We start from the raw sequence: 57,671 nt of genomic DNA on the forward strand, positions 1-57,671 counted from the left end.
TGATGCCGTTATCAGGAGGGTGGAGTCCATCACATTAGGGTGGGCTCTTGAGCCCACGCGGATCATGCAGACCAATAACAGGGCAGGCAACAGCCCCACCCTCTCCGCACACCCATCACCAATTCACCCACCAACGCGTCCAACCCGACCGCATTCCCCCCAACGCGCGCCACTTAACAGACGCATCCGCAACGCCGGCCTATCGTCGTCCATCCCTTTCCCAACCGGAGCGAACATGATCAAGGTTACTGGCTATGCGGCCAAGCATTCCTTCAGCCGCCTGAAACCCTACGAATTCGAACGCGACGATCCCGCCGCCCACGAAGTCGAAATCGACGTCCTGTACTGCGGCGTGTGCCACTCGGACATCCACCAGGTCAAGAACGAATGGTCGAACACGGTCTACCCCTGCGTGCCCGGCCACGAGATCGTCGGCCGCGTCACGCGCGTCGGCCCGGCCGTGAAACGCCATGCGGTGGGCGACATGGTCGGCGTGGGCTGCATGATCGACAGTTGCGGCCAGTGCGCAGCCTGCAAGGACGGCGACCAGAACTACTGCGGCAGCCCGAACAGCTGGCTGGCCACCTACAACGGCCCGATGAAGCCGAAAGCGAAAGCCGGCGGCGAAAACATCTACGGCCGCGACAACACTTTCGGCGGCTACTCGAACATCGTGGTGGTGAAGGAAGATTTCGTTCTGAAGATTCCGGCGAATCTGCGCCCGGAAGTGGCGGCGCCGATCCTGTGCGCGGGCGTGACCACCTGGTCGCCGATGCGGCGCTGGGGCGTCAAGGCGGGCGACAAGGTCGGCGTGATCGGCATGGGCGGCCTGGGCCACATGGCGGCCAAGCTGGCGAAAGCCCTGGGCGCCGAGGTGACCCTGTTCACGACGACCAAGGACAAGATCGCCGAAGCGGAAAAGCTCGGCTTCAAGGCGATCCTGGAAAAGGACAAGGATGCGTTCGAGAAGCTGGAGGCGAGCTTCGACTTCATCCTCTCGACCGTGCCCGAGAAGCACGACCTGAACCCCTTCACCGCCCTGCTGAAACAGGACGCCGTGCTGTGCGTGGTCGGCGCGCTGGAGCCGCTGGCGCCGCTCGACAACATGCAGCTGGCGCAGATGCGCCGTTCGGTGGCGGGTTCGCTGATCGGCAACCTGGCCGAGACCCAGGATGTGCTCGACTTCTGCGCCGAGCACGGCATCGGACCGGAGATCGAGATGATCCGCATCCAGGACATCAACGATGCCTACAAAAAGGTCGAGAAGGGCGACGTGCGTTTCCGCTACGTGATCGACATGGCCTCGCTGAAGGAAGAGATCGCAGGAGAAGCCTGATCCCCTGCTGACCGCGTTCCTGGTTTGACAGCTGGTTGACAGCCGGCCTCAGGCCAGCAGCGGACGCGCCGCCATACGCCGGCCGGCCGGCGCGCTGCGCACCGTGGCTGGCTGCTCGCTGGCCGCCAGCTTGAACACGCTGACCGCTTCGAGCAGCTGGCCGGCCTGCTCGTGCATCGCGTTCGACGCGGCCGCCGCCTGTTCGACCAGGGCGGCGTTCTGCTGGGTCACCTGGTCCATCTGGTTGATGGCTTCGTTGATCTGGCCGATGCCGGTCGTCTGCTCGCCGGTGGCGGCGCTGATTTCGCTGATGATGTCGGTCACGCGCTGCACGCTGCCGACGATTTCCGTCATCGTGGCGCCGGCCTGGTCGACCAGGCGCGCGCCGTCGTCGACCCGCGCCACCGAGGCGTCGATCAGTTCCTTGATTTCCTTGGCCGCGCTGGCCGAACGGTGCGCCAGGCTGCGCACTTCGGTGGCCACCACGGCAAAGCCGCGGCCCTGCTCGCCGGCACGCGCCGCTTCCACGGCGGCGTTCAGCGCCAGGATGTTGGTCTGGAAGGCGATGCTGTCGATCACGCCGATGATGTCGGCAATCTTCTTCGACGATTCGTTAATCGAGGCCATGGTGTCGACCACCTGCGCCACCACCACGCCGCCGCGGCCCGCCACTTCGCTGGCCGAGGTGGCCAGCATGCTGGCCTGGCGCGCATTGTCGGCGTTCTGGGAGACGGTCGAATTCAGCTCTTCCATCGAGCTGGCCGTTTCCTCCAGCGAGCTGGCCTGCTGCTCGGTACGCGAGGACAGGTCCAGGTTACCGGCCGCGATTTCCGACGATGCCGTGGCGATCGCATGCGAACCGCCGCGGATCTCGGTGACCAGGCCGTGCAGCTTGGCGTTCATGTCGGCCAGGGTATCTTGCAGCACGCCGATTTCATCCTTGGCATAGGTCTCGCTGCGGCTGGTCAGGTCGCCGGCGGCCACACGGCGCGCCAGGGCGACGGCAGCCTGCACCGGACGCGTGATCGAACGGGTCAGCCACCAGGCGCACAGGCTGCCGAAGACCACGCTCAGCACGCCCAGCAGCAGCATGGTGCGGAAGCTGTCGTTGCGGGTGGCGCGGATTTCGTCGCGCAGGTCGTCGACCTGCTTGCGCTGCAGCGCCACCAGGGCCTGGATATTCGCCTGGTAGGCAGTGGCGGCGGGAATGTAGATCTTGTCGTGCACCTGCATGGCTTCCTCCGCCTTGCCTTCGGCCTTCAGGCGCACGGCTTCCTTGCGCCCGCCGGCATAGCCGTCGCGCAGCGCCATCATCTTCTCGAAGATCGCCTTTTCTTCCGGGGTGCTCAGGGATGCCTCGACGTCCTTCAGGTAGCCCGCGGCCTTGGCGTTGGTCTCCTCGATGTTCTTGGCGAAGAAATCGGTCAGCGACGGATCGCTGCTCTTGACGATGGCCGAGGTGCGGATCACGGCCACGGCGATGTTGCTGGTTCAGTCGCCGATCAGGCGTTCCTTCCTGATCGGCTGCTCCAGCATCTGCTCGGCGGCCGCGGCCACGCTATTGAGTTTGACGATACTGATGGCCGTGACCAGGATCGACAGGGCCAGCACCAGCGCGAAACCGCACGCGAGGCGATGCCCGATTTTCATATTCGATAAGAAATTCATTGGAATGTCCAGAAAAGCATGACGCGCAACCGCGCGTTGGATGGAGGAATGGCGTACTACACTTGCTCAATTCCATCAATTTTACGCGCAAATCAGATTGTTGGCTTGCGGCAACAATTGGTGAGAGTTGCTGGCGCCGTACAATGCATGCACTGGCTGCGCCGAATCCGTGGGCATTTGTCTGGTATCCACACATCGGCTAGTATGGCCGCACGTTGTTGACAAGGTTCGATCATGATTTCATGCGGCGTCCTGCCCGCCCTTCCCCGCCTGCTGGCCGTTTCCGTGCTTGCCGCCGCCGCCCTGGCCGGCTGCAAGGAAAAACCGGCGCCGGCGCCGGCTCCGGCCGCCCCGCCGCCGGTGCAACAGCCGGCCGAGCCGGCCGTGACGCGCGACCAGGCCATGGCGGCCCTGCTGGCCCTGCCCGAGGTGAAGGCGTGGTCGGCGGAAATCGAGAAGCGTTCGCACGGCAAGGCGCATGGGGCAGTCATCGAGGACGACCCGCAGCCGCGCATGCTCAACGGGCGCGCTTACTGGCAGCTGAGCTTTGTCGAGAACCGCACGGACCGGGTGCTGCGGCGCGAGAGTTTTTTGGTGGCGCGGACCGGGAATGACATTCTGGTGGAGGATACCGAGACCGATTCGATGCTGTCGCTCGACGATTGGCGGCGTGGGATACATAAGATCCGGCTGAAGTCGGCGGACTGAGGCTCAGCCGCGCCCGGCCAGCCGAGCACGATTGAGCTGAATCAAACTCGGCGGTTAGCTCGGGATTATTGTGGGGGTGCTGCCGGCCGATTCACCGGCGTTTCGCGGTAGACGCGTGGTGACTCCTCCCACGGTCGGCGGCACCTTCTTTCTCATGTCACGTTGCGGGGGTGGTGGGTTCAAGAACCCACCCTACGATACGGCGGCTCCGGTAATCGTTTCGATAGTCATATGTGGTACCGCGTGGGCACGAGTGCCCACGCGGTGCTCCTCATGCAAACCAATGACGCAACACGGGCCGTGCAATCAACTCCCCATCTGAGAAATCAACACCCTGCCCACCTCCGACCGCGCCGCTTCTTTCTCGCGCCCCTTGTACGCATCGATCGATAGGCCCACCGCCATGATATCGATGAGCAGCAACTGCAAGATCCGCGACATCATCGAAAGGAAGCCCTTGCTGTCCTCGACATGGTCACCGCCAGTCACACGCATGCCTTGAACTTCTCAGGCTCGGGCCGCTCCCTATCAGCTCAGCGTACCGAACCAGGCGCCATAAGCCGGCAGCGTAATGCGGCCGTTGGCAGCCTCGCCCGGCAGGCCGTGCCCTTCGAGCAGCTGGGCCTGGGCCGTCTCCGGCCAGTCGAAGGCCACCGGCTCACCCGACAAATTGAAGGCAGCCAGGATGGTCGGCTCGCCATCGAGCGTGCGGCGCAGGGCCAGGATCGGCTCCGGCGCATCGAAGAAGGAAATGCCGCCGCGGGTCAGCTGCGGCAGGCTCTGGCGCCAATGGATGATGCGGCGCGCGGCGTTCAGCGCCGAATTGGCATCGCCTTCCTGCACCGAGGCGGCGGCGGCGCGGTGCGGCTCGGCTACCGGCAGCCATGGCGTGCCTTCGGTGAAGCCGGCGTTCGGGGCTTCGTCGGTCCATGGCATCGGCGTACGGCAGCCGTCGCGGCCCTTGAACTCGGGCCAGAAGGTGATGCCGTACGGGTCTTGCAGCAGCTCGAACGGCACGTCCGCTTCCGGCAGCGCCAGTTCGTCGCCCTGGTACAGGCAAGGCGTGCCTTTCAGCGACAGCTGCATGGCCAGCACCATCGCCGCAAAGGCGGTTGGCTGGTCCTCGCCGCGCCAGCGCGTGACCACGCGGATCGCATCGTGGTTACCCACCGACCAGGAAGCCCAGCCGCCCTGCACGCGCGCCTCGAATTCCTCCACCTGGGTGCGGATATGCTTTGCCGTGAATTCCGGCGTCAGCAGATTGAAGCTGTAGGCCATGTGCAGCTTGTCGCCATCGGCCGTGTACTCGGCCATGCAGGCCAGCGCGTCGTCGGCGCCGACTTCGCCGATCGACACGGCGCTGTATTCGTTCAGCAGCGCGCGGATCTGCTGCAGGAAGGCGATGTTTTCCGGACGCGTCTTGTCGTAGATGTGCGACTGCATGCCGTACGGGTTCACGTCGGTCACCGACGCGGTGTCGCGCTTGGTGGCCGGCGGATTGCTGCGCAGTTCGGTGTCGTGGAAGTGGTAGTTGCAGGCGTCCATGCGCACGCCGTCCACGCCGCGCTCCAGCCAGAAGCGCAGCGCGTCCAGGTGGGCCTTCTGCACGTCCGGGTTATGGAAGTTCAGCTGCGGCTGGCTGACCAGGAAGTTGTGCATGTAGTACTGCTTGCGGCGCGTGTCCCACTGCCATGCCGAACCGCCGAACACCGACATCCAGTTGTTCGGCGGGTTGCCGTCCGGCGCCGCGTCGGCCCAGACGTACCAGTCGGCCTTTGCGTTGTCGCGGCTGGAGCGGCTTTCGGCGAACCACGGGTGGGCGTCGGCGGTGTGCGCCATCACCTGGTCGATCATGATCTTCAGGCCGAGCGAGTGGGCTTTGGCGACCATCGCATCGAAGTCGGCCAGGGTGCCGAACAGCGGGTCGACGTCGCAGTAGTCCGAGATGTCGTAGCCGAAGTCCTTCATCGGCGACTTGAAGTAAGGCGAGAGCCAGACGATGTTCACGCCCAGGCTGGCGATGTAGTCGAGCTTCGCGGTGATGCCGGGGATATCGCCCACGCCGTCTCCGTTCGTATCGAGGTAGCTGCGCGGGTAGACCTGGTAGATGATGGCTTCGCGCCACCAGTCGTTCTTTTGCGTGGAAGTCTGGGTCATGAGAAGGAGTTCGGTGAGTGCTGCGGTTGGTGATTTGACTGCTGATTTTGAGGCAATATACAGCAGCTTTTGCAAACTTACAATCTTCGAAAGCACGATGAATACATGCAAATAATCTTTGCATTCAAAGGCTTAGATGCAAATACTATTTGCATGACATGAAACAAAAGTAGCTAAACTACGGTTCAGTGAGGTCAGCATCAATTTTCCGGTTGCCAAGACCGCAAGGGCGTCATAGCATCCCGGGTTAATTCATTTCCAGGACGAGTCCATGAACCAGCCGACCACGCCCGCCAGCGGACGCATGCCCCGCCAGATCCCGTACATCATCGCCAACGAAGGCTGCGAGCGCTTCAGCTTTTATGGGATGCGCAACATCCTGACGCCCTTCCTGATCTCGACGCTGCTGCTGTTCCTGCCGGAGTCCGAGCGCACCGGCGAAGCCAAGCACGTGTTCCACACCTTCGTGATCGGCGTGTACTTCTTCCCGCTGCTGGGCGGCTGGCTGGCCGACCGCTTCTTCGGCAAGTACAACACCGTGTTCTGGCTCAGCCTCGTCTACTGCGCCGGCCACGCCTGCCTCGCCATCTTCGAAGACAACGTCAACGGCTTCTACCTCGGCCTGGGCCTGATCGCGCTCGGCTCGGGCGGCATCAAGCCGCTGGTGTCTTCTTTCGTGGGCGACCAGTTCGACCAGACCAACAAGGACAAGGCGAAGATCGTGTTCGACGCCTTCTACTGGATCATCAACTTCGGCTCCTTCTTCGCCTCCCTGCTGATGCCGCTGTTCCTGAAGAACTACGGGCCGGCGGTCGCCTTCGGCATCCCCGGCATCATGATGTTCGTCGCGACCATGGTGTTCTGGAGCGGGAAGAAGAAGTACGTGCACGTGCCCCCCGCCGCGCCGAACCCGCACTCGTTCTCGCGCGTCTCGCGCACCGCGCTCTCGACCAATGGCGCCGGCCGCACGGTGGCCATGGTTGGCCTCTTTGGCGCGATTGCATCTCTCCTGATGTCGCCAAGCTGGGGCTTCGTGATCGCGGCCTGCACGGCGCTGGTACTGCTGCTGGCGTTTGTCGGCATGGGCATCTCGATGCAGCTGGAGCGTGCCCGCGGCCACCATCCGGACGACGCGGTCGACGGCGTGCGCGCGGTGCTGCGCATCCTGGTGGTGTTCGCGCTGGTCACGCCGTTCTGGTCGCTGTTCGACCAGAAGGCCTCGACCTGGATCGTGCAGGCCAATTCGATGATCACCACCTTCTCGGTGTTCGGCAACGAGTTCACGCTGCTGCCGGCCCAGATGCAGGCGCTGAACCCGCTGCTGGTGATGTTGCTCATCCCCTTCAACAACCTGGTGCTGTTCCCGATGCTGGAAAAGATCGGCATCCGCCCGACACCGCTGCGCCGCATGACCTCGGGCATCGCCTTCTCGGCCCTGTCGTGGCTGGCGATCGGCGCGATCCAGGTGTCGATGGACGCCGGCACGCCGACCTCGATGGCCTGGCAGATCCTGCCGTATGCACTGCTGACCATGGGCGAGGTGCTGGTCTCGGCCACCGGCCTGGAGTTCGCCTACAGCCAGGCGCCGGCCTCGATGAAAGGCGCGATCATGGCGCTGTGGAGCCTGGCCGTCACGGTCGGTAACCTGTGGGTGCTGGTGGTGAATGCGGCGGTGAAGAACGACACGGTGATGAATTCGATTGCCGGGTCGGGACTGAGCGTGATCGCGTTCCAGATGTTTTTCTTTGCCGGCTTCGCCGCGCTGGCGGCGGTGGCGTTCGGGCTGTATGCGAAGCGGTACAGGATGGTGGACCATTACCGCAGCCTGGATGGGGCGAAGGCGCCGGCTTCGGCTTCGGCGAAGGTCTAAGCATCTCGGCATCCGGCTCCGATTGCTTGCGGAACCGGGTGCTGCCAACGAACACCGCGTGGGCACGGGGCGCCCACCCTACCTATCCGAAACCACTGGCCATTGCTTACGTAGGGTGGGCGCTCCTGTGCCCACGCGTTCAAACCACGTCTGCACTGACGCGCATTCACGTCACACCATTACCACATGATCCGACACATTCGTCCTGCCGCCCTCGCCGCCGCTGCCCTCTGCTCCTCCGCCCACGCCGCCATTCCACTCGACGCCTGCAACGGCCCCGCCGCCACGACCCTGGCCGCCGCCCCGCACGCGCTGGAAGCCCGCGCCATCTGGCTCGACCGCGCACTGGCCAAGTGGCCCGGCGCGCCATCGAACGGCAAGTTCCGGCTCTACCACTCGCCCACGGCCGGCATCGAAGCCATCGTCGGCCGCAAGGTGGAGGGCGCTGCCGGCGCGCTCGACCTCACCGTCTCCGGCGCCGCCATCGCGCCCGACACCGCCGCGCGCTTCAAGTACGTCGCCGCCGGCCCGGTGCTGAAGCTGGCCGACAAGGACCTCACCCGCCTCCCCGCCCTGCACCGCGAACAGCTGGTGCTGACCCAGGAAGCCCCTGACGGCACCGTCTTTGCCGCCACCCGCCTGCAAGCCGCCGGCGCCCTCGACGCCTTGTACGCCGCCGCCGAACAGGCGCCCGAGCTCGGCGCCACGCCAGCAAAAAAACGCACCGCCTTCAAGCTCTGGGCCCCCACTGCGCAGCAAGCCGCCGTCTGCGTGTTCGACAGCGGCAGCAGCCGCGCCGGCGCCGTGCACCAGCTGGCAATGGATGCGGCCACCGGCATCTGGAGCGCCCAGGTCCCGGCCGACCTCTCCGGCCGCTACTACACCTACGCTGTCGACGTGGTCACCGAACAGGCCGGCCTGGCCCGCAACCTGGTCACCGACCCGTATTCCGTCAGCCTCACCACTGACTCGAAGCGCAGCTATATCGCCGACCTCGACGCCCCGAACCTGAAGCCGGCCGGCTGGGACAAGGAGCGTGCCCCGCAAACGGTCAAGTCCGCAACCGACATGGCCGTCTACGAATTGCACGTACGCGACTTCTCGCGCGATGACGAGACCGTGCCGCTGCCTAAGCGCGGCAAGTACAGCGCCTTCGGCGAAACGCATTCGAACGGCATGCGCCACCTGCAAGCCCTGGCGCAGGCCGGCATGACCGACATCCACCTGCTGCCCGTCTACGACCTCGCCAGCGTCCCGGAAAAAAACTGCGCCCTGCCGCAGCCCACCGGAGCGCCGGACAGCGAGGCCCAGCAGGCCCTGATCCGCAAGACCGCGCACACTGACTGCTACAACTGGGGCTACGATCCCTGGCACTACAACGCGCCCGAAGGCAGCTACGCCAGCGACCCGGCCGACGGCGCGCGCCGCATCCTCGAGTTCCGCGAGATGGTGATGAACCTGCACCGCGCCGGCCTGCGCGTAGGACTGGACGTGGTCTACAACCACACCTTCGTCGCCGGCCAGGACGCCAAGTCGGTGCTGGACCGCATCGTGCCCGGCTACTACCACCGCCTGAACGCCACTGGCGGCATCGAGCGCTCGACCTGCTGCGACAACACTGCCACCGAAAACCGCATGATGGGTAAACTCATGATCGATTCGACGGTGCTGTGGGCGAAGCACTACAAGATCGATTCCTTCCGCTTCGACTTGATGGGCCACCAGCCGCGCGCGGCGATGGAGCGCCTGCAGGCGGCGGTGGACAAGGCCACCGGCCGCAGCGTACAGCTGCTCGGCGAAGGCTGGAACTTCGGCGAAGTGGCGAACGGCGCGCGCTTCGTGCAGGCTTCGCAGCTGTCCTTGAACGGCAGCGGCATCGGCAGCTTCAGCGACCGTGCGCGCGATGCCGTGCGCGGTGGCGGCGCCGGTGATTCGGGCGAGGCGCTGGTCAGCCGCCAGGGCTGGACCAATGGCCTGGTCTACGATGCGAATGCCAAAGCCGGCACGCGCCCGGCCACGGACCTGCTGCGCGCCGCCGACATGGTGCGCATCGGCCTGGCCGGCACCCTGCGCAGCTACCCGCTCGCCACCTACGACGGCAGCACGCGCAAGCTGGAAGACATCGACTACAGCGGCCAGCCGGCCGGCTTTGCCAGCGAGCCAAGCGAGGCTGTCAACTACGTCGAGAACCACGACAACCAGACGCTGTGGGACAACAACGCCCTGAAACTCCCGCTGGAAACCGCCAGCGCCGAGCGCGCCCGGGTGCAGGTGCTGGCCCTGGCGACCACCGTCTTCAGCCAGGGCATCGCCTACTTCCACGCCGGCTCGGACATCCTGCGTTCGAAGTCCCTGGACCGCAACAGCTTCAACTCGGGCGACTGGTTCAACCGCCTCGACTGGAGCTACCGCAGCAACTTCTTCGGCACCGGCCTGCCGCCAGCCGACGACAATGCCAAGGACTGGCCGCTGTTCAAGCCGCTGCTGGCGAACGCGAACCTGCAGGCGCAGCCGCTTGATATCGCGTTCGCGCGCGACGCCTTCCGCGATCTGCTGGCGATCCGCGCCGGCACCACCCTGCTGCGCATGCGCACGGCCGACGACATCAATCAGCGCCTGCGCTTCTTCAACACCGGGCCGCGGCAGGAGCCGACCGTGGTTGCCGCGACCATCGACGGCAAGGGTTATGCGGGTGCGCGCTTCGCCGGCCTGACTTATTTGATCAATGTGGACAAGGTGGCGCACGTGGTGAGCGATGCCGGCCTGCGCGGCAAGCAGCTGCGCCTGCATCCGGTGCACACAGCGGCCGGCGCCGGCGACAAGCGCGCCGCCACCGCCGGCTACGACAGCGCCAGCGGCACCTTCAGCATCCCGCCGCGCACGGCGGTGGTGTTCGTCGAGGAGTGAGGCGGGGTTTCACGCACCCCTGGCATCACCGCCACCGAATCAAGCCCTTTCGAGCAGCGCAAACAAAGCCCGCGGATCGAGCGGCTTGACCAGGTGGTGGTCGAAGCCCGCCGCCTGCGTGCGCTGGCGGTCGCTTTCCTGGCCGTAGCCGGTCACCGCAATCAGCAGCGCGTGCGCCGTTTCCGGCAGCGCGCGCAGGTGTTGGGCCAGCTCGTTGCCGTCCATCTCGGGCAGGCCGATGTCGAGCAGGCAGACATCCGGCCGCTCAACGCGCGCCCGCGCCAGGCCGGCACGCGCGCCATACTCCACCATGACCGCATGCCCCGAGGCCTGCAGCAGCATGGCCAGCATCGTGGCCGCGTCGATGTTGTCGTCGACGATCAGGATGCGCAGCGCGCGCGCACCGTGCTGCGCCGCCGCGGCGCCGGACGCGGGAACGGCCGGCTCCTCGGGCGCCGCCGCGCGCGGCAGGCAGACCGTGAAGCTGCTGCCCTGCCCCAGCCCGGCGCTGTGGCAGCGCACCGTCCCGCCATGCAGCCCCACCAGGCTTTTCACCAGCGCCAGCCCCAATCCCAGGCCGCCGGCCGAGCGGTCCGACGGCCGCTCGGCCTGGGCGAACAGGTCGAACACGTGGGCCACCAGGCCGGGCGCCATGCCGATGCCGTTGTCGGCCACCTCGACCAGCAGGTGCTCGGCCTGCACCCCGGTGCGCAGCGCGATGCGGCCGCCCTCGGGCGTGTACTTGGCGGCGTTGTTCAGGATGTTGGTGAACACCTGCACCAGGCGCTTGCGGTCGCCCAGCACCAGCGCGGATTCCGGCGGCAGCGCCAGCACCAGCTGGTGCCGGCGGGCCTGCATCAGCGGCGCCACCTGCTCGACCGCCTCGGCCACGACATGGCGGATGTCCTGCGGCGCGTTGTCGAGCTTGACCAGCCCGCGCGTGACGCGCGACACGTCCAGCAGGTCGTCGATCAGGTGGGTCATGTGCTCGACCTGGCGGCCGATGATCTGGCTGGTCTGGCGGATGCGCTCCTCGCCCAGCCGGGGGATCTGCAGCAGCTGGGCCGCGGCGCCAATCGGCGCCAGGGGATTCCTCAGCTCGTGCGCCAGCATCGCCAGGAATTCGTCCTTGCGCTGGTCGGCCAGGCGCAGCTGCTCCTGCACCGCGCGCCGCTCCGAGATATTACTGAAGAACATGGCGATGCCGCCCTCGGCTGCGCGGTGCACGCGGATCTCGCTCCAGGCCGGGCTGCCGTCGGGCAGGACGTGCGACAGTTCGATGATCTCGCTGCGGCCCGTGTCCATGACGCGGCGATACACCGCTTCGGTTTCGCTGCCGCGCAGCGCGGGAAACACCTCCCAGTGATTGTGGCCGACGATCTGGTCCGCGCTGCGCTGGTTCAGGCGCAGGCCTTCCGCGTTCATGCGCAGGATGGTCCAGTCGCGGCCGACCGTCGCGAAGCCTTCGGCCATGTTGTCGAAGATGTAGCGGCTCTGGTCGCGTTCCGTGCGCAGCGCGGCCTGCGCGCGGGTGGCTTCGACGGCCGACCAGGTGCGCTCGGCCATCTCGCGCGCCAGTTCGGCGTCCTCGGCCAGCCAGGCGCGCGGCGCGGCGTCGTGGATGGTCAGCACCACGTGCAGGCGCCCGGCCTGTACCAGCGGCAGCAGCATATCGGCACGCACGCCGATCCGGTCGTAGGCCGCCGTGTGCTGCGCCGTGCGCGGATCGCGCGCCACGTCGCCATTCACCACCGCCCGCCCCGCGCGCAGCGCGGCGATCATTTCCGGGCCAAAGTCGTCCAGGGTCATGGTCTGTCCGGCCAGGCTGGCAGAGCCGGGCGCCGTCCAGTCGCGGCGGATGAAGGCCAGGCCGCGCTCGTCGTCGACTTCGCCGAACAGCACGCGCGAGGCGCGCAGCCTGCGGCCCAGCAGTTCGCAGGCCGCGGCGGTCACCTCGTCGGGATTGGCCAGGGTGCGGATGCGGTCGGACAGCTCCAGCAGGAAGGCCTGGCGCGAACGGATGGCCTCCAGCTGGGCCACCTTTACCGACAACTGCTGGCTGATGCGGTGCGCCTCGGTGACGTCGCTGCCCTGGGCAAAGATGCCGGTCACGCGCAGGTCCTGGCCCAGGATGGGCTGGAACAGCAGGTCGACGTAGCGGTCTTCGAGCGGCGCGCCGCGCTCGCGCTGCAGCGTGATCTTGTGCTCGCGCAGCACGACCCGCTGGCCGCTGGCAAAGGCTTCGTCGAGCAGCTCCTTGAGGCCCTGCCCCACCAGTTCCGGCAGCGCTTCGCGCGCCGGCAGGCCGACCAGCGGCCGGCGCCCGACCAGGCGGTAGAAGGCGTCGTTGACCATCTCGAAAGCGTGCCCGGTGCCGGACATGACCGCCATGAAGCCGGGCGCCTGGTCGAACAGGATCTGCAGCTGGCTGCGCTCGGCGTTCAGGATGCGCGTCATCGCCTCGTGCATCTGCGGCCGGTTCATCTGCGGCGCGTCGAGCACGGCGTGCGCATCCTGCTTCAGCTGATAGCGCTTGGCCGATGCGTCGACCTGGTACAGGTCGGTCACGTCGATCGCATTCTGCGACACGAAGATCACCTCGCCGTCCTCGCCGAACACAGGGCTGTGCACGGCGCTCCAGTAGCGCTCGTCGAACACGGTACCGTCCGGGGTCGCGCGTGGCGTGGCATAGCGCAGCAGCGCGCTGGTGTGCGGCTTGCGCGTCGCGATGGCCAGTTCGATCGAGGCGCGCACCTCGGCCAGGTTGGTCGAATCGGGATCGGCGGGATTCGCCGGAAACGCCTCGAAGATGTGCTTGCCGACCAGCTCCCCCTCGGTCCTGCCGGTTGCGTGCAGGTAGGCCGGGTTCGCTCCGATGAGGATGAAGCCGGTATCGATCAGCAGGTAAGGGTAAGGCGATGCCTGGAACAGCGCCTTGAAATCCGGGGAATGGGCCATGGCGCATTCTCACACAGAATGCTTCGCCGGCGCAGTGCGCAAGACCGGCCGCGCCGTCGATTAGGCGGGATCGCGCTGTACAATGCATGCGGCACACCGCGCCTGCCCCCCGGAGAATCGTTCGATGAAAACGCGTCCCTATCTCGCCGAGGTCGGCCTGAAACCAGGCGCGGCCGCGCTGATGCGCGAGTTCCCCTTCACCTTGCCGGCGGTGCGTTCGCTCGCGCGCCTGGCCCTGCATCCTCGGGTGACATTCTTCGTGGGTGAGAACGGCTCCGGCAAATCGACCCTGCTCGAAGCGATCGCGGTGGCGATGGGCTTCAATGCCGAAGGCGGCGGGCGCAATTTCAACTTCGCCACGCGCGCATCGCACTCGGCCCTGCACGAACAGCTGCGCCTGGTGCGCGGTATCGCGACGCCGCGCGACGGCTACTTCCTGCGCGCGGAGAGCTTCTTCAACGTCAGCACCGAGATCGAAAGACTGGACCGTGAAGGCGTCGGCCCCAGGATCATCGACTCGTATGGCGGCAAGGCCCTGCACGAGCAGTCGCACGGCGAAGCCTTCCTCACCCTGTTCATGGAACGCTTCGGCGGCAAGGGCTTCTACATCCTCGACGAACCCGAGGCCGCCCTCTCCCCGCAGCGCCAGCTCGCCATGCTGAGCCGCCTGCACGACCTGGTGCGCGAAGGCAGCCAGTTCCTGGTCGCGACCCACTCGCCGATCCTGATGGCCTACCCGGATGCGCTCATCTACGAATGCGGCGCCGGCGGCATCCGCGAGGTGGCCTACGAAGACACCGAACACTACCGCGTCATGCACGACTTCATCGCCAACCCGCAGCGCATGCTGAAGGTATTGCTCGAGGACTGAACGCTCAGAAGCGGTAGCTGATGCCGGCGCGGACCACCGGGTACAACTTGAAGTCGTCGACCTCGTCGGCCAGTTTGGCGTTTTCGGCAGCGATGTCGCGCGCCAGCTGCGCGCAGCTGGCCGCCGAGGCCGTGCAGCCGCTCGATGCCAATGCGGTGTTCGGCGAACCCTGGAAGGTCACGCCCAGGTCCAGGCCGACGCTCCAGCCGCTCTGCTTGAGCGCATTGCCCCAGCCGATGCCGAGATACGGCGCGGCCTTGCGGAAATCGATTTTGCCGTCCAGGCGGCCGACGGTGGCGGCGCTGTACACGGTGCCGTTGATGTCGTAGCTGCCCGCGGCGTTCGGCCTGGCGTGCGCGTCGATCTTGTTGCCGTTGTAGACCACGCCGCCGCTGATGCGGAAGCTGCCGTCGAACGGGTGATAGTCGAGCAGCGCATCGGCCGTGGCCAGCTTCAGCTTGAAGTCGTAGTCGACGTCGGAGGTGCTGCCGTCGTACGAATACTTGGCGACGTTGATGCCGATGCGCGCATTCAGCTTGGCGGCGAGCGGCGTGCTGAGGTGCAGGCCAAGGCCGGTGCTGCCGAGATCGGCCGAGGCGGCGATCTCGCCGGCCGATGCGCACTGGGCGGCGGCCAGGGCGGCGAACAGGAATGCGGCGCGTGCGTTGAATGTCATGGTCTTCCTTGTAGTGTCCCGGCGATGGCGGGAGCGTTGAACGAAGACAGGATTATTCAATGCCGATGGAAGCCCGGTCCATGGGCCATTTGGCCCATTGCGGCCGGCGCAGGACGGTGGCAGGAAGCCCTAAGGGCATATCGGTAACGCGTAGGGTGGACCGGGCCACGAGAGGCGGGTTTCCCGTCCACGCGGCGATCGTTTGCAGCAAGATCATTCGGCACGAAAGCGGAGCGTCCACCTATCACCGCGTGGACGGCAAAGCCGTCCACCCTACGGGTGCAGGCGGATCTCGGCCACCATCTCGTGGTTGCAGTCGATGCCGATCTCCACGAAGCCGAAGCTCCGATAAAACGCGCTGGCGCGCTCGTTGCGCGGGTGGTAGCAGATGTTGATCAGCGCCACATCGGGCTGCGTCTTGATCTCCGCGATCAGCAATTCCATCGCGCGCCGGCCGATGCCCTGCGACTGCAGCGGATAGTCGACCATGAAGCGGTAGATACCGTAGCAGCCGGGCCGGCCATCATCCTCGCGGTTGTAGAGCGCGAAGCCGGCCGGGCGTTCGTCCTGGTAGATCGCGCGCGGCACGAACACGTCGTAGAACCTGGCCTGCGCGATCGAATAGGCGTTCGAGTGCAGCAGGTCGCGCTGGTGCTCGGGCAGCTCCATGTCCATCAGCGCCTCGAAGTTGTGTTCGGTGACGTCGCGCAGGCTGATCGTCATGCTCATACGTCCAGGTGCGAAATGAGCAGCCTGCGCTTCTCGATGTCGCCGTTCTCGCCAGCCTGGTCGCCCAGCGAAATCCCGACCGCCATGATGTCGATGAGGAGCAGCTGCAAAATGCGCGAGATCATCGACAGGAAGGTCGTGCTGTCCTCGGTGTGGTCGACCGCCAGGCAGACGTTCGCCTTTTTTGCCAGCGCCGACTTGCTGCTGGTGATGGCAATCACGCTCGCTCCCGCGGCACGCGCGGCGTCGACGGCCGACAGCAGCTCGGGCGCCTGGCCGGCCGTGGAAATGGCCACCACCACGTCGCCCGGCTGCAGCAGTTCGGCTGCCAGCTGGAACAAATGGGCGTCGCCATGCGCCGTGGTCGGGATGCGGAAGCGGAAGAACTTGTGCTGGCCATCGAGCGCCACCACGCGCGCATTGCCCATCGCGTAGAACTCGACCTTGTTGGCGCGGCGCAGCAGCTCGATGGCGCGGTCGATCGCGTGCACGTCGAGCCCGTCGCGGAATTTCAGGATCGCCGACACGGTGTTGTCGATCACCTTGGCCGACAAATCGTGGGTGCTGTCGCTCATGCGCACCTGGCTGTGGCGCACCGGGATCGAGCCGGTCAGGCTGCCGGCGAATTTCAATTTGAATTCGGCCAGGCCCTGGAAGCCGAGCGAGCGGCAGAAGCGGATCACGGTCGGCTGGCTCACATCCGCCAGGCGCGCGATCTCGGCGATCGGCTCGGACAGCACCTTGCGTGGATGCTCCAGCACCAGGGCGGCCACGCGCTGCTCGGCCGGCGACAGCTCGTGCTGCAGGTGCTGTACGCGCTCCATCAGCGTGTTCGCGCCGCTGCGCCCGCGCAGGTGTTCCGACAGGATGGTCGACACGCCGCGCAGGGCCGGGTTCGGCGTCATGATGACGTAGGTCGGAATCTGCGCCAGGTAGTCGGTGAAGCGCCCCTTGGCCTCGAAGCGCGCGCGGAACGGAGAACCAGCGAACCACTGCGCGATGCGCGGCACGATGCCGCCGCCGATGAAGATGCCGCCGAATGCGCCCAGGGTCACGGCCAGGTTCGCCGCCGCCCCGCCCAGCATGCCGGCGAAGCACTCCAGCACTTCGAGGCAGAGCGCGTCGTTTTCTTCGAGTGCGCAGCTGACGATTTCCGCGGCCGTGCGCACCGGCGCCTCCACGCTATTCCGTTCGGCCAGCGCGCGGTAGACCAGCTCCATGCCGGGGCCGGACAAAATGCGTTCGTTCGACACGTGCGGCCACTCGCGCCAGGCGTACTGCAGGATCGCGAACTCGCGCTCGTCGGCCGGGGCGAAGTTCACGTGGCCGCCTTCGCTGCCCAGGGTGATGAAACCGTCGGCGGTCGGGATCACGCCGGAGACGCCGAGGCCGGTGCCGGCGCCGAGCACGCCCGCCACCGCATGCGGCGCAGGCTTGCCGCCGCCCACCTGCAGCACGTCGCCGGCCTGCAGGCCCGGCAGCGCCATCGCCAGCGCCGTGAAGTCGTTGACGATCAGGAGCGTCGACCAGCCCATGGTGCGGCGTACTTCGTCGGTGGAGAACTGCCAGGCGCGGTTCGTCATGCGCACCAGATCGCCGCTGATCGGGTTGGCCATGGCAAAGGCCGCGTGCGCGATGCGCTCGCCGCCATGCGCGTGCAGGTAGGCGTTCAGCAGCGGCACGATGCCGCTGAATTCGTCGCAGCGCAGGACCGCGGTCTGGCGCAGCACGCCGGGCGCCGTCTCGAGCGCAAAGCGGGCATGGGTGGCGCCGATGTCGGCCAGCAGGCGCGGACCATCGGCGTAGGAAGCACGGCTGGATTTATGTTCGTTGTCTGGTACGGTGCTCATTGCGCGCCTGGATATGGCTGGGATACCTCTGAAGGCGCACAGGATAGCATTGTTTGAATGCTATGACATGGCTCGCGCCCCCAGGGCCTGGAACTGATCGCCAGCCGCTTACTCCTTGCTCGCGCAGGTCAGGGTGCTGCCGGCCGTGTTGCGCGCACTCGCCATCCCCAGTTTTCCCGCGCCATCGTAGGCCAGCTGGACCGAGCGTGCGTCGGGCATGACCAGGATCAGCGTCATGCTGCGGCCGGCATCGTCGATGTTCACTGTCTCTGTGCTGGCCAGCTTCATGTCGAACGACGCGTCGCCAACCTTGATCACGCTGCCGTCGATCTCGACGTCCGCATCGCGCCGCACCAGTGGATTCTTGATGTCGCCGCATGAAAGGGTCTGCTTCTTCCCGTTGATCAGGCTGGCCAGCACCTGGTGCAGCGGCTGGGTATTAAGCTTGCCGGTGGCTGCGACCTGGGTACACAGGAATCCCTTGTCATCGCGCTCGATGCTTGCGGTGCCGTCGATGCCGGACAGCGTCATGGCCCCCTCCTGCGCCGAGTTCATGTGGAACATCGCGCTGGTGCCATGGCCGCCCTTGCCGTTGGCCATCCGTTGCAGCGTGATGTTGTGCGCATCGCGGAAGTCGATCGCAAGACCGTTCGCCGAGGCCTTGCCGTCGGCGCCGACAGTGATGGTGACGTTGGCCGTGTCCGTACCCGGCGTGCGCATGCACGAGCCGGTGTAGCTGCCGGCCACCATCGGGCCGAGGAGCGGCCAGTACTTGAGTTGCGGCGCCGGCGCCTCGCCGGCTGGCGCGTCGTCGTCCTGGACCTGCGCCGAGGTCTCGGCCTGGGCATCGCCGGTAACGGAGCCGTCTTTGTCCTTGTTGCAGGCGGACAGCAGCAGGGAGAGAGTCAGGGCGGACAACACGGCAATGCGACGATTCATGGGGCCTCCAATGGATGAGGACCGTACGCTAGCATGCGGATTGACTTTCTTGCAACTGGCAAACCTGGCCGGTGAGGGCCAGGCCGGCTGCTTGCGCCTCAACGCGGATAAACAAACCCGGTCCGGATATCCGTCGGCACCAGCCCCCTGCCCTCGCGCACCATCAGGCGCTGCGGCGGTTCCTCGCCGGCCAGCGCGCGCCACACGACGGGCAGGCCCTCGCCCTTGCGCAGCAGTTCGTCGCTGCGCTCGAACACGTTGCCGCAGCCGGTGGCCTTGACCAGGGCCTGCACGATCGCCACCCGCCACAAATCGACGGCGCCGGAGTTGAACTGGCACACTAGGTAGCCCTCGGCGCCGCCATAGCCGTGCACGAGCAGGCCCGGCAAGCCATCCTTGTCGCCATCGATGAGCTGCACCAGCGCCTGCGGATCGGCCGTGTGCCAGGCCGTCAGGCGGCGCCCGAGCGCTACCTGCACGCGGCGCTTGATCAGCGCGTGGTCAATCGGCTCGTCTTCGCGCAGGGTCCAGATGCGGGCGGCGATCTGCGATTTGGCGTTGTAGGCGGCGCGCGCCAGGAACTGGCGCGACGAGGATTGCACGACGGCGGTGGCGCCGGGCTTGTTGCGCTCCTGCGGCCTGCCGTCGACCTTGTCGATGGCGGACAGGTAGATCCAGGGGTCGCCGGCAAGGATGGATTTTTCCTTGCCCTGTTTGATGGTAATGATGAGCATGTGCGGCTTTCGTGGGCAGGGGCGACATCATACAGCAAGCCGCCGCCCCGGCTTTCACGCTTACTTGGCCGCAGCCAGGCCTTTCAGCAGCGCCTCGTGGAAGGCCTTCGGGTCCTGCATCTGCGGCGCGTGGCCCATCTCGGGGAAGGTGACCAGGGTCGCCTTCGGGATCGCCTTGACGGTTTTTTGCGCCAGTTCCGGGTAGTTGCCCAGCTTCGGCCGCAGCGCTTCCGGCGCTGCATCCTTGCCAATCGCCGTGGTGTCCTTCAGGCCGATCAGCAGCAGGGTCGGCATCTTCAGCAATGGGAATTCGTAGACCACCGGCTGGGTGTAGATCATGTCGTACAGCAGGGCCGAATTCCAGGCCACGATTTCCTTGCCCTTGCCGCGGTACATCCCGGCCAGCATCTGAACAGGGGGCTCGTATTCCGGCTTCCAGGTGTTCACGTAATAGGTCGATTTTTCGTAGTTGCGTATCTTCTCGGCCGTGGTCTGCAGTTCGCGCTGATACCATTTATCGACGCCCAGCGAGGGCACGCCCAGCGCCTTCCAGTCTTCCAGCCCGATCGGGTTCACCAGCACCAGCTGCTCGGTCAGCTGCGGGAACATCAGGCCGTAGCGCGTGGCCAGCATGCCGCCGGTGGAGTGGCCGAGGATGGTGGCGTTCTTCACGCCGATCGATTCCAGCAGCGCGCGCGTGTTCTCGGCCAGCTGCTGGAAGGTGTACTGGTAGTGCTGGGGTTTGCTCGACTTGCAGAAGCCGATCTGGTCCGGCACCACCACGCGGTAGCCGGCGCCGCTGAGCGCGTCCATGCTCGCTTTCCAGGTGGCGCCGCAGAAGTTCTTGCCGTGCATGAGGACCACCGTGCGGCCGTTGGCCTTGCCCTGCGCCGCGATGTCCATGTAGGCCATGTGCAGCTTCACGCCTTGCGAGGTGAAGTTGAACTGCTTGACCGGCGCCGGATAGTCGAAGCCTTCGAGCTCGGGGCCGTAGGCCGGTTCGCTGGCGGACGCGCCGGCGGCGGCGTGGGCGACGGCGGCGAATCCGGTCGATGCGACGGCCAGCGCGGCGGCGCAGCCGAGGTAGGCAATGCGGTGGGCAAAGGCAGGCTTCATGGCAGTCCTCATGTGGTCGAATGCGCAAAGTCTAGTCGAGAATGCCGATGCATGTGTTTCGCTGCTCAAGCGTGCCGGGGCTGTCATGCTGCCGTCACATGGCGTCATTACGATGACCGATCGTCCACTTTTCCGCCCTTTCCATGTCGACCCTGCCCTTCCTTGCCAGACGCGTGCTGGCCTTTTCCGTCTTCACGGTCTCCGTGGTCCACGCCGCGCCCGCCCCCTCCGCGCCGAAGCTGGTGCTGGTGCTGGCCGTCGACGGTTTGCCGGCCGAGCAGCTGCAGCGCTACCGCGGCCAGTTCGGCCAGGGCGGCTTGCGCCGCTTGATGGACGAAGGCGCGGTGTTCAGCAATGCGCACCAGGCCCACGGCGTGACCGTGACGGCGGTCGGCCATGCGGCCATCCTGTCCGGCGCCTACCCCTACCAGCACGGCATCATCGGCAACAACTGGATCGACCCGGTGTCAAAAGCCTCGGTCTACTGCACCGACGATGCATCCCATACCTACATCGGCGAAGAAACCAAACCGGGCGACGGCACCTCGCCGGCACGCCTGCGCGTGGACACCCTGGGTGATCAGCTGCGCTACGCCAGCGGCAACCGGGCCAAGGTGATCGCCGTCTCGGGCAAGGACCGCGGCGCCATCCTGCTGGCCGGGAAGACCGGCACCGCCTACATGTACATGGACAAGACCGGCAACTTCGCCTCGAGCACCTGGTACATGGCGGCGCATCCGCAATGGGTGCAGCAATACCAGGCCGGCCGCCCGCAGGACCGCTACTACGGCAAGACCTGGAAGCCGCTGCTGGCCGATGCGGCCTATGCGGGCGATGCGCCGGACGCGCTGTTCCCGGCCACGCCGGCCTCGCCGAACCGCTTTCCCTTCTCCTTCTACAGCGACAGCGGCAACATCGACGCCGACTACTTCAACCGCCTGAAGACCAGCCCCTTCCTCGACGAGCTGACCCTGGACTTCGCGCGCGCGGCAATCGAGGGCGAGCGCCTGGGCGGCACCGCCGGGGTGACCGACCTGCTCGGCGTGAGCCTGTCGGCGCACGACTACGTCAACCATGCCTACGGCCCGGAAAGCAAGATGTCGCACGACCACCTGCAGCGCCTCGACCGCATGCTGGCCGATTTCTTTACTTACCTCGACCGCAAGCTCGGCGCCGGCAACGTGCTGGTCGTGCTCACCGCCGACCACGGTTTTCCGAACACGCCGGAATTCGTGAAAGCGGCCAAGGGCGACGCCGGCCGCGTGAATGCCGGTGCGCTGGTGGCGGCGCTGAACGTGGCGCTGGCGGCGAAGTATGGCCACGAGAAGCTGGCGATCGCACAGTCGGCGCCGAACTTCCACCTCGACTACGCGGCCATCGACAAGCTGGGCGTGGCGCGCGGCGAGGTCGAGAACACGGCGGCGGCCTTCTTGCGTGCGCAGGAAGGCGTGGCCGAGGTCTTCACGCGCAGCCAGTTCGAGGCGAATGCCACCGGCGCCACGCGCATGGGCGTGCTGATGCGCCGCGCCTGGCACCGCGAACTGTCGGGCGACCTGGTGGTGGTGACCAGGCCGAACTGGTACTTCAGCAGCAGCGGTAGTAGCAGCGGCACAGGCACCTCGCACGGCTCGCCGTATTCCTACGACACCAACGTGCCGCTGCTGCTCAGCGGCCGCAAGTGGATCAAGCCGGGCTATTACGGGCAGTATGCGGAAACGGTGGACATCGCGCCGACGCTGGCGAACGTGCTGCGCCTGCGCCCACCGTCTGGCAGCGAAGGCCGGGTGCTGGTCGAGGCCTTGCAGACGCCTTGATCCCTACCCGATCGCCTTGCGCGCCAGCGCCACGTCGTCGGAGAACAGGCCGTCGATGCCGGTTTCGAGATAACGCTGCATTTCCGCGACCGACCCTGCCTCGTTGCGCGCATTCGGCCCCGCATCGTTGCGGAAGTCGACCGCCAGGAAGGCATTCTCCGGACGGAAGGTCCAGGCCACCACGTCCAGGCCAGCGCGGTGCGCGTCCGCCACCAGTGGCGATGGCTTGCCGAGACGCTCGTCGGCCCCGAGCGGAATCACCGCGCGGTGCATCGGCGCCACCACGTCGGCATACTGCGCCACGTCGCGCAGGCCGCGTGCCGAGAGCATCTCGCCGTAGCTCAGGCTGCCGCCGGCCAGCGCTACGTCGGCCGGCTTGAGCGCGTCGAGCCGCCCACCCGCCACCGCCAGCTGGGCCAGGCGTACATTCGACGCGCGGCCGAGCACCTTCCTCAATGCCTTCAGGTTGGCTGTCTCGAACGATTGCACGACGACCGGCGCACGCCGTGTGTAGGCGTGCGCATTCAACGTCGAGACCAGGCGCTCTTCCAGCGCCAGGCCGGCGGCGGCAAACCAGGTCGAGTGCTTCAGTTCCGGGATCAGGCCGATGCTGCGCCCACGCGCGGCCGACTCGGCCGCCACGAAGTCGACGATTTCCTCCAGGCTGAGCACCTGGAACTGGCCGTCGCCGCCGGTCCCGCGCATTGCCGGCAGGCGCTCCAGCGCGCGCAGGGTCTTGAGTTCGGCCAGCGTGAAGTCGGACACGAACCAGCCATCGTGCGCCTGGCCGTCGATATTCTTGCGCGTCTTGCGGCCCGCGAACTCGGGGCGGCTGGCGACGTCGGTGGTGTCGGTGATGGCGTTTTCGTGGCGCGCGACCAGCACGCCGTCCTTCGTGCAGACCAGGTCCGGCTCGACGAAGTCGGCGCCGTCGATGATCGCGCGCGCATAGGCAGCCAGCGTGTGCTCGGGGAACAGGGCGCTGGCGCCGCGGTGGGCGTAGAGCAGCGGCGCCGCTTTCGCATCGCGGCGCGCCGTTGCAGGCTGCGTGGCGGAATGCGCCAGCGCCGGCGCCGCCGCCAGCGCCAGCGCGCCGCCCAGGCCGCCCAGCAGCAGGCGCCGCCCCGGGCTGGCAGGGACGACCCGCGCCATCAGATGTCCGCCTTCAGGGTGATGAAGCCCATGCGCGGCGGGATCGGATAGGTGGCGTAGCTGCCGCTGGCCTGGCCCACGTTCGGCTGCAGCACGCCCTTGCGGTCGGCCAGGTTGGTGACGTTCACGCTCCAGCGCATGTTCTTCAGGAAGCCGGTCTCGAACGGCACCTTGCCCGACACGTTCAGGCCGAACAGCACGTAGCTGGCCACGTCCAGGTCGTTGGTGTAGGTGGCGTAGCGGCGGCCGACGTAATCGCCCTGCAGCTGGATCTCGATGTCGGCGCCCGGCTTGATGGTGGCGATGAACTTGTTCATCCACTCCGGCGTGTTCGGCACGGTCTTGCCGGCGGTCGGAACCACGGTGGTGCCGGACAAATAGCTGTCCTGGTACGTCGAGCGGTTGTACGACACTGCGTCGTAGAAGCTGAAGGCGCGGCCGAAGTGGAAGGTGGCGCCGACGTCGACGCCGTCGGTCTTCACGTCGCCGACGTTCGACAGGATGGTGGTGCCGCCGGCGAACGAGGTGATGATCGGGTTCGAGCTGATCGCCAGCTGGCGGTCCTTGAAGTCCACGTGGTACAGGCTGACCTGGCCGTCGAAGCCGGTGAGCGGCCCGGCGCCCAGCTGGCGCGAGGTGCGCAGGCCCAGCTCATAAGTGAGCGCGGTTTCCGGTTTCGCCGTGTCCTTGAAGTAGTCGAAGGCGGCCTGCGACGACAGGCTCCACGGCGAATTGCCGCCGCCGCCGTAGGTCACGAACTGGCGCATGTTCTTCTGCACGTTGGCGAAGGCCTGGTCGGTACTGGAGATGTCCCAGCGGGCGCCGAGCTGCGGCAGGAACCATTTCCTGGTCGTGATCTTCCCTTCCGGCAGACCGCGCGAACCGCCGCTGAGCGTGGCCGCCAGCTGCTGCACCGGGAACAGGCCTTCCGCGAACTGCAGGCTGGACTTGAAGCCGCCCTGCAGCGTGACGTCCGGGCGCAGCTTCCATTCGTCCTGCAGGTGGAACTGCACCACCTTGTTGTCGATCTCGCTGCCGTACTGCGTAATCAACGGGTTGGCCGGGCGCTGGTAAGGCGTGCTGGGGTTGTTCACGTCGAGCGGATACCAGCGGCGGTAGGCGCTCGACTTGTTGTGCTCGAACCAGAGGCCGGTCTGGATGCGGTGCTCGCCCAGGTCCCAGCGCAGGGTCGACATCAAGCCCTGGCGGTTGATCTTGTACTCGGTGGTGCGGGTGGCGTAGCCGGAATTGCCGAACACGGACTTCAGGTCCTGGTTCGGGTAATAGGCGCGGAACAGCGCCGGCAGGCCGGCCTGGTTGATCGGGCCGGCCACCACGCCGGCGCCGTCGTTGCGGTGGTAGTAGTACTGGTTGGTCCAGGTGGCGTCCTGGCCGAGGTAAGCCTCGTGCTTCACGTAGGCCAGCCTGTCGGTGCGCTGGGCGTCGCTGTAGTAGTTGCGGAAGTTGGCGCCGACAGCTGCCGGCGGTGCGCCGTTCGCATCCAGATAGGCCAGCGCGGCGGCGAAGTCCGGGTACAGGAAGGGGCGCGTGTAGGGCGCAGCCAGGCCGGCCTGGTGCAGGGTCGAGTCCTCGTTCGGCTCGGTCTTGTCGGACCAGTCGGCGTACACGGTCAGCTTGCCGCTTTCTCCCTGGTGCACGAACTTGGCATTGAACTGGTCGTTGCTCTGCTTGCCATTGAAGTCCCAGGCTTTCGCTTCGTGGTGCAGGCCCGAGAGATAGAAGCTGTTGCCGGCGCCGATGTCGCCGGAATCGAAGCGCACGAAGCTGCGGCTGGCCTTGTGGCTGCCCAGGGTCTGCTGCAGGTTGATGTTGCGGCGATTGAGCGGGTCGCTGGAATAGGTTTCGATGGTGCCGCCCAGGTTGCTGGTCGAGGCCGTGCCGAGGTCGCCGGCGCCGGTGGACAGCACCACACTGCGCACGTTCTCGCTGGTGACGGCGCGCTGCGGCGCCAAGCCGTTGTAGTTGCCGTACTGCTGGTCGCCGAGCGGCACGCCGTCCATCGTGTAGCCCAGCTGCTGGCCATTAAAGCCGTGCACGAACAGCGACAGGTTCTGCTCGTTGTTACCCCAGGGGTCGGCGGTCTGGAAGCTCACGCCCGGCAGCGCCTGCAAGGCCTTCAGCGGATTCACGCCCGGCATCACCTTCTGGATCTCGGTGCCCGACATGGCCACCGTGGAGCGCGTCTTGCGGGTCGAGATCTCGACCGTGGCCAGGGCGCCGGGCGGCGTGGTGTCCTGCACGGCAGGCGCTTCGGCGGCGGCCGGCGTGTCTTCAAGCGGGGCGGCCGGGGCGGCATGCGCCAGCGAGGTGCACAGGGCCGCGGCGGCAAGCGCAATCCGGGATGGCGTCAGGAAGGTGGTCGTTTGTTTCATCAGGCAAGGCCATGGTCGGTTGAGGTGACCGGAACATTAACCTTGCAAAATGACTAAGCCGTGACGGCTGCGTGACGGCTTGATGACGTGGTGGTAGCGCTGTGCATGCGTTCAACGCACGCTTGATCCGACGCGACATCGAGCGGCGCCAGGGTTCTGTCCAATCACATCCCGATCAGCACCACCGGATTGCGCGCATCGAACTGCACCTTGCCGCCCTTGACGACCGCGGTCTTGCCCGAGTACCAGTCGCGTACGGTCTGGCCGTCCATGAAGACGCCGGTCACCGGCACGGCGCTCGGTTTATCGACGGGCAGGCCGAGCGCAACGACCACGCGGTCGGTCACATCCTTGGTCTCGTACGTGCGCTTGAAGACGTAGGGGTAGTGCTGGATCATCTGGTGCACGCCGGCGCCCACGCTGGGATGCGCCTGGCGGAAGCGGCCCAGCTTGGCCCAGTGCTCGCGCACGTCGGCCACGCGGTTCAGGCCGCGCTGGGCGTTCGATGCCAGCTCGTCCCAGTTCATGAACGAGCGCAGCGTGGCGTCGCCCTCGGCGCCGTCCACCTTCAGCAGGCGCGCGGTTTCGTCGCCGTAGTAGACCTGGGCGGCGCCCGGCGCCAGCAGCAGTTTGTTGGCGCTTTCGTAGGGGCGCTCGCGCATGGCGTCGTAGGGCGCGCCGTCGTCGTGCGAACTCAGATAGTTCAGCACCGAGGAATCCTTCATCGGGCCGTGCAAAGCCTGCGAATAGGTGCTGAACAGCTTCTCGTAGCTTTCCTTGGCGTCGGACTTCATCGCGAAGTTGATCAGGCTGTCGAAGCCCTCGGCCGGGTAGTCGGCCGTCATGCCGCCCAGGTCGTAGGAGTGGCCATGCTGCAGCGCGTAGCCGTACACCTCGGCCGTCATGTAGAACGGCGTGTCGTCCAGCTTCTTGCTCGGGTTGGCGCGCTTCCAGTCCTCGAAGGCCGCGCTCGATACGGTCTTGAGCTCCTTCCACAGGCCCGGCTCGGTATGTTTCACGGTGTCGGCGCGGAAGCCGTCGAAGCCGTACTTGCGCACCCAGTCGGCATGCCATTTCATCAGGTAGTAGCGCGGTGCACGCGGGTAGCCGGTGCGCTTGAAGAAGTCGTCCAGCTCTTTTACCTCTCGCTCGTAGCGCCCTTCCCTCTTCCACTTCTCGGCCAGCTGCGGCGGCAGGCCCACTGCCTTGTCGCTGCCGGTGAGGATGTCGGGCAGGTTCTTCACCAGCGTGCAGTCCATGGTGGTGCGCGCATCCTTGTAGGTGCAGGTCGGGCCGGTGCGCACCCAGTCGGCCGGCCAGACCGGATCAGTAGCCGTCACCGGGCCGGTATGATTCAGCACCACGTCGAGCAGCACGCGGATGCCGGCGGCGTGGGCGGTATCGACCAGCATGCGCAGATCGGCTTCGGTGCCGAGGTTCGCATCGATGGCCGTGAAGTCGCGCGCCCAATAGCCGTGGAAGCCATAGCTCTTGCCGGTGCCCTCGTCGGTGGCGGCGTGGATCTGCTCGACCGGCGGCGTGATCCAGATCGCGGTCACGCCCAGGTCGGTGAAGTAGCCCTCCTTGATTTTCGCCGTGATGCCGGCCAGGTCGCCCCCCATGTAACCGCGCAGCACCGCCGCATCCTTCTTGCGGCCGTAGGCCAGGTCGTTGGCCGGGTTGCCGTTGTTGAAGCGGTCCGTCAGCAGGAAGTAGACGGTCGCGTTCTCCCAGACGAAAGGCTTGGCCGGCGCCGACCAGGGCGCGGCGATGCCGGCCTGGGCCTGGGCCTGCGGCGCGAACGCGATCATCAACGAAGCGGCAAGTGCGGGTAGTTTCATGCAGGGTCCTGTGTGGGTGGATGGATCAGGTAATCACGCTCGGCTGCTGGCGGCCGGTGCGCTGGCGCAGTTCGGAGACGCTGTCGGCGATGGCGATCAGCTTGGACAGGGCTTCTTGCGTTTCCAGGTTATGGTGGGCCGGGTCGGCCTCGTAACGTTCGAGGTAGACGCGGATGGTGGCGCCTTCGGTGCCGGTGCCGGACAGGCGGAACACGATGCGCGAACCGTCGTCCATGATGATGCGCACGCCTTGCTGCGTTGCCACCGAATGGTCGACCGGGTCGGTGTAGACGAATTCGTCGGCGACGGATACGCGGTAGTTGCCCATACCTTCACCCAGCGCCTCACCTTCCAGCGTCGGCAGCTTGTCGCGCAGTGCGTTCATCATGGCGTCGGCGGCGGTCGCATCGACGGCTTCGTAATCGTGGCGCGAATAATAGTTGCGGCCGAAACGCGCCCAGTGCTCGTTCACCAGCTGGTTCACGGTCTTGCCGGTCGCGGCGACGATGTTCAGCCAGAACAGCACGGCCCACAGGCCATCCTTTTCGCGCACGTGATCCGAGCCCGTGCCGTAGCTCTCTTCGCCGCACAGGGTGACCATGCCGGCGTCCATCAGGTTGCCGAAGTACTTCCAGCCGGTCGGCGTTTCGAAGCAGGCAATGCCCAGCGCTTGCGCCACGCGGTCGGCGGCGGTGGACGTCGGCATCGAGCGTGCGATGCCCTTGATGCCGGCGGCGTAGCCCGGCGCCAGCGTGGCATTCGCGGCGATGATGGCCAGGCTGTCCGATGGCGTCACCGCAATGCCGCGGCCGACGATCATGTTGCGGTCGCCGTCGCCGTCCGAGGCGGCGCCGAATTCCGGCGCATCGGGGCCGTTCATCAGCGCGATCAGCTCGGCGGCGTTCACCGGGTTCGGGTCGGGGTGGTGGCCGCCGAAGTCTTCGAGCGGCTCGCCGTTGATGACGGTGCCGGCGGGGGCGCCGAGCATGCCTTCCAGGATCGCCTTCGCGTACGGCCCGGAGACGGCGCTCATGCCGTCGAAGCGCATCGTGAAGCCGCGCGCGAACAGGGCGCGGATGGCGTCGAAGTCGAACAGGCCTTTCATCAGCTCGGCGTAGTCGGCCACGGAATCGATGACCTCGACCTGCATGCCCTCCAGCTGGGTGGTGCCGATGGTGTCGAGGTTCACGGGCGGCGCGTCGCTGATGCGGTAGCTGAGCAGGCCCTGGGTTTGCGAATACACCGCCTCGGTGATTTTTTCCGGCGCCGGGCCGCCGTTGCCGATGTTGTACTTGATGCCGAAGTCGCCGTCCGGGCCGCCCGGATTGTGGCTGGCCGACAGCACGATGCCGCCGAAGGCGCCGTGCTTGCGGATCACGCAGCTCACGGCCGGCGTCGACAGGATGCCGCCCTGCCCCACCAGCACGCGCGCCACGCCGTGGGCGGCGGCCATGTGCAGGATGGTCTGGATGGCGCTGCGGTTGAAGTAGCGGCCGTCGCCGCCCAGCACCAGGGTCTGGCCGGTGAGGTCGCCCAAGGTCAGGAAGATGGCTTCGACAAAGTTCTCGAGGTAGCCCGGCTGCTGGAACTCGGTAACCTTCTTGCGCAGGCCCGAGGTACCCGGACGCTGTCCGGCGAATGGCGTGGTCGCCACGGTATGGATCGTCATGCTCCGCTCCTGTGTATGAATTCGGTTATCAACATTTTGTTGATAAAACGTTACGATACGACAGGCGCGGAAATGGTGTCGCCGGATATTCGATCATGGCGGCACCGTTTCTCGTACGGTGGGCACTCCGTGCCCACGCGATTACGTGCGTCGCTGGCATACGCTGCGTGGAATGTTCGCTCGCACGGCATGCGACGGACACGACACCTGACTCCGGAGATGTTTCGAGCGAATCGTCGCAGCCATCGGTGCAAGGATGCGCTCGTACCGCGTGGGCACGGGGTGCCCACCGTACGGGACACATTCCCAGCTTCGATCGGGCATCCAATCAGGAGACATTCCCGGCTTCGATCAGGCGCCCCGATCAAGCCTGGTTCGGCGCCTTGTCCGTCACCGCCAGCGTCAGCACCGCGGCCACCAGCATGCACACGCCGCCCAGCACCAGCGTCTGCACCGTATGCCCACCGAAAAACGCGCGCGTCACATACCCGAGCAGCAGCCCGCTGACGATCTGCGGAATCACCACGAAGAAGTTGAACAGGCCCATGAAGTAACCCATGCGCTTGGCCGGCAGCGAGCCCGCCAAAATCGCATACGGCATGGTGAGAATGGACGCCCAGGCGATGCCGACACCCACCATCGGCAGCATCAGCATCTCTTTCGAGTCAATCAGCGCAATGCTGGCCAGGCTCAGGCCACCGATGGCCAGGCACACGAAGTGCACCATCTTGCGGCTGGTGGCGCGGGCAAAGATCGGCAGGATGAAGGCGGCCAGCGCCGACACGCCGCTGTACACCGCGAACATGATGCCGACCTGGTTGCCGGCTTCCTGGAAGGCGGCCGACTGCGCATCGCGCGTGCCCCACACCGCATCGGCAATCGCGCTGCCGGTGTAGATCCACATCGCGAACAGCGCAATCCAGGTGAAGAACTGCACAAAGGCCAGCTGCACCATGGTCTTCGGCATCTGGCCGAAGCCGCCGACGATCTCGGTCAGCGCCGTGCCGATGTGGCGCGCCTGCTTGCGCTCGTGCTGGAAGCTGGCCAGGTCGGGCGGCGGCAGTTCGTCGGCGGTGAACACGGTCCAGCTCACGGCCACCATGAAGACCACCGCGCCGGCATAGAAGGAATAGCGCACGGTGTCGGGGATCATGCCGTCGACCGGCACGTTCGACACGCCGAAGTGGGTGAAGATGGCCGGCAGCAGCGAGGCGATCACCGCGCCGCAGCCGATGAAGAAGGTCTGCATCGCGTAGCCCGCGGTCTGCTGGGTCGGGTCGAGCTTGTCGCCGACAAAGGCGCGGAACGGCTCCATCGACACGTTGATCGCGGCGTCCATCATCCACAGCACGGCCACGGCCATCCACAGCGCCGAGGAATTCGGCATCAGGAACAGGGCAATCGCCGCCAGGAAGGCGCCGATGAAGAAGAAGGGACGGCGCCGCCCCCATTTCGGGTGCCAGGTATTGTCGCTCATGTAGCCGATCACCGGCTGCACCAGCAGGCCGGTAACGGGGGCCGCGAGCCAGAACAGCGCCAGGTCGTCGGGATTCGCGCCCAGGGTCGAGAAGATGCGGCTGGTGTTCGAGTTCTGCAGCGCGAAGCCGAACTGGATGCCGAAGAAGCCGAAGCTCATGTTCCACAGCTGCCAGAACGACAGGCGCGGCTTCTTGAGCGCGTTGGTGTGCATGTCCATCGATGTCCCCAAGCGGCCCGGCATTCACACCGGGCTCTCTGTATGTGGCAAACGCCGCGCCATGGGCCTGTACCGCTTCGTCAGTGCGGCGGGTGGTTGGTGGCGGGGAGCGTTCCCGTCCGGGAGGCCGGGTGGACGGGCTGGTTGCAGGATAATTTGTAGCAAAATAACATGGTGTTTTCCGAGTGTCAATCACGCGGCGACATAGTAGAATCGGCAAGTCCGCTGCCCGGCAGTGGCATTTTGTAGTCAAATAACACAATAGATCACAAAGCAAGGAGACACCATGCTCGACATGCAGCGCCGGCTGAGCAATCCATTCTATGCCTTGACCAGCTTGCCGGCCACGGCCATGGGCTTTGCCCTGTGCATCCAGATTTCCGCGCTCAGCTGGCTGCTGAGCACCAAGTACCACCTTGACATCCACGAGATCGGCATCGTCTGGGCCGCCGGCCCGCTGGCCGGCATCCTGGGGCAAGTCATCATCGGCTTCATCAGCGACAAGACCTGGTTCTGGGGCGGGCGGCGCCGGCCCTTCATCCTGATCGGCGGCACCCTGGCCGCGCTGTCGGTGTTCCTGCTGCCGCGCATCGAGATGGTGGCCGATCTGCTCGGCGTGACCAACCTGCTGGTGATTGCCGTGATCGTGGCGCTGACGCTGGATTTGTCGATCAACATCAGCTTCAACCCGACCCGTTCGATCATCGCCGACGTCACGCCGGAAGGCGATGCCCGCACGCGCGGCTACACCTGGATGCAGACCATTTCCGGCTTCTGGGGCGTGACGGCTTACCTGATCGGCGCCTACATCGACAACTACGCGCTCATTTCGGTGGGCGTGGTGATCGTGCTGCTGTTCTCGGTGCTGCCGGTGTTCCTGATCAAGGAGCCGCGCGACCTGGCGCCCGAGACTACCGCGTCCGCTGCCATCGCTGCCGGTTCCACCAGCACCGACTGGCCGCAACTGTGGAAACTGTGGACCGCGCACGCCTTCAGCTGGTTCGGCGTGCAGGCCATGTTCGTGTACATCATCGCCTTCATCCAGCAACACGTGGTAGCGCCTGGCGCGACCGTTGCCGAATCGGCGGCGCAGTCCGGCCACCTGATCGCGATTTCGTTCGCCATCATGAACGTGGTCGGCTTCCTGCTGCCGGCGCTGGTGCTGGCGCCGCTCGGCGCGCGCATCGGCCGCGTGCGCACGCAGGCGGCGTGCATCGGGATCATGGCGGCGGCCTACTTCGGCATTGCGCTGTTCGCGCGCTCGCCGGCGTCGCTGTATGTGCTGATGGCTGTGGTGGGGATCGGCTGGGCGGCGGTGGTCAGCCTGCCGTTTGCGATCATGAGCGAAAAGGTCGACAAGCGCCGCATGGGTTACTTCATGGGCCTGTTCAATCTGTCGGTGGTGTTGCCGCAGCTGGCGACCACGGTGGTCGGCTACGTATTGAAGGACGCGGCGGACAAGAGTGTCCTGTTCCTGATTTGCGGCGGGTGCCTGGCAGTGTCGAGCGTGCTGTGGCTGCTGGTAAAAGATGGCGCGCCAGTGTCAACGGCCAAGCCGGCGTTGGCAACGGCGCATTAACGCCATCGCGTTGCCGCGGCCCGGCAGATACCCGGGCGCATCACGTAGGGTGGGCACTCCGTGCCCACGCGGAACGACGCGTCAACGCGACCCGGCAACAACCCGGGCCGCAATCACATGGCAGAGCATCAAAGAGCACATCGTCAGCGCAACGATGATGGCGAACGCCGCGGAGCGAGTCATCGCGGCAGCGGACTCGCGGACGAACACGTACCGCGTGGGCACGGAGTGCCCACCCTACGGCTCACGTTCCAGGCACGAATAACGTATCGTCTACGCCGGCGTTAGCCGAACGCGTGGACGGCAACGCCGTCCACCCTACCCCATTGCGGCAACGCCGCAACACTTAGGCTTTACGCGGCTTCTTGAACGTCGGCTTCTCCGCCGCACGGCGCTCCGCCCCGAACGACTTCTTCGGCCCGCCGGCCTTCTTCGGCGCCGGTGCTTCTTCGCCATCACGCGTGATGTTCAGCTGCTGCCCCGCCACCCACACGGTCTTCAGGTGATCCACCAGGTCCTTCGGCAGGTCGCTCGGCAGATCCAGCGTGGTGTAGTCGTCGTAGATCTCGATGCGGCCGATGTGGCGCGACTCGATGTTGCCTTCGTTGGCAATCGCGCCGACGATGTTGCCCGGCTTGACGCCATTGGCGTGGCCGACTTCGATGCGGTAGGTCGCCATGCCCGGCTCCGGATCGCGCATCACGCGTTCCTTCTTGAAGCCTGGTTCGCGCGGCGCACGGGCCGGACGGTCTTCCCAGCCGCCAGCCGCATCACGCGGGGCGCGCGGCAGGCGCTCGACGAAGTCGGTGCGCGCCGGACGGTCTTCCCAGGTCGACGGTTTCGGATCGCGGTCCGGCCGTTCGATCAGCAGCGGCACGTCGCCGCGGCCGAGTTTGGCCAGGGCGGCGGCGATGTCCACCGCCGGCACGTTCTGTTCGCGCTCGTAGTCTTCGATCAGGCTACGGAACTGCTCCAGGCCGCCCGCTTCCAGGGTCGCGGTGATCTGGTCCTTGAACTTGGCGATGCGCACGTCGTTCACGGCCTTGACGGTCGGCAGCGTCAGCGGCGACACCGGCTGGCGCGTGGCGCGTTCGATGGCTTTCAGCAGGCCGCGCTCGCGCGGGGTGATGAACAGGATCGCGTCGCCGCTGCGGCCCGCGCGGCCGGTACGGCCGATGCGGTGGGTGTAGCTTTCCGGGTCCGACGGCACGTCGTAGTTGATGACGTGGCTGATGCGCTCGACGTCCAGGCCGCGCGCGGCGACGTCGGTGGCGACCAGGATGTCGATCTTGCCGTTCTTCAGCTGCTCGATGGTGCGCTCGCGCTGCACCTGGGCCATGTCGCCGTTGATGGCGGTGGCGGCAAAGCCGCGCGCCTGCAGCTTGGTCGCCAGCTCTTCGGTGCCGAGCTTGGTGCGGGCGAAGATGATCATGCCGTCGAACGGCTCGGCTTCCAGGATGCGCGTCAGCGCGTCGAGCTTCTGCATGCCGGCCACCAGCCAGTAGCGCTGGGTGATGTTTTCGGCGGTGCCGGTCTTGGCGGCGACGGTCACTTCGCTCGGGTCGCGCAGGTAGGTCTTGGCGATGCGCTTGATGGCAGGCGGCATGGTGGCCGAGAACAGCGCGATCTGGCGCTCGTCCGGGATCTGCTGCAGGATCTGCTCGACGTCGTCGATGAAGCCCATGCGCAGCATTTCGTCGGCTTCGTCCAGCACCAGGGTCTTCAGCTGCGACAGGTCGAGCGAACCCTTCTCGATGTGGTCGATCACGCGGCCCGGGGTACCGACGATGACCTGCACGCCGCGGCGCAGCGCCTGCAGCTGCGGGCCGTAGCTCTGGCCGCCGTAGATCGGCAGCACATGGAAGTTCTTCATGTGCGTGGCATAGGTCTGGAAGGCTTCGGCGACCTGGATCGCCAGCTCGCGCGTCGGCGCCAGCACCAGCGCCTGGGGCGTGGTCTGCTTGGTGTCGATGCGCGCCAGGACCGGCAGCGCAAAGGCGGCGGTCTTGCCGGTACCGGTTTGGGCCTGTCCCAGCACGTCGCGCCCTTCCAGCAGCAGGGGAATGGTGGCGGCCTGGATCGGCGACGGTGCTTCGTAGCCGACGTCCTTCAGCGCCTTGAGGACGGGCGCCGGGAGGTTCAGGTCGGAAAACGTTGGGATCGGGGTGTCGGACATGGATGACTTTCGAAAAACGATACTAAACCGCCAGTTTACTCCCTCGCTGGGAACGGGCGGGCACAATTTGAAAAACCGGGAAACAATGACGAAAAAGCCCCGTGCGCCTTGCGCAAGGGGCTGCATACAAAACTGGTCGCCGGCAGGCGAAAAACTACATCTTCGGCGCCGCGCAATGACGCGCGATGTACTCCTCGTGGGTCGGCATCACGCTCACGCATTTGGCGATCACGCCGCGCACGCTGTCGAGGTAGTCGGCGATATCGGCCTCCGACTGCACGTCAACCAGTGGATTATACGCGTTCACCGGCATGTTCTGCCCTTCGAATACCTGGATCCAGCCGACTTCCGAGAACAGCTCGTTGTCCACGCGCACCACCTTGCCGCGCGCGCGGTACAAATCCATCTTCTGGCGCAGGGTATCCGGGATGGCCATGTTGGCGCACGCGAGCCAGTACGGCGAGTCGGTGCGCTGGTTCAGGTGGTAGTGCAGCACGATGAAGTCGCGGATGCGCTCGTACTCGAAGCGCGACTGGCGGTTGAACTCGGCGCGCTCCACGTCCTGGAAGCCGCGGTCCGGGAAGAACTCGATCAGGCGAGAAATCGCCGACTGGATCAGGTGGATGCTGGTCGACTCGATCGGCTCGAGGAAGCCGCCGGCCAGGCCGATGGCCACCACGTTGCGGTTCCAGGCCTGCTTGCGCATCCCGGTCTGGAACTTGATCAGGCGCGGGTCGGCCAGCGCCGGCGCATCCAGGTTCGCCAGCAGCGTGGCCGCGGCTTCGTCGTCGCTGATGTAGCGGCTGCAGTACACGTGGCCGTTGCCGGTGCGGTGCTGCAGCGGGATGCGCCACTGCCAGCCCGATTGATGCGCGGTGGCGCGCGTGAACGGCGTCATGGTCTTCACCGATTCGCAAGGCACGGCCAGCGCGCGGTCGGCCGGCAGCCAGCCGCTCCAGTCTTCGTAGCCGGTCTGCAGCGTCTGCTCGATCAGCAGGCCGCGGAAGCCCGAGCAGTCGATGAACAAATCGCCGGCGACCTGCGTGCCGTTTTCCAGTTCCACCGCGTCGATGTAGCCGTCGCCGGGGCGCTGGGTGGCGCGCACGATCTTGCCCTCCACCCGCGTCACGCCGCGCGACTCCGAGAGTTTACGCAGGTAGCGCGCATACAGGCTGGCGTCGAAGTGGTAGGCGTAGGCGATGTCGGCCAGCGGCGAATTCGGCACGTCGTGCCGGGCCGGCATGAACTTGCCGGCTTTCGCCGCCATGCGCGTGATCGAATATTCCTCCAGCGGCGCCGCCTTGCCGAGCGCGCGCATCTTGCTCCAGTACTGCTCGAAGGGCACGGTGGCCAGGTCCTGGCCCAGGCGCCCGAAGCCGTGCATGTAGCGCTCGCCCTTGCGGCCCCAGTTCACGAACTCGACGCCGAGCTTGAAGCTGCCCTGGGTGGCGCGCATGAACTCGGCCTCGTCGATGCCGAGCACGCGGTTGAAGCGCTGGATCATCGGGATGGTCGCTTCGCCGACGCCGACGATGCCGATTTCGTCGGATTCGACCAGGCGGATGTTGTAGCGGCCGTTCAGGATGGTGGCCAGTGCTGCTGCCGTCATCCAGCCGGCGGTGCCGCCGCCGACGATGACGATGTCCTTGATGGGTACGTTCTGCATGGTGGTTTCGCTCAGGTCAAAAAAACGACCCCTGGCAGGCGGGAGCCCGGCAGGGGTCGTTACTGTACCGCTTTTTACGCCGGCTTAGAACTTGTAGCTGGCGCCGAAGTGGTAGGTACGGCCGTAGTCGACGCGGTTGGTCGGGTTGTTTTCGTCGTCGGTGTATTCCAGGAACGGTTCGTTGTTCATGTTCTGCGCCTGGACGAACAGGCTCGTGCCCTTCAGCCAGCCGCTCTGGATTTCGTACGACGCCTGCAGGTCGACGATGGTCTCACCCTTGATGAAGGTCAGCTGGGTGTTGTCCTGGTAGTCCGACACCTGGCCCAGGAAGTTCGAGCGCTTGCGTGCAGCGGCAGCAACCTGGAAGCCATTCTTCTCGTAGTACAGGCGCAGGTTCGACACTTTGCGCGACAGGCCAGGCAGCGGAATGCTGATGGCGCTGCCGGTCACGTTGGCGAAGCCGTCGCGCGGCAGTTCGACGCTGCTCTTGGTGTCCGAGTGATTCACCAGCACGCCGAAGCCATCCAGGTAAGGAGTCAGCATCGAGAACGGCAGGTTGACTGCCAGCTCGTAGCCCTTGATGTTACCTCCGCTGCCGTTCTGCGGCTGGGTGAAGCGGCCGATCGTCGAACCGCCCTCAGGCAGCGTGGTTTCCGGCGAAATCGTCGAGGCGAAATCGTAGTCGCGCGCAGTCCGCAAGATGTAGGTGTCGAGCTTCTTGTAGAACAGCGCGGCGCTGACATAACCCTTGTTGCCGAAGTACTTCTCGTACGACAGGTCGAACGCCTTGGCGCGGAATGGCTTGAGCAGTGGGTTGCCGCCGCTGCTGGTCAGGACCGACACACCCTGCTGGTTGCTGAGCGTGACGTTCTGGCCGGCGCGCAGGTCATCCAGGTTGGCACGCGATACCACCTTGGCCAGGCCGAAACGCAGCAGCTGGTCGTTCTTCAGGTCGAACGACAGGTTCAGGCTAGGCAGGACGTCCCAGTACTTGTCGCCGTCGGTCACGCGCACGCCCGGGCAGCCCGAAGGGGTATTGCCCACGCAATTGCCGCTGTCGACCTGGTAACCGCCGCCGGTCTGGTCCGTGTGGATTGCCTGGACACCGACGTTACCGCGGTAGGACAGGCCGAACATCTCGCCATCCAGGTCGCCCATGACGTAGGCGGTGGAGATACGCTCCTTGACGTCCCACCACTTGTTCAGGATGTCGGCGTCGACCTTCGGCGCCAGTTCGTAGACCGTGCCGAGCGCGCCGCGCGGATCCCACGACACGACGTTGAAGCCCGAAGCACCAGCCGGAGCAACAGCGCTGCCCGGCACCTGTGCGGAACCGTTCGGATCGCCGCCGATGATCATCAGGCGGCCATCCTGGCCGGTACGCTCCTTGTCGCGCGCGGTGAAGTTGAAGCCGTAGGTGGTGGCGATCACCGGACCCCATTCGACGTTCTTCTTGGCGTTCAGGCGGATCGCCTTGACTTCGTCCTCGACGTAGGGCTGGCCGAGGTAGCCGGCCTGCGGCGAGATTCCGTTGGCGAGGCTCGACGACCAACCCATGGTATCGGTCAGGCTGATGACGTTGCGGTCGGCGTAGTTCAGGCCCGGGGTGTACTTCACTTCGGTGACGTTGGCGCCATTGAAGCCGGTGTAGCTCAGGGTATCCTGCTGGCCAGGCAGGGTGCCGGCGGTGGTTTCGTAGCGCGAGCCCAGCTTGGTGGCTTTCGACCAGGTCAGGTCGGCCATCGTGGTCCAGTCGCCGAAGCGCAGTTCGTTGTTCCAGCCGACCGTCTTCAGGTCGTCTTTCGCGCCTTCGTAGTGATTACGGACAACACCTTTCCAGTTGATGAGGGTGCCGCTGGTGGCGACGCCGTTGGAAATCGTGGCGTTGGTCAGCTCGTGCACGCGCTCGTAGAAGCCGTTGCCGTTGCCGGCCACACCGGCTTCGAAGCCGGTTTTCTTCAGGCCGGTCTCACCAGCCGAGTAGAAGATGTCGACGGTCGACTTGAAGTTCTTGTTCGGACGGTATTGCAGCGAGGCGAAGGCGCCGTCGCGCTCGTGGCTGTTCTGTTCGGTGTCGTAGCCGAAGCCGTTCGGCACCTTGACGGCAACCGGGACGTCGGAGCCAGGCACTCTCACCGTATCGGCAACGCCCCAGGAATTGAACTTCGACTGGCCGCCGCCCATTTCTTCGTAGCGGGTGAAGCCCATGGCCACGCCGATGGTGCGGTTCGCGAACTGGTCGATGTACGACAGGGTGTAGCGCTTGCCATCGCCTTCCGGCAGGCCGTCGCGCTGTTTCACGCCCAGCTGGCTCTTCTTGTAGCTGACGGCGACGGTGCGCTTGCCGAAGTCCAGCGGCTGCACGGTGCGCAGGTCGATGGTCGCGGCCAGGCCCTGGCCGATGACGCTCGCGTCCGGGGTCTTGTAGATGACGACGGAACCCATCAGTTCTGCCGGGAACAGATCGAACTCGGGCGAACGGGCGTTGCCGGTCGAGGCCATTTCGCGGCCGTTCAGCAGAGTGCCGTTGAAGCTTGGCGCCAGGCCGCGCACCGAGATGTCGGAGGCCTTGCCCGAAGTACGGCCGCGCTGGGCCGACACGCCCGGCAGGCGTGCGATCGAATCGGCGACGCTCTGGTCCGGCAGCTTGCCGATGTCTTCGGCCGAAATCGCTTCGACGATCGACGTGGAATTCTTCTTGATCGAAATCGCCGCTTCGATACCGCGGCGGATACCGGTAACGCGGACGGTCGAGACAGGGGTCGTGGTGGTGCTGACGGTCGCGTCTTCCGCTGGCGGCAGCGCGCTGTTCGGCGTGTTGTTGGTGGTGTCGGTGGTGGCTGGCGGCGCTGCCGGGGCAGTTTGCTGTTCCTGGGCGAAGGCGCTACCGGCCAGTGCCATCAGGAAAACGGTGCAGCCGGCCGCGACTGGGCTCAGCGGAAATGCAAGGCCTGCCGTGTTCGCAGCGCGCTTGTTTGCGAATTTGTTCATTTGTCCCCTCGATAAACTATGTAATTTCCCGGAAACAGCTGGAGAGCCACGGCACGGGATCCACTTCCAACGTCTTTTTAGACGTTCTGGCAACAATTCTGTATTAAAACTAGATGCACTGTCAACGGGAGTTGCTCGCCACTACGCGATTCCGTAGCGTATGTTGCTATTGTATAGAATGAACAACAGAAGGCGTTGTATTCCAGCTACAGAGTGTGCTCAGTACGTGTGTAGTCGGACTACAAATTCGTATCTTTTCACCAAGCCGGTGTGGAAATGCACTATTGCGGTGCATTTCTGAGTGGGATCTTCAAAATGGCTGCCAAAACCGGACCGTGCTGCGCAGGCTTCGTCAACTGCACATTTGCCTTCGTCCGGCCCAGGCTTTTTGCTTGTATGTACCTAAACTAGATACTCATCTGCGTTGTCGTCTGCACATCGCTATAGTATGCTTGCCCTAATAATAGAGAGACAACCGGCCGCTCTCCGCGTGCCCGGCCCAATACTGTGTAGCCAAACTACTACCTCATCCGCTCGCATCGGATACAAGCCCCCCAGCGCGCTCGCGCGCTCTTCCCTTCATTTACCAGGTCCGCCATGAAACCTTCCCTGATCAGCCTGTTCGTCGCCCTCAGCTTCTCCAACGCCGCTTTTGCCGCGCCCGCCATCGAACACATGGAACCGCCCTTCTGGTGGGCCGGCATGCAGCACAAGGGCTTGCAGCTGATGGTGCATGGCAAGAACCTGGGCGAGCTGGCGGCAACGGTCGACTATCCGGGCGTGCGCGTGGTGTCGACAACGCGCGTGGCGAATGCCAATTACCTGTTCATCGACCTGGAGATCGGCGCCGACGCGAAGCCGGGCCAGTTCGAGATCGTCTTCACGGGCGCCGGCCGCAGCGAACGCCATGCCTATCGCCTGCTGGCGCGCGAGCCCGGTTCGGCGGCGCGCCAGGGCTTTACCGGCAGCGACGCGATCTACCAGATCATGCCGGACCGCTTTGCCAATGGCCTGCCGGCGAACGACAGCGTGGCCGGCATGCGCGAAAAGGCCGACCGCAAGAACGGCGGCGGGCGCCATGGCGGCGACATCCAGGGCGCCATCGACCACCTCGACTACATCGCCAACCTGGGCTTTACCCAGCTGTGGCCGACGCCGCTGGTCGAGAACGATGCGCCGGCCTACTCCTACCACGGCTATGGCGCCACCGACCTGTACAAGGTCGACGCCCGCTATGGCAGCAACGCGGACTTCGTGCGCCTGTCGGATGAAGCGAAGAAGCGCGGCATCGGCCTGATCCAGGACGTGGTGCTGTCGCACATCGGCGTCAACCACTGGTGGATGAAGGACGTGCCGACGCCGGACTGGATCAACTTCGGCGGCAAGTTCGTGCCGACCCAGCACCACCACGTGGCCGTGCAGGATCCGTACGCCTCGAAAGCCGACAGCAAGAACTTCACCGCCGGCTGGTTCGTCGACACCATGCCCGACCTGAACCAGACCAACCCGCTGGTGGCGAATTACCTCATCCAGAACAACATCTGGTGGATCGAGTACGCCAAGTTGTCGGGCCTGCGCATCGACACCTATGGCTATTCCGACGGCGCCTTCCTCACCGAATACACGCGCCGCCTGATGGCCGAGTACCCGAACCTGAACATGGTCGGCGAAGAATGGAACAACCGCCCGCCGGTAGTGGCGCGCTGGCAGCGCGGCAAGGTGAATCACGACGGCTACGTCAGCTACCTGCCCAGCCTGATGGACTTCCCGCTGATGCAGGCCATGCGCAACGGCCTGCAAAAGGAAGGCGGCAACCTGAACGACGTGTACGAGACCCTGTCGCTCGATTACCTGTACCCGGAACCGCAGAACCTGGTCCTGTTCGGCAGCAACCACGACATCGCGCGCATGTTCAGCGCGGTCGGCGAAGACTTCGGCCGCTGGCGCATGAACATGGTGTTCCTGATGACCATGCCGCGCATCCCGCAGTTCTACAGCGGCGACGAAATCCTGATGACCAGCGCCGTCAAGCAGCGCGACGACGCCAGCTACCGCCGCGACTTCCCCGGCGGCTGGGCCGGCGACAAGGTGAACGCCTTTACCGGCGCCGGCCTCAGCACCCAGCAGCGCGCGGCCCAGGACCTGGTGCGCCAGCTCACCAACTGGCGCAAGAACGAACCCGTCATCCACAGCGGCCGCACCATGCAGTTCGGCCCCGAGAACAATACCTGGGTCTACTTCCGCTACAACGACAGCAAGCGCATCATGGTTGCCATGAACAACGGCGACAAGGCGGCGACCCTGGACACGGCGCGCTTCCAGGAGATGCTCAAGGGCGCGGCCGGCGGCAAGGACATCCTCAGCGGCCAGCAGGTCGAGTTGGCCAAGGAACTGAAGCTGGCGCCGAAGTCGGTCGTCGTCGTCGAGCTGCCGGGGGCATGATGCCGCAGTCCCTCTCCAGCCCGATGATGGTCCTGGCGCTGGCCTGCGCCTTCGGCAGCGCCGGCGCCGTCGAGAAGCCCGGCGTCGACGCCTTTTTCGCCGACATGGCGATCCAGGCCGCGCCCGGGCAGCAGGCGCGCTTTGTCGCCGGCGACAACCTGACCGGCTACTTCGAAGGCTACACGCACAGCTACGACAAGGGCGAAGGCTATGTGTTCAAGAGCGGCACGGTCTTCCATCACTACATGAGCTTCGCGGGCGGCGTGCAGAACGACCGCACCCGCGCCGCCGAGGAAGTGCTGCCCTGGGGCCACCGCGTGCGCTATGCCAACGGCGCGAGCGAGGAACTGGCGCTGCTGTCGAAAAAGCATGCGCTGGCCCTGCGCGTCACGAACGGCAAGGCGGCCACGCTGGCGCTGCGCCCGCTGCTGAAGACGGCCGGCGCGGTAACGCAGGCGGGCGGCATCGTCACCGTGACGCCGGGTACAGGCGCGACGCAGTTCATGGCGCTGGCGGCCGACCGGCCGTTCACACTGGGTGCAGACCTGACCCTGGCCACGCAGGCCCCGGCACGCTCGTTCACCGTGATCGCCGCCTTTGGCGCCACGCCTGAGGAAGCCTCTACGCGCGCACGCGCTTTGGCGGGAGGCGATGCCATCGCAGACGAGCGCCGCGCGATGTACGAAGCGCTCACCCGCAGCTATCTCGCCACCAGCGACAAGGAGTACGACAAGGCGCTGAACTGGGCCAAGGCCTCGGCGCGCATGTTCGTGGTGAACGAATACGGCGCCGGCATCTGGGCCGGCCTGCCCTGGTTCCGCGAGAACTGGGGTCGCGACACCTTCATCGCCCTGCCCGGCACCCTGCTGGTGTCGGGCGAGTTCGCCGACGCCAAGGCCGTGCTGGCCAATTTTGCGCGCTACCAGAACCTGCGAGAACCACGCGACAAAGATTATGGCCGCGTGCCGAACCGCGTCTCGCCCGATGAGATCATCTACAACACGGTGGACGGCACGCCCTGGATGCTGCGCGAGGCGATGGAATACATCCACTACACGGGCGACCGCGCCTTTGCTGCCGAGATGTACAAGCTGGCGATCCCCTATGTCGAGGGCGCGATCGCCAACTACGTGGACGCCGACGGCCTGCTGCGCCATGCGGCGTCCGACACCTGGATGGATGCGCGCATCGAGAATCCGACCCACCAGCCCTGGTCGGACCGCGGGCCGCATGCGGTCGAGATCCAGGCCCTGTGGCACACGGCGCTGCAAAGCGCCGCCACGCTTGCTGCCTGGGCCGGCGACGAAACGCGTGCGCGCGACTGGACGGCGCTGGCAGGCAAAGCGCAGGCCAGCTTCCTGCGGCGCTTCTGGGACGGCAAGACGATGGCCGACCGCCTGCGCGCGGACGGCAGCCGCGACACCAGGCTGCGCCCGAACGCGCTGATGCTGTCCTCGATCCCCTTCGGCGAATTCGTGCCGGATGCAGTGCAGGCGCAGGTGGTCAAGCGCAGCGTGCCGGAACTGCTCTACCCCTACGGCATCGCCTCGCTCTCCCAGAACGACCCTTACTTCCACCCGCGCCACGAGAACCCGGCCTTCCACCACAAGGATGCGGCCTACCACAACGGCACCATCTGGGGCTGGAACGCCGGCTTCACGGTGACCGCGCTGAACCGCTTCGGTTACCAGGACCTGGGCTGGCAGCTGACGCAGAACATCGGGCAGCAAATCCTCGGCCTGGGCACGCTCGGCAGCATGAGCGAAAACCTGGACGCCCTGCCGCGCGCGGACGGCAGCCTGAAGCCGACCGGCACCTTTGCCCAGTCGTGGAGCGTGGCCGAGTATGCGCGTAACGCCTACCAGGATTACGTGGGCTTCCGCCCGGACCTGATTGCCGATACCCTGCGCTTCGAGCCGGCCATCCCCGCGCAGTGGAAACGCTTCGGCGCTGCCCTGCCCTTCGGTGTGGATGAAGCGGTGGAGGTCGACTTCGTGCGCGCGGACGGCGGCGAGCGCTGGACCTTCACGCTGCGCGGCAAGGTCCCGCGCACCGTGCGCATGGTCTACCTGAACCCCGACAAGAGCCGCTCGCAGGTCGCCTTTGCGCTCACGCCCGGCAAGGCGGCGACGCTGGCGCTGGCCGGCAAGCGCGCCGTGCTGGACGGACGGGCCCTGGCTCCGCAACCGGTACGCGCCTCGTTCACCGCCGAGATCGGCACGCTGCACTTCGCGCAGCCCAAGGCTTACCGCGCGCAGGACTTCCCGATGCTGCAAGGGCGCGATGTCCTGCGCGGCATCGTCGAACGCAACGAATACCGCTGACAGGAGTACCGATGATTTCTTCCCGATGGCTGCTGGGTGCAGCGCTTGTTGTCAACACCGCCGCAGCTGTCGCAGCCGACCCGGGACCGCTGCGCCAGGCATTCTTTGTGCGCGGCGGCTTCAACGCCTGGGGCGTCGACAACCCCTTGCCGCACCAGGGCGGCGGTATCTACCAGGCCGACATCCTGGTCAGCCATGGCAACCACGGCTTCAAGATCGGCGACAAGGAGTGGAAGCAGGAATGGGTGCCGGATGCCGGCAAGAGCGTCGCCGTCAAACCCGGCGCCACGCTGCCGCTCGAGACCCAGGCCGGCCCCGAGGCGACCCTGTTCGTGCGCAGCACCGGCACCTACCGCTTCACGCTCGACGCGCGCAATCCGCAAGCGCCCCGATTGACCGTGACGCGCCTGGAAACCCCGGCTGCGGCGCCGCAGCCCGATCCGCACGCCGGCCGCGCGCGGGTGGCGACGCTGGCCTGGCCGACCTGGGACGGCAAGGCCGAGACGACGCGCTTTTCGCTGCTTGATCCGCAAGCCCGGCTGCGCAGCTACACGCATTCGAGCACGATGCAGCCGCGCGACCCGGTGCCGCAGCACGCCACCTATGCCGAGAGCGCCGACCGCCCCTACACCCGCAGCGGCAACCTCGCCTTCGACGCCCTGTTCGCGCTGGCGGGAAGCGAGATGGCTCAGGATGCCGTCAGCGCTATCCGCGACGGCAACTACAATGCCGGCGCGGCGATTCCCTGCGACTGCTTCGAGACCGGCGAGAAATGGCATTACGTGTGGACGCGCGACCTGTCCTACGCGGCCGACCTCGGCCTGGCCCTGCTCGACCCGCAGCGCGTGCGCAATTCGCTGGACTTCAAGCTGGCCGGCTACCGTGCCGGCGTGTCGAAGGCGCCGCAGGTGCCCGGCTCGGCCGACGGCCTGCAGATCGTGCAGGACACCGGCAGCGGCGGCAGCTGGCCGGTCAGCACCGACCGCATGACCTGGGCCTTTGCGGCCGAGGAAGTGCTGCGCACCCTGCCCCCGGCCGAACGCCAGGCCTTTGCAGGCAAAGCCCTGAAGGCGCTGTCGAACACCATCGAGATCGACCGCGTCGCCGCCTTCGACCCGCAGAACGGGCTGTACACCGGCGAGCAAAGCTTCCTCGACTGGCGCGAAAACAGCTACGCCAGCTGGATCGTCGACGACCTGGCCTCGATGGCGAGCGCCAAGTCGGTGTCGACGAACGCCACGCACTACCAGGCCCTGTGCCTGGCGGCGAAGCTGGCGCGCGAACAGGGAGACACGGCGCGCGCCGCGCGTTACGAAGGCTGGGCAGGTGAACTGAAACGGGCCGTCAACGCCCGGCTCTGGCTGGCCGACGCCGGCATGTACAGCAGCCTCACCGCCGCCCACTTCGACGCCGCCGCCATGCACAAGTTCGACTGGCTGGGGCAGTCGCTGGCGATCGTCACCGGCATCGCCGACGAAGCGCAGACGCGCAGCATCCTGGCGCGCTATCCGCATGGCCCGATGGGGCCGCCCGTGATCTGGCCCCAGCAGCAGGGTACGCCGGTCTACCACAACCGCGCGATGTGGCCGTTCGTCACCGGCTACGGCCTGAAGGCGGCGGTGCGGGGCAAGAATGCCAGCGTGGCCGATGCCGCCTACGCGTCGCTGATGCGCGGCGCGGCCGTGAACATCTCGAACATGGAAAACCTGGAGTGGCTGTCCGGCCAGCCGCTGCTGCTCGACGAGCAGCATCCCGAGCTGATCGGGCCGGTGATCAATTCGCGCCGCCAGTTGTGGTCGGTCGGCGCCTATATCGGCATGGTGGTCGAGAACGTATTCGGCGTGTCCGCCGGCGACGACGGCATCACGCTGGCGCCTTTCGTCACGGCGACACTGCGCCGCGAAACCTTCAGGGACAGCGACCAGGCCACGCTGCACAACCTGCGCCTGCGCGGCCAGCGCATCGGCGTGCGCCTGCTGCTGCCAAAGGCAAGCGGCGGCAAGGGCTACTACCAGGTCGCATCGATCCTGCACAACGGCCGGCCGTCCGCGGCCACCATCCCGTGGGCGGCGCTGCGCGACGGCGACATGATCGAGATCCGCCTCGGCGCACTGGCCGGCGGCGACAGCACGATCCGTCGCGTAAACGCTGATCCCTACGTGGAATCGCCCGCCGTGTTCGCGCCGCGCGAGCCGCGCATCGCGTCGCTGGAACGCGACGTCGACGGGCGCGCGCGGCTGCAGATCGGCAGCGATGGTAATGAAAGCGCCGCCACCGTCTACAACGTCTACCGCGACGGCAAGCTGGTGGCGGCCCGGGTGCCGGCCGGCGCCTGGCGCGACCGCGAACCGGCGCCGAACGCCTGCTATGCGGTCGAGGCGCAGTTCAGCGCATCCGGCAACCGCAGCCACCACAGCGTGCCGCGCTGCGTGGCGCCGGCGGTCGAAATCCCGGTCACCGATCCGCGCGTGCAGGCCAGCGTGAAGCTGACGCCTGCCGCCGGCCGCTACGCCGCAGCGCGCCTGGCCGACTGGGGCCAGCCGGCCGACCGCTTCGAAGTACGCGACGTCAAGATCGGGGAGCCGGGCGACTACCGCGTGCAGGTCCGCTATCACAACGGCGCCAACCAGATCAACCTGGGCATCAGCAATGGCGTGAAGTGGCTGGCGGTCGTGGATGCCCAGGGCAAGACGGTGGCGCAAGGCGTGGTCCAGCTGCCGCACGCGAAGTTCGACAAGACGAACACGCCGACGGTGCTGTCGACGCCACTCGCGGCCAGACTGCAGCCCGGCGCCTACACCCTGCGCCTGAGCGACTTCTACAACATGAGCTACCTGGAAAGCAACGCCAGCTTCAGCGGCGCCGGCGGCACTGCGGGACCATGGAACCGCGTCGACATCTTCGGCATCCGCCTGCAGCGCGTGGAATAAAAACAACGGGGGTCAAGTCTGCCATCCGGACACGAGCTCTGCCTTAACTCACATATACCGGCTTCTACAGCCGGGCTCGTGTCTCGATGGCAGACTTGACCCCCGTTGTTTAATTCTGGCTGTTCGTGGGAAAATTTAGGCGGCGTCGCGCGAATCGGCTGCGGCGTGCGGGGGCTTGAGCAGGGCCAGGCGGCCTTCGAGCACGCGGAATTCGAGGGGCATCTTCATGCGCATCACTTCGCCGTCGGTGGCGACCTTCACGGTGCGCCGCGGCGACAGGCGGGCGTGCTTGACGGTGAGGCGCTTGAAGGAGAAGGCGATCACGTTTTCGGCCTCGCCCAGGCGGCCCAGGGCGCCGCGCAGCAGCAGGCCAAGCATGCCCAGCTTGCCGACGCGGCGCGGTGCGATGGCCGCCAGTTCGCCGTCTTCCAGCGCCGATTTCAGGGGCCCCATGCCGACCTGCTCCATCTGCAGGCGGTTGTTGCCGACGAAGAGCGTGGGGGTGCGCAGTTTGCGCGTGTGGCCCTCGGTCTCGAGGGCGATGCGCAGCGCGCGGTGCCGGCCGAGCGCGGTCTTCAGGGCCGACAGGATGGCCACCACGCGGCTGCGCCCGTACTGCTGCTTGTCGTGCTCGCGCGCTTCGAGCAGGGCCGGATACAGGCCGACGCTGGCGTTCACCAGGAAGATGCGGTCGTTCAGCATGCCCACCTGCACCGGCTGCACGGTGGAGGTCAGCAGCGAGCGCACCGCCTCGGCCAGGTCTTCGGGAATGCCGTGGGTGCGGCCGAAGTAATTGAAGGTCCCCTGCGGCAGCACGCCGAACACGCAGCCCTGCAATACCGCCTGGTGCGCCACGGTGTTGATGGTGCCGTCGCCGCCGGCCGCCACCAGCACGCCATTGTTGTCCTTGGCCTGCTGCGCCATCTTGCGCGCGGTCTCGGCCAGGTTGGCGGCGTCTTCGACGATCTCGAGATGGCAGGTGCGGCCGGCCTCGCCCAGCACGTCGCGGATGGTCGAGCAGCGCAGCTCGGTCTCGGAATGACCGGAGCCGGCGTTGAGCACCACGTAGAAGGCAGCGTTCTTGTCTGGCTCAAGGTTCGGCATGGAGTGCAACTTTCGATAAAAGAGTCAGGTTGACCTCTTCATCGTATCACCGCGCCATGGCTCGTCCGTGCTGCACCGCACAGAGTGCGAAGCGGTGCTCGAACACGCCTATTCGTCCGTCGTCGGCCAGTGGTCCGGGTCCTGTAATAATTGGTACATCACGTAGGCATCGACATAGCCCAGGCGCTGGTGGCGGAAGGCTTTCGGCAGCGTGCCGACGATCGAGAAGCCGAGCTTTTTCCAGAGCATGACGGCGGCGGTGTTGGTGCTGACCACGTAGTTGAACTGCATCGCGAGATAGCCCTGGCGCCGCGCCTCGTCCAGGCTGTCCTGGCCCAGCAGGCGGCCCACGCCCACGCCCTGCGCCGTGGGGCTGACCATGTAGGAAGCGTTCGCCACATGGTGGCCGCGCCCCAGCTGGTTCGGCACCACCCGGTACATGCCAAGCACGCGCGCCCCGAGGACGGCCACGCGCGCGGTGACGTTGGCGCCCATCCAGTAGGCATGCGCGGCTTCGCGCGAGGTATCTGCGGCAAAGGGATAGGTCTCTCCCGCAGCGGTGTGGGCGCTGAAGATGGTCCACATCGCGTCGAAATCGGCGCTGGTGGCGGGGCGGATCTGGATATCTTTCACGTATCGTCTGGGAAACTTATCAAAAACCACATGGGCTGGGGATTCTAGCACCGGCTCCCGCCGGTTCAGCGTCCGATTCGAAAGTCGACGCTCGCGGGCCGCCCGGGCAGGTGCAGGACCGGGCGCGCGGGCGGCGCTTCAGCTACAACCTTGCCGCGCCGCACCACGAGCCGGCGCGCGGCGCGCAGGCGGATCGCTTCCACCGGCGTGGCGGCGTCGAGCAGCACGAAGTCGGCATGGCAGCCCGGCTCGAGGCCATAGCCTTCCAGGCCGAGGATGCGCGCCGGGGTACTGGTGACGGCCTCGAAACAGGCGCGCATGGCGTCCTGCCCGGTCATCTGGGCCACATGCAGGCCCATGTGCGCCACTTCCAGCATGTCGCCGGAACCCAGGCCATACCATGGGTCCATCACGCAGTCGTGGCCGAAGGCGACGTCGATGCCGGCAGCCAGCAACTCGGGCACGCGGGTCATGCCGCGCCGCTTCGGGTAGGTGTCGTGGCGGCCCTGCAGGGTGATGTTGATGAGCGGGTTGGCGATCGCCGCCACGCCGGATTCGCGCATCAGCGGCAGCAGCTTGCTCACGTAATAATTGTCCATCGAGTGCATCGACGTCAGGTGCGAGCCGGCCACCCTGCCCTGCATACCGAGGCGCCAGGTTTCATACGCCAGGGTCTCGATGTGGCGCGACAGCGGATCGTCGGTCTCGTCGCAATGCATGTCCACGCGCAGGCCCTGTCCGGCCGCGAATTCGCACAGCAGGCGCACCGACTCGGCGCCCTGCGCCATGGTGCGCTCGAAGTGGGGAATGCCGCCGACCACGTCCACGCCCATGCCGATCGCGCGCTTCAGGTTGTCGAAGGCGCCAGGGCTGCGCAGCAGGCCGTCCTGGGGAAAGGCGACCAGTTGCAAATCGATGTAAGGCGCGACGCGGCGCTTCACTTCGAGCAGGGCCTCGACCGCCAGCAGGCGCTCGTCGCAGACGTCGACATGGGTGCGGATCGCCAGCAGCCCGCGCGCCACGGCCCAGTCGGAATACTGCAGCGCGCGCTCGACCAGGGCGTCCTGGACCAGCTGCGGTTTCAGTTCGCCCCACAGCGCGATGCCTTCCAGCAGCGTGCCGGATGCGTTGACGCGCGGCATGCCGTAGCTGAGGGTAGAGTCCATGTGGAAATGGGCGTCGACAAAAGGCGGGCTGGCCAGGTCGCCTCCGGCATCGATCTCGCGCGCGCCCTGCACGCCCAGCGCCGGGCCGAGGGCGGCGATGCGGCCGTCCTGCACGGCGATATCGATGCCGGTGCGTCCGTCCGGCAGGCTGGCATTGCGCACAACAAAGTCCATGTCCACTCCTCAGTCTGGTCGAAATCATTGTAGCCATTTCCCTGCTCAGGCAAACGACATTCGCGTGTCACTTTGTAACAGTGCTGCAGTGCAAGATTGTATGGATACGACAACGAGCCGGCTGAGGCAGATTGTGCTTTCCAACACTCTGCATCAGGTCTACACTGATCGGATGTTGCAGTGCGCCATAACCGAACGATAAGGAATACCGATGACTTCACTTCCAGAACAGTTCCAAGCAGCACGCCAGACCCAGATCGACCGCCAGTTCGCCTTCCTGCGCAGCGTGGGCGACGGGGTGCTCGACCGCACCAGCCGCGTCCTGGCCCTGAACCTCGAGCTGTCGCGCGCCACCGCCGAGCATTCCTCGCACACCGTGCGCCAGTTGTTTACCGTGCGCGATCCGCGCGACCTCCTGACCATCGGCGCCCAGTCGCAGCGCCAGCTGCGCACCCTGTTCGACTACGGCCACGAGCTGTTCAACATCGCCGCCGGCCTGCGCGGCGCGGCCTTGCAGGCGTATTCGGTGGAAGCGGCAGCGAGCGCGCCGGTCCTGGCCGCGCCGCTCGCATTTGCTGAATCGGTGGCTGAGTCGGTCGCTGAACCGGTAGCGGAACGCCTGCAGGAGGGAGTGGCGGCAAGCGAGACCATCGTCGACGCCGCGGCTGAAACCCTGGTCGCGCCAGATACCAGCTCCTTGGGCGAGCCTGGCGCGCTGGATACCGTGTCGGCTACCGCGGCTACCGCGGCTACGCCAGTCTCGGTATCGGCCGCCGACATCGTCTACAGCCCCTTCGTCCCCGACCTGATCGTCACGTCCGACATCGTTCCGCCGGTCGAGCCGACCCCGATCGCCAGGGCCACCAGCGACATCCTCGACATCCCGCTGGCGCCGCCGCATCCGGTTGCCGCCAGCGTGCCGGTCGACGTCGACGTCGAGATCGAGCTGCCGAAGGTGGAGCCAGTTGATGCGACGCCGCCAATCGTCGCGCCATCGAACGGCGCGCCGAAGGTCACCGAGATCCGCAGCGGGCGTGGCCGCAAGAAGGGTTCCGGCGGTAACTGAACGCCGGCCGCTGTCAGCAGCTTGGCGCCGGATACACCCACTGGTTGGTAAAACCGTCGAAGCGAGGCTGGACCTGGACCTGCATGCGGCAACCGTTTTCATACGTGACGACACAGGCGCCGTTGGCGCATTGCGACTCGCAGCGCAGGTGCGCCGTGGTAGGACGGCAATTTCCCGGTTTTGCCGTCAGCGCGGGAGCAGGCGCCTGGGCAGTCTTGATACGGCCCGGAATGACACCCCAGCGGGTAACGGCGCAGTTCTTGCCGCCTTTCCTGCCGCATCCCGCCAATGCCGTCTTGTCGGCCTGATCGCCGGCCTCGATCCCGTATGCGAGATAACCATAGGTTTGGCCATTCACGTCCTTTTCCGCTTCGGCATAGGAATAGAAGCCGGGATTGGTCATGACCTCGATCTTGCAAGCTGCGCCACAGGCCGCGCGTGCCTTGCGTTTTACGTCGGCTGCGCCATCCCTGCTGAATATGAAGTTGACGGTACCATTGTCGATCGTTTCCGCGATTGCCTTCATGCGCCATAAGGCACAATCTTTTTTCGACGTACTTTCGTTACACAGCTTCATGGCCGTGCGTTCCGCCTCTTTTTGCGTCGGACGGACTGCCCAGGCCCACTTGTCCCCCTCCTTGTCCGAAACCGCGACGGCGCCATAGCCGGCCATCGCCGAGTGCGGCAGCATGAAGGTAAAGAAGAGCAAGACGATGGCCTGCAGCGTAAGTCGTTTCATTTGAACTCCCGTTGTTGTTGATCGATACGTGATGCGCTCGCATGCGCGCATTGCCACGATTGTTTATCTGGCGAAGTGCTGTGCCTGCATCATTCGACGAACAGGTGCGTGCGGCAGCTGCTGCAATCGCTCCATGTCGCATTCGAGGCGTAGGCGCCACGCCGGAAAATGCCGCGCCGCCCGCAATGTACGCAGCGGTGCCGGCCTGCGGCGTCCGTCGAACCGGGCAGCGTGCGGTACTCGGCCTCGCTGACGCTGCCCACGCTGGCATAGCATTGGTTAATGATGAGCAGCGTGACCAGCAGGGAGATGGCGCACGGCACCCAGCCTTCGGCAACCGCGCAGTACAGCGCGAGCGGCACGGCGAACAGCAGGACGAAGACGGATTGCGCCTTGGCCGAGGCCATGCGGCGTGCGCGGAACGCTGCCAGCCCGGCTTCCACGCTCGGGTAAGGCAGGGCCGTGGCCGGCGCCGGCGAACCAGGCTGGCCTGGACGGAGAAGCGCCGCGCTGCCTTGTTCAGGCGCCGGGGACGGCGCCACCGTGCGCGCAGTCCGGGAAGCGATCCACAGCGCCGCCCCCGCCGTGAGCGCCACGCAGCACAGGACCGGGCCACCCCAGTATGCCGTGCCGTCCCACGAGCCCGGCAGCAGGGTCCGCGCGGCGGTGGCCAGCATGACGAGGCCCAGCAGCAGCACGCATGCCGCGAACGGCCAGGCCACCAGCTTGCGCAGCGTCGACGCCGGACCGGCGGCCAGGCGCCGCATGGATTTCAGGGCCAGTGCGGCCAACACCAGCCCGGCCGCCATCGCGGCCAATGCAACAATAATGAGAGATGACATGATGACTCCAAAAAGATAGGGTGCCGGGCCGGCGGCGCCGGCCGCCTTGCCCCGACAGCAGGGATGGATGCATTATCCGTATCGCGGCCCCCCGCGAACCGCGACCATTCGCGTGCCGTTTGTCGAATTTTCCCTATCGAAGTGCGGCCATTTCAGCGCCGGCGGTGCTCAGCGCGCACCGGTGACGACGAACGCGGCCCAGTAGAAGGGATGCGCCTGGCGCTGCCGGATGCGCAGCTTGGCGCTCCGGAGTGCGGCCGGCTTGGCCGCGCCTGTCGCCAGGGCATCGTAGAAGTCGCTCATCATCGTGCGCGTTTCCAGGTCGGGCACCGCCCACAGCGACGTCACCATGCTGCGTGCCCCGGCGATTTCGAGCGCCTGGCGCAGGCTGTCGACGCCTTCGCCGGGACGCACCGCGCCAACCGACGTGTCGCAGGCGGACAGCACGGCGAGTTCGGTGCCTGTCAGGTCGGCCTGGCGCAACTGGGCGGCGTAAAGGATGCCTGTGGCATCGCGGTTGGCGCCGGCCAGGGCCAGCCCGCTGCTGCGCCCGGATACATTGCTGTCGACGATGTAGCGCTGGCCATCGTTTCCATCTACCTCCTCACGCAGCACGCCCGCTTCCTCGTCAAAGAAACCATGCGTGACGACATGCAGGTAACGCGGCGAGTGCAGCCCCATCAGGGCCTCCACGGTCGCCGCCGCACCGGTGTGGAGCGTCACCTCGCCGCTCGTGCGGCGCAAGGCCGCGGCCACGGCGCCGCCCTCGCCCGCCGCCTGGGGCAGGCGCGCAAAGCGCCGCCCGCCGGAGACGGCGCCGCGCCCCGGCGCGCCGACTGCCGCCGCGGCGTCCTGCAGGTCGTAAGCCGGATCGGCCAGCACGACCGATTTGCCGGAATGCGCCGGCGCCGCGCCGTCCTGCAGCAGGGTCCGGGCCGAGCTGACGTAACGCCATTCGCTATCGTCGATCAGGTAGCGGCCACGGCCGTCCGCCAGGGCTTCGAGGGGCAGCAGCGCGACGCCGCCGTCGAGATCGGCCACATGGCTGCCACGCGCGCCGCGCGTGCCGAACAGGGGTTTGAGCAGCGCATCGTGGATGGCCCGGGCCGACGCCGGAACCGCCGTTGCGGCGCCCTTGCTCGGCGGGTGCGCCAGGTCGGCACGCAGGCGCCCGCCGAGGGCGTCGAGCGCGGCGGTCGTGCCGAGGTCGGCAACCTGGAGCTGACCACGCCCAGCCCGGGCGCCCAGGTAATGCCGTGCGCCGAACTGCTGGCTGGCGAAGTCGAAACGGGTATAGGCGGAAATCGAGACCAGGGTCTCGTCGCCCAAGTGCTGCTCGACCTGTGCCAGGAAGCGCGCGCCGTCCTCGAACGACAGCGGCGGCAAGGACCTGGCGATCCTGGCCTGCAGCGCCTGGGCCAGCCGGCCGCGCTGCGCAAGGTGCGCGGCGCCGCCGGACAGGTCCACTTTCTCCATGGCCGCCGCCAGGCTGCGCACTTCCGGATCGGCCGACAGCCCGATGGCACGCGCACGGCGCGCCATGAAGTCGCTCTGCAGCCCCTTGCTTTGCAACAGGTCGCCCAGCGTGCCGCGCCAGCGCTGTGCACCGTCGCCCTGGGCCAGGCGCAGCGACAGGACGAGATCGAGGATCTGGCGCCGCATCGCGAACGAACCTGCCAGCAGCTCCGGCGGCAGCTGGGCCGCGGTGGCGGCCAGCCGGGCGGCGTTCAGGCGCAGCGCGTGCGCGAACGCCTCCTGGGCGAGCCCTGCCTCGCCCACACCCGCGAGATAGGCGCCGAAGCGTGCGTATTGCCGTTCCAGCTGGGCCGATGGCCCCAGGCCGCCGGTATCGACGCGCGCCGTGCGCGCCGCATAATCACTGAAACTGCCCTGGTAAAGACGCCTGAGCGCAGCGGCGTCGCGCCGGCCGTGGTACAGGCGCGCCAGGTCGGTCAGCGGCCCCTCCACGGCCAGTACCCCGCCCTCCCCGGACTGCCTGCCCACGGCGCCGAGTTCGCCGTTCGCATGCATGATGGCGCGCTCGCCCGCCATGCCCGCCAGCATTTCTTCGACGCGCCCGAAGGCGGCGCCCAAGGTCGCCTGTGCTTCGAAGTAGCCATGCGCGCCCGGCGCGCCGCCTCGTGCTGCACCAACGATCGCGGGATCCTCGGCGATCGCCTGCAGCAAATTCGTTTCCGCCAGGGCGGCATCTCCCGATTCGAGCGCCGCGCGTCCCAGGCCAGCGTACGCCTGGAAGCGCAGCGAGCGCATGAACGGCGTTGCGCTGTCCGGTGCGTTCAGCATCGCCTGCCAGGTCGTGATCGCGCCGGCAAAGTCGCCGGTTTTGGACTGGAGTTCGGCAACCTTCGCGTACTGGTTCCATTGCCTGCCGACCAACCCGCCCGTCATCGGCATTCCCGCCTTCAGTGCCTGCCGGTACAGCGCGAGGGCCCGCGCATCGTTTCCGGCGCGTTCGTGCAGCTGCGCCGCCATCGTGGCCGATTGCACCAGCAAGCCGGCGGCGGGCGAACGCGGCGACTGCGCCGCAGGCAGGCGGTCCTGCTCGACCAGGGCCTCGGCCAGGCGCAGCGCCTCGGGGAGGTTGCCGGCGCCGGCCTGGCGCGCGATGGCCGCCAGGGCGTCGATACGGCGCGGGTTTCCTTGGCCCTCCCCTGCCAGGGCCGCAGGCGGCAGCACGCGGCGCAGCAGGTCGAGCTGGGCATGGGCCGGCGGAATGGTGGCCAATCCAAGGAGCAGGCTGGCCAACAGCTGTGTACGAATGGGGGATCTCAATTGACGGGACTCGTTTCTGAAAGTTCGGGAGCGACGTGGAGCGCAAGCGCGCGCACCCCAAGGCTGCGCAAGTAGAGCGCGTACAGCACACGCATCGCGTGCGGCGCATCCGGCAGGGGGAACAGGGCCGCCAGTTCGGCGTCTTCGGCTGCGCCCAGCGCCAGCAGCGGCGCCGTATCGACCCGCACCGCGCCGTCGTGCCCGGTCCATTCCAGTTCGCGCAGGTAACGCCGTCCCGGCGCGAGACGCACGGTGTCCGGCAGGGCCAGCTCGGTTTGCGCCACCTGGGTGTCGAACACGAGCTGGCCGAACTCGCCGCGCAGCCTGAAGGTCCACTGTCCGCGGTGTGGCCTGGCGCGCCATTTAAACAGCGGCTTCGATGGCGCAATGCGCTCGATGCCGTCGGTGGCGCCCGGCGCATCGCCGGCCATCCCGCGCACGATAGCGCCCGCCAGCACCTGGCTGCGGCGCTGGAGCGCCTGGCCGATGGCCGGATCGGCCGCGTCCGGGCGCAGGGCGGCGCCACTGCCGTCGCGCGCCAGCCCGTCGGCATCCACCCTGAAACGGCCGGGGCCGGCTAGCGTCCATTGCCTGGAGTCGGCCTGCAGGAACACGACCAGGCTGGCGCCGGCGGCGAGCTCGATCGTATCGCCGCTGGCAAGGCGGTCGAGCAATGCCAGTGGCCGCGACGCCGATTGCGCCTGGCCGCCGACCTGGGTGACGATGAGTTCCACCCGCGCCTGGGCAAGCAGGGTGAAACAGGCCAGTGCGATGCCGGCCAGCCAATGCCTATGCATGGTCTTCCTCCGTTTCCTGGTAAGCGGCCAGCACCACGCTGCCGTGTTTCTCGATGTTGGCCTCGATGCGCCTGAAGCGGTCGCGCTGGGCGGGAGGCAGGTCCGCCAGCACGAATGCGGCGTCATCGACCAGCAGCGTGTGCGGCACCTGCTTGCTGTATTGCTGGATGTGCGCCGCCAGCGTAGTGGCCGCGCCGGTGGCCGTGTAGTCGTGGCGCTGGGCGGAGCCGACATTGCCGAGTACCGCGTCGCCATGGGCGATGCCGATGCCGACCCGGATTGGCGCGGATCCTTCGCGCGCCAGTTCCCTGTTCAGCCCTGCCAGCGCATCGAGCATGTCGAGGGCGGCGAGGATGGCGTCGCGCGCCGGATTGGCGCTCGCTTGCGGGGCGCCGAAAAAGACCATGATTCCGTCGCCGCTGAATTTGTCGATCGTGCCGTCGTGACGGTGCAGCGCCGCACTGATGACGGTGTAGTAGCGGTTCAGGAAGGCGATCACCTCCTCCGGCGCCGTGGCCGCGCAGAACGCCGTGAAGCCGCGGATATCGGCGAACAGGAAGGCCAGCTGCTGGCGCTTGCCGGCCAGCCCATCCTTCAGGGCGCCGCTGAGGATGGTGTCGAGGATGGCCGGGCTGACGTAGCCCGAAAAGATGGCGCGCATGCGCTGCCGCTCGGCCAGTTCGCGCCGGTAGGCCTGCACGCCGAGGAGGGCCATTGCGCAGGCCAGCGACAGCAGCGGCGCCGCAACCGGCGCGAAGACACCGGCCGCCAGCAGGCAGACGCTCGCGCCAAGGACACCGCCTCCCATCAGGACCGCGGCGGCACATGCGCGGCGTGGACGCAGGCGCCAGTGCCAGAGCACGAAGAGCGCCAGCAGCGCCGCACAATCGGCCACCCACGGCTGCGCGGAGACCATCCTTCCCTGCATCAGGCTGCGCAATGCCTGGGCCTGGAACACGACGCCGGCACTGCCGGTTCCGGCCTCCCATGCGGCCAGTCCGAGCGGCAGGCGCTGCCGGTCCTGGTCCGGCAGGATGGCGCCGAGCAGCACCAGCTTGCCGGCGAAGTGGCGGCGCAAGGCTGCATCGTCGCCCGCCCTGGCCAGCGCAACGACCGTGTGCAGCGGCACGTAGCCGAAAGGCGCGCCAATGGAAAAATCGACGAT

The 57,671-nt window shown here is 66.5% G+C and carries 36 protein-coding genes and 1 pseudogene (1 of these 37 running past the window's edge); 11 read left to right on the top strand and 26 right to left on the bottom strand.

Going from position 1 to position 57,671, the window contains the following annotated elements; translation table 11 throughout:
- Nucleotides 1-235: 235 nt before the first annotated feature.
- A complete protein-coding gene (locus QWL29_RS00005; protein WP_305820832.1) occupies nt 236-1,336 on the top strand; it encodes an NAD(P)-dependent alcohol dehydrogenase in 1,101 nt (366 codons plus the stop codon).
- A gap of 48 nt (nt 1,337-1,384) precedes the next feature.
- On the opposite strand, the pseudogene QWL29_RS26725 reads toward QWL29_RS00005, so the two are convergent.
- Nucleotides 1,385-3,004, bottom strand: a pseudogene (locus QWL29_RS26725) (methyl-accepting chemotaxis protein).
- Nucleotides 3,005-3,238: 234 nt separating this feature from the next.
- Between QWL29_RS26725 and QWL29_RS00020 the strand changes: the two are divergent.
- Entirely contained in the window at nt 3,239-3,712 is a 474-nt protein-coding gene (locus tag QWL29_RS00020; protein WP_305820835.1) for a hypothetical protein, read from the top strand.
- A gap of 306 nt (nt 3,713-4,018) precedes the next feature.
- Here the strand turns inward: QWL29_RS00020 and QWL29_RS00025 are convergent, their stop codons facing one another.
- Complete coding sequence (locus QWL29_RS00025) at nt 4,019-4,207, bottom strand: hypothetical protein (RefSeq protein WP_305820836.1); 189 nt, start codon at nt 4,205-4,207, stop codon at nt 4,019-4,021.
- Between the two features lie 33 nt (nt 4,208-4,240).
- Nucleotides 4,241-5,869, bottom strand: coding sequence for an alpha-glucosidase family protein (locus tag QWL29_RS00030; protein WP_305820837.1), 1,629 nt, complete (start codon nt 5,867-5,869; stop codon nt 4,241-4,243).
- A gap of 271 nt (nt 5,870-6,140) precedes the next feature.
- Between QWL29_RS00030 and QWL29_RS00035 the strand changes: the two genes are divergently transcribed.
- Nucleotides 6,141-7,739, top strand: coding sequence for a POT-type proton-dependent oligopeptide transporter (locus tag QWL29_RS00035; RefSeq protein ID WP_305820838.1), 1,599 nt, complete (start codon nt 6,141-6,143; stop codon nt 7,737-7,739).
- A gap of 186 nt (nt 7,740-7,925) precedes the next feature.
- Nucleotides 7,926-10,646: an alpha-1,6-glucosidase domain-containing protein gene (locus QWL29_RS00040; RefSeq protein WP_305820839.1), complete on the top strand. Its 2,721-nt coding sequence runs from the start codon at nt 7,926-7,928 to the stop codon at nt 10,644-10,646.
- A 39-nt stretch (nt 10,647-10,685) separates the two neighbouring features.
- Here the strand turns inward: QWL29_RS00040 and QWL29_RS00045 are convergent, their stop codons facing one another.
- Nucleotides 10,686-13,604 (bottom strand): hybrid sensor histidine kinase/response regulator, encoded by a 2,919-nt coding sequence (locus QWL29_RS00045; protein ID WP_305820840.1) that lies wholly within the window; start codon nt 13,602-13,604, stop codon nt 10,686-10,688.
- 181 nt (nt 13,605-13,785) lie between these two features.
- Between QWL29_RS00045 and QWL29_RS00050 the strand changes: the two genes are divergently transcribed.
- Nucleotides 13,786-14,475, top strand: a complete 690-nt coding sequence (locus QWL29_RS00050) for an AAA family ATPase (protein ID WP_370663651.1) — start codon at nt 13,786-13,788, stop codon at nt 14,473-14,475.
- A 4-nt stretch (nt 14,476-14,479) separates the two neighbouring features.
- Here the strand turns inward: QWL29_RS00050 and QWL29_RS00055 are convergent, their stop codons facing one another.
- From QWL29_RS00055 to QWL29_RS00080, 6 genes are all read right to left on the bottom strand, one after another.
- Nucleotides 14,480-15,151 carry a hypothetical protein gene (locus QWL29_RS00055; RefSeq protein WP_305820842.1) on the bottom strand — a complete coding sequence of 224 codons (672 nt, stop codon included), beginning with the start codon at nt 15,149-15,151 and terminating at the stop codon, nt 14,480-14,482.
- Between the two features lie 273 nt (nt 15,152-15,424).
- Nucleotides 15,425-15,874, bottom strand: coding sequence for a GNAT family N-acetyltransferase (locus QWL29_RS00060; RefSeq protein WP_305820843.1), 450 nt, complete (start codon nt 15,872-15,874; stop codon nt 15,425-15,427).
- A 2-nt stretch (nt 15,875-15,876) separates the two neighbouring features.
- Nucleotides 15,877-17,730: a glucokinase gene (gene glk, locus QWL29_RS00065; RefSeq protein ID WP_305820844.1), complete on the bottom strand. Its 1,854-nt coding sequence runs from the start codon at nt 17,728-17,730 to the stop codon at nt 15,877-15,879.
- Nucleotides 17,731-17,838: 108 nt separating this feature from the next.
- On the bottom strand, nt 17,839-18,669 hold the full coding sequence (locus tag QWL29_RS00070; protein WP_305820845.1) for a hypothetical protein: 831 nt from the start codon (nt 18,667-18,669) through the stop codon (nt 17,839-17,841).
- 98 nt (nt 18,670-18,767) lie between these two features.
- Nucleotides 18,768-19,403, bottom strand: a complete 636-nt coding sequence (locus tag QWL29_RS00075; protein WP_305820846.1) for a class I SAM-dependent rRNA methyltransferase — start codon at nt 19,401-19,403, stop codon at nt 18,768-18,770.
- A gap of 60 nt (nt 19,404-19,463) precedes the next feature.
- The gene (locus QWL29_RS00080) at nt 19,464-20,519 is read right to left on the bottom strand and encodes an alpha/beta fold hydrolase (protein WP_305820847.1); all 1,056 of its coding nucleotides are present in this window, start codon (nt 20,517-20,519) and stop codon (nt 19,464-19,466) included.
- Between the two features lie 143 nt (nt 20,520-20,662).
- Between QWL29_RS00080 and QWL29_RS00085 the strand changes: the two genes are divergently transcribed.
- Entirely contained in the window at nt 20,663-22,333 is a 1,671-nt protein-coding gene (locus tag QWL29_RS00085) for an alkaline phosphatase family protein (protein ID WP_305820848.1), read from the top strand.
- A 3-nt stretch (nt 22,334-22,336) separates the two neighbouring features.
- Here the strand turns inward: QWL29_RS00085 and QWL29_RS00090 are convergent, their stop codons facing one another.
- The 5 genes from QWL29_RS00090 to QWL29_RS00110 form a co-directional block, all read right to left on the bottom strand.
- A complete protein-coding gene (locus QWL29_RS00090) occupies nt 22,337-23,485 on the bottom strand; it encodes a glycerophosphodiester phosphodiesterase (RefSeq protein ID WP_305820849.1) in 1,149 nt (382 codons plus the stop codon).
- Nucleotides 23,485-25,878 carry a TonB-dependent receptor gene (locus tag QWL29_RS00095; protein ID WP_305820850.1) on the bottom strand — a complete coding sequence of 798 codons (2,394 nt, stop codon included), beginning with the start codon at nt 25,876-25,878 and terminating at the stop codon, nt 23,485-23,487. Before QWL29_RS00095 ends, QWL29_RS00090 begins: the two co-directional genes overlap by 1 nt.
- Nucleotides 25,879-26,042: 164 nt before the next feature.
- On the bottom strand, nt 26,043-27,719 hold the full coding sequence (locus QWL29_RS00100) for an alpha-amylase family glycosyl hydrolase (RefSeq protein ID WP_305820851.1): 1,677 nt from the start codon (nt 27,717-27,719) through the stop codon (nt 26,043-26,045).
- Nucleotides 27,720-27,744: 25 nt separating this feature from the next.
- Nucleotides 27,745-29,388, bottom strand: coding sequence for an alpha-D-glucose phosphate-specific phosphoglucomutase (locus QWL29_RS00105; RefSeq protein ID WP_305820852.1), 1,644 nt, complete (start codon nt 29,386-29,388; stop codon nt 27,745-27,747).
- A gap of 364 nt (nt 29,389-29,752) precedes the next feature.
- A complete protein-coding gene (locus QWL29_RS00110; protein WP_305820853.1) occupies nt 29,753-31,084 on the bottom strand; it encodes an MFS transporter in 1,332 nt (443 codons plus the stop codon).
- 286 nt (nt 31,085-31,370) lie between these two features.
- Between QWL29_RS00110 and QWL29_RS00115 the strand changes: the two genes are divergently transcribed.
- Entirely contained in the window at nt 31,371-32,663 is a 1,293-nt protein-coding gene (locus QWL29_RS00115; protein WP_305820854.1) for an MFS transporter, read from the top strand.
- Between the two features lie 346 nt (nt 32,664-33,009).
- On the opposite strand, the gene QWL29_RS00120 is transcribed toward QWL29_RS00115, so the two are convergent.
- From QWL29_RS00120 to QWL29_RS00130, 3 genes are all read right to left on the bottom strand, one after another.
- Entirely contained in the window at nt 33,010-34,839 is a 1,830-nt protein-coding gene (locus QWL29_RS00120) for a DEAD/DEAH box helicase (protein ID WP_305820855.1), read from the bottom strand.
- A gap of 154 nt (nt 34,840-34,993) precedes the next feature.
- Entirely contained in the window at nt 34,994-36,505 is a 1,512-nt protein-coding gene (locus QWL29_RS00125; RefSeq protein WP_305820856.1) for a tryptophan halogenase family protein, read from the bottom strand.
- Between the two features lie 84 nt (nt 36,506-36,589).
- Nucleotides 36,590-39,496 carry a TonB-dependent receptor gene (locus QWL29_RS00130; protein WP_305820857.1) on the bottom strand — a complete coding sequence of 969 codons (2,907 nt, stop codon included), beginning with the start codon at nt 39,494-39,496 and terminating at the stop codon, nt 36,590-36,592.
- A gap of 597 nt (nt 39,497-40,093) precedes the next feature.
- Between QWL29_RS00130 and QWL29_RS00135 the strand changes: the two genes are divergently transcribed.
- From QWL29_RS00135 to QWL29_RS00145, 3 genes are read left to right on the top strand one after another with little or no spacing between them, the layout of a single operon-like run.
- The gene (locus tag QWL29_RS00135) at nt 40,094-41,938 is read left to right on the top strand and encodes a glycoside hydrolase family 13 protein (protein ID WP_305820858.1); all 1,845 of its coding nucleotides are present in this window, start codon (nt 40,094-40,096) and stop codon (nt 41,936-41,938) included.
- The gene (locus QWL29_RS00140) at nt 41,935-44,262 is read left to right on the top strand and encodes an amylo-alpha-1,6-glucosidase (protein WP_305820859.1); all 2,328 of its coding nucleotides are present in this window, start codon (nt 41,935-41,937) and stop codon (nt 44,260-44,262) included. The genes QWL29_RS00135 and QWL29_RS00140 overlap by 4 nt, the downstream gene beginning before the upstream one ends.
- Before the next feature lie 11 nt (nt 44,263-44,273).
- On the top strand, nt 44,274-47,192 hold the full coding sequence (locus QWL29_RS00145) for an MGH1-like glycoside hydrolase domain-containing protein (RefSeq protein ID WP_305820860.1): 2,919 nt from the start codon (nt 44,274-44,276) through the stop codon (nt 47,190-47,192).
- A gap of 135 nt (nt 47,193-47,327) precedes the next feature.
- On the opposite strand, the gene QWL29_RS00150 is transcribed toward QWL29_RS00145, so the two are convergent.
- The 3 genes from QWL29_RS00150 to QWL29_RS00160 form a co-directional block, all read right to left on the bottom strand.
- Nucleotides 47,328-48,296 (bottom strand): diacylglycerol/lipid kinase family protein, encoded by a 969-nt coding sequence (locus QWL29_RS00150; protein ID WP_305820861.1) that lies wholly within the window; start codon nt 48,294-48,296, stop codon nt 47,328-47,330.
- A gap of 108 nt (nt 48,297-48,404) precedes the next feature.
- Nucleotides 48,405-48,929, bottom strand: coding sequence for a GNAT family N-acetyltransferase (locus QWL29_RS00155; protein WP_305820862.1), 525 nt, complete (start codon nt 48,927-48,929; stop codon nt 48,405-48,407).
- 65 nt (nt 48,930-48,994) lie between these two features.
- On the bottom strand, nt 48,995-50,269 hold the full coding sequence (locus tag QWL29_RS00160; protein ID WP_305820863.1) for an amidohydrolase family protein: 1,275 nt from the start codon (nt 50,267-50,269) through the stop codon (nt 48,995-48,997).
- A gap of 211 nt (nt 50,270-50,480) precedes the next feature.
- On the opposite strand from QWL29_RS00160, the gene QWL29_RS00165 reads away from it, so the two are divergent.
- Nucleotides 50,481-51,335 (top strand): phasin family protein, encoded by an 855-nt coding sequence (locus QWL29_RS00165; protein ID WP_305820864.1) that lies wholly within the window; start codon nt 50,481-50,483, stop codon nt 51,333-51,335.
- 13 nt (nt 51,336-51,348) lie between these two features.
- Here QWL29_RS00165 and QWL29_RS00170 read toward each other — a convergent pair whose 3' ends face one another.
- The 5 genes from QWL29_RS00170 to QWL29_RS00190 all read right to left on the bottom strand — a co-directional run.
- Nucleotides 51,349-52,074 (bottom strand): DUF4189 domain-containing protein, encoded by a 726-nt coding sequence (locus QWL29_RS00170; protein ID WP_305820865.1) that lies wholly within the window; start codon nt 52,072-52,074, stop codon nt 51,349-51,351.
- A gap of 89 nt (nt 52,075-52,163) precedes the next feature.
- Nucleotides 52,164-52,916, bottom strand: a complete 753-nt coding sequence (locus tag QWL29_RS00175; RefSeq protein ID WP_305820866.1) for a hypothetical protein — start codon at nt 52,914-52,916, stop codon at nt 52,164-52,166.
- Between the two features lie 168 nt (nt 52,917-53,084).
- On the bottom strand, nt 53,085-55,682 hold the full coding sequence (locus tag QWL29_RS00180; protein WP_305820867.1) for a CHAT domain-containing tetratricopeptide repeat protein: 2,598 nt from the start codon (nt 55,680-55,682) through the stop codon (nt 53,085-53,087).
- A gap of 23 nt (nt 55,683-55,705) precedes the next feature.
- Complete coding sequence (locus tag QWL29_RS00185; RefSeq protein ID WP_305820868.1) at nt 55,706-56,506, bottom strand: hypothetical protein; 801 nt, start codon at nt 56,504-56,506, stop codon at nt 55,706-55,708.
- On the bottom strand, nt 56,499-57,671 hold the 3' portion of the coding sequence (locus QWL29_RS00190; RefSeq protein ID WP_305820869.1) for a CHASE2 domain-containing protein. It continues 606 nt past the right edge of the window; the window shows 1,173 of its 1,779 coding nt (coding positions 607-1,779); the start codon falls outside the window, past its right edge; it ends in the stop codon at nt 56,499-56,501. The genes QWL29_RS00185 and QWL29_RS00190 overlap by 8 nt, the downstream gene beginning before the upstream one ends.

It is taken from the genome of Massilia brevitalea (assembly GCF_030711405.1).
GTDB classification, from domain to species: domain Bacteria; phylum Pseudomonadota; class Gammaproteobacteria; order Burkholderiales; family Burkholderiaceae_D; genus Telluria; species Telluria brevitalea.

Bases quoted from the DNA above. Each gene is read 5' to 3' on its own strand.
- QWL29_RS00135 (WP_305820858.1), top strand. From the start codon at position 40,094: ATGAAACCTTCCCTGATCAGCCTGTTCGTCGCCCTCAGCTTCTCCAAC.
- QWL29_RS00075 (WP_305820846.1), bottom strand. From the start codon at position 19,403: ATGCTCATCATTACCATCAAACAGGGCAAGGAAAAATCCATCCTTGCC.
- QWL29_RS00145 (WP_305820860.1), top strand. From the start codon at position 44,274: ATGATTTCTTCCCGATGGCTGCTGGGTGCAGCGCTTGTTGTCAACACC.
- QWL29_RS00130 (WP_305820857.1), bottom strand. From the start codon at position 39,496: ATGAACAAATTCGCAAACAAGCGCGCTGCGAACACGGCAGGCCTTGCA.
- QWL29_RS00055 (WP_305820842.1), bottom strand. From the start codon at position 15,151: ATGACATTCAACGCACGCGCCGCATTCCTGTTCGCCGCCCTGGCCGCC.
- QWL29_RS00035 (WP_305820838.1), top strand. From the start codon at position 6,141: ATGAACCAGCCGACCACGCCCGCCAGCGGACGCATGCCCCGCCAGATC.
- QWL29_RS00020 (WP_305820835.1), top strand. From the start codon at position 3,239: ATGATTTCATGCGGCGTCCTGCCCGCCCTTCCCCGCCTGCTGGCCGTT.
- QWL29_RS00170 (WP_305820865.1), bottom strand. From the start codon at position 52,074: ATGAAACGACTTACGCTGCAGGCCATCGTCTTGCTCTTCTTTACCTTC.
- QWL29_RS00175 (WP_305820866.1), bottom strand. From the start codon at position 52,916: ATGTCATCTCTCATTATTGTTGCATTGGCCGCGATGGCGGCCGGGCTG.
- QWL29_RS00080 (WP_305820847.1), bottom strand. From the start codon at position 20,519: ATGAAGCCTGCCTTTGCCCACCGCATTGCCTACCTCGGCTGCGCCGCC.
- QWL29_RS00050 (WP_370663651.1), top strand. From the start codon at position 13,786: ATGCGCGAGTTCCCCTTCACCTTGCCGGCGGTGCGTTCGCTCGCGCGC.
- QWL29_RS00030 (WP_305820837.1), bottom strand. From the start codon at position 5,869: ATGACCCAGACTTCCACGCAAAAGAACGACTGGTGGCGCGAAGCCATC.
- QWL29_RS00150 (WP_305820861.1), bottom strand. From the start codon at position 48,296: ATGCCGAACCTTGAGCCAGACAAGAACGCTGCCTTCTACGTGGTGCTC.
- QWL29_RS00090 (WP_305820849.1), bottom strand. From the start codon at position 23,485: ATGGCGCGGGTCGTCCCTGCCAGCCCGGGGCGGCGCCTGCTGCTGGGC.
- QWL29_RS00070 (WP_305820845.1), bottom strand. From the start codon at position 18,669: ATGAATCGTCGCATTGCCGTGTTGTCCGCCCTGACTCTCTCCCTGCTG.
- QWL29_RS00045 (WP_305820840.1), bottom strand. From the start codon at position 13,604: ATGGCCCATTCCCCGGATTTCAAGGCGCTGTTCCAGGCATCGCCTTAC.
- QWL29_RS00100 (WP_305820851.1), bottom strand. From the start codon at position 27,719: ATGAAACTACCCGCACTTGCCGCTTCGTTGATGATCGCGTTCGCGCCG.
- QWL29_RS00165 (WP_305820864.1), top strand. From the start codon at position 50,481: ATGACTTCACTTCCAGAACAGTTCCAAGCAGCACGCCAGACCCAGATC.
- QWL29_RS00040 (WP_305820839.1), top strand. From the start codon at position 7,926: ATGATCCGACACATTCGTCCTGCCGCCCTCGCCGCCGCTGCCCTCTGC.
- QWL29_RS00140 (WP_305820859.1), top strand. From the start codon at position 41,935: ATGATGCCGCAGTCCCTCTCCAGCCCGATGATGGTCCTGGCGCTGGCC.
- QWL29_RS00120 (WP_305820855.1), bottom strand. From the start codon at position 34,839: ATGTCCGACACCCCGATCCCAACGTTTTCCGACCTGAACCTCCCGGCG.
- QWL29_RS00125 (WP_305820856.1), bottom strand. From the start codon at position 36,505: ATGCAGAACGTACCCATCAAGGACATCGTCATCGTCGGCGGCGGCACC.
- QWL29_RS00005 (WP_305820832.1), top strand. From the start codon at position 236: ATGATCAAGGTTACTGGCTATGCGGCCAAGCATTCCTTCAGCCGCCTG.
- QWL29_RS00060 (WP_305820843.1), bottom strand. From the start codon at position 15,874: ATGACGATCAGCCTGCGCGACGTCACCGAACACAACTTCGAGGCGCTG.
- QWL29_RS00110 (WP_305820853.1), bottom strand. From the start codon at position 31,084: ATGGACATGCACACCAACGCGCTCAAGAAGCCGCGCCTGTCGTTCTGG.
- QWL29_RS00185 (WP_305820868.1), bottom strand. From the start codon at position 56,506: ATGCATAGGCATTGGCTGGCCGGCATCGCACTGGCCTGTTTCACCCTG.
- QWL29_RS00115 (WP_305820854.1), top strand. From the start codon at position 31,371: ATGCTCGACATGCAGCGCCGGCTGAGCAATCCATTCTATGCCTTGACC.
- QWL29_RS00085 (WP_305820848.1), top strand. From the start codon at position 20,663: ATGTCGACCCTGCCCTTCCTTGCCAGACGCGTGCTGGCCTTTTCCGTC.
- QWL29_RS00025 (WP_305820836.1), bottom strand. From the start codon at position 4,207: ATGCGTGTGACTGGCGGTGACCATGTCGAGGACAGCAAGGGCTTCCTT.
- QWL29_RS00095 (WP_305820850.1), bottom strand. From the start codon at position 25,878: ATGAAACAAACGACCACCTTCCTGACGCCATCCCGGATTGCGCTTGCC.
- QWL29_RS00160 (WP_305820863.1), bottom strand. From the start codon at position 50,269: ATGGACTTTGTTGTGCGCAATGCCAGCCTGCCGGACGGACGCACCGGC.
- glk (WP_305820844.1), bottom strand. From the start codon at position 17,730: ATGAGCACCGTACCAGACAACGAACATAAATCCAGCCGTGCTTCCTAC.
- QWL29_RS00105 (WP_305820852.1), bottom strand. From the start codon at position 29,388: ATGACGATCCATACCGTGGCGACCACGCCATTCGCCGGACAGCGTCCG.